Origin of the sequence: Streptomyces sp. NPDC096105 (assembly GCF_044763335.1) — a bacterium.
Taxonomy (GTDB): domain Bacteria; phylum Actinomycetota; class Actinomycetes; order Streptomycetales; family Streptomycetaceae; genus Streptomyces.
The window spans coordinates 172,060-213,100 of record NZ_JBIWGC010000012.1; the positions used below are offsets into that span (position 1 = coordinate 172,060).

Consider the following 41,041-nt stretch of genomic DNA (forward strand, 5'->3'; position numbering starts at 1 on the left):
GCCGGTGCCGCTCGGCCGCGGACATCGCCTGTCCGAGCATGGCCTCCGACTCCTGCGGATCCCGCTCGCGCGCGACCGTGGCGAGCAGTTCCCAGGCCTGGCAGGCGACGACCGGCAGCCCGTGGCGCTCGGCCGTGTCGGCGGCGGAACGCGCCAGCTTCTCCGCGTGCTGGGTCCGGTCGGGGCCGGGGGTGTCCAGGGCGAGGTAGGCGGCGGTGACGTCCACGGCCGCCGCGGTGGCCTCGTCGGGGGTGCCCGCCAGCACCTCGCGGGCGCGGAGGACCTGCCGGTTGCCGTCGCTCCACCGCCCCGCCGTGTGCGCCACCTTGGCCAGCCGGGCGTGCAGCGTCGCCAGCCGGACGGGGCTCAGCCCTTCTCCGCCGAGCGCGTGCAGGTCGTCGACCAGGTCGAAGGCGCGCGCGAAGTCACCGGCCTCGGCGAGCGCGGGGAGAAGGTTCTCCAGGGCGGCGGCCCGCGCCTGCGGATCGCCCCCCTCGGCGAGCAGCGACTCGGCCCGGCTGAGCAGGGTCACCGCCGAGTTCAGGGCGCCCGCGGCCAGGGCGCGACCACCGGCGTCGGCGTAGAGCAGTCCCGCCTCGACCCGGTCGCCGGCCTCGCAGCGCAGACCGGCCGCCAGCGCACACCAGTCGCCCTCCAGTGCCGGGTGCAGCTCTTCCACGGCCTGGGCGCCCCGCCGGGCCAGCTCCGCGCGCTGTCCCGGCGTCATCTGCGTGAACAGGGCCTCCAGCGTGAGGGAGTGGCGGAAGGAGTACCAGTCGGGCGCGGGTTCGTCGGGGACCACCAGGCGGGCGGCGACACCGGCGTGGAGATGGCCCAGCAGGGTCCGGTCGTCGACCCCGGTGACACGCTGGAGCACCGAGAGCGGGAAACGACGGCCCAGGACCGCGGCGGCCGACATCAGCGTCAGCCCCTGTGCGCCGAGCCGGTCGATCCGGCGCAGGATGCCGCGCGCCAGCGTTGAGGAAACGTCACGGCGCAGATCGCCGACGGCACGCCAGCCACCGGGACCCTGCACCAGGGTGCCCGAGCCGATCATGGACTGGAGCAGTTCCTCGACGAGGTAAGGACTGCCCGTACTGTCCTCCCACAGTCGGTCGAGGACCTCGGCGGGGACGTCGCCCGGGCTGTCCACGCCGAGCTGGGCGGCGATCACCTCGTGCACCTGCGGCCGGGACAGCGGCGGCAGTTCCACCACGGTGGCGGCCCCGCGACGGCGGGCCGACTGCGCGAGGTCCAGCGCGTCGCTGATGTCGGTGCGCACCGTCGCCACCAGGAGCACGGGCGTGTAGGCCAGGTTGTCGACCAGGTACTCCAGGACGCCGAGCGTCTCGGGGTCGGCGTCGTGCAGGTCCTCCAGGAGCAGCAGCAGCCCCTGGCCGCGACCGGCCGCGATGAGCAGCCGCAGCACGGCCTCGCCGAGGATGACCATGGAACTGCTGTCGCGTTCCCCGGTGTCCCAGTCCGGGATCAGCCGCCCCAGCACCGGACGGTAGGGGCCGAGCGCGAGGTCGTCCATGGGATCGCCACCGCGGAACAGCGACATCAGCGCCTCGGTGAGCGGCCGGAACGGCACGGCGGGACCGGTGGTGCTGCTCCGGCCACGCAGCACCCGCATCCCGGAGCCCACGGCCTGGCCCACCGCCTCCGCCGCGAGCCGGGACTTGCCGACCCCGGCCTCGCCGACCAGGAAGACGACGCTGCCCATGCCCTGCCTGGCGTCGGCCAGGGAGCGCTCGAGCTGGGTGAGTTGGAGGTCCCGCCCGACCAGGGAAGGCGTATGGGAACGCATGAACGCTGATGATAATCGGCCGAGTCGGCCGGGGGCAGGTCGCGCCGGGGCCGAGGTCAACCGCACATGTGCCGGAGCGAGTCGGGCGGGTGCGCGCGACGGCCGGCCGGCGACCGCTGGCCGGCCGTCCGGCAACGCGGCGGAGCGGGCCCGCCGTGGCGAGCCCGCTCCATCACGTGGAACGCAGGTGGACGCAGGGTCAGTTGGGGGCGGAGACCGAGGTGTCCAGGCTGCTCAGCGTAATGACGATGCCACTGGTGAGGACCATGCCGGCCAGCACACGGGCGCGGGCGCAGGCGCGGTTGCGACCGGAGAGGGTGATGCCGCCCACGACGTCCCGCTCGGTGTGCGCGGTCCCGGCGGACTCGACGGCGGTGAACTCGGCGGAGTCGGCGGCGGCGAGGTGCTGGTCCATGACGGTGGTCCCTTCTGGTGTCCCGTGTGGGCGCGCGGGTTCGGATCCGGGGAGGTGCCGTGGTGCTGACGAGCGCGGTTGCGAGTGGTGCGGGTGTGACGGGTGGAGCGAGTGGCACGGAAGGTGCGGGTGGGCCGGTGGTCGGGGCGGGTCAGTGGTCCGGGTGGTGCAGGAGCAGGACCGACGGGACGGTCCCGGGGTGGGCCAGGCGGAGCAGTCCGTAGCCGATGCCGGCCAGGCCGGTCATCAGACCGGGGGAGGGGACGTGGTCGGGCGTGGCGCAGCGGTGGCCCTGTGCCTCGACGAGGGCGAGGACGTGACCGGTGTGCCGTCGCAGCGCCGAACGGGCCGTGCTGTCGCCCTGCCCGGCCAGGACGGTCAGGGCCTCCAGCCGGCCGAGGACGCCCTGCGCGAGGCTGAGGTCGGGACCGATGGGAGCGTCCGCGAGCCGCACGGAGGCTTCGAACAGGCTCGCGTCGTCCGGCGGTTCAACCGGGTTCGGCAGCCCGGCGACGGCCCGTCCGGCCAGCCCGTGCGACCAGGACAGGTCCGCCGGATCGCCGTGGTGCGCACCGGAGTCCAGCAGGGCGACGGCCGAGCGCTCGGCGCGGGCGGCGCGCTCGGGACGGTGGCCCGCGTAGCGCCGCAGCGCCCAGGCGATGCCGGCGGCGCCGTCGGCGAAACCGGCGGACGACGGGAGATCGGAACCGACCACGGCGGGCGTGACCGGGCCCTCCCTGCGCGCCTGCGGCAGCAGGTCCGCGACCTGGTCCGCCAGCCGCAGCGCCGCCGGATCACCGGTGGCCTCGTACGCGGCGACCGAGGCGGCCAGGGCTCCCGCCCGCCCCTGGGCCAGACCGGGGTCGGCGCAGGCCGCCGCCGCGTGCCCCAGGGCGGTGAGCGCGTCCGGCAGACACGCCTCCAGTCCCTCGTCGAGGAGCCCCGCCAGCCGGACCAGGGCGTACACGATCCCGCCGAGTCCGTCGTAGGCGCCGGGGCCGGCGGCCTCGCTCAGCTCGGGGTCCTCGGCGAGCGCCTTGAGCAGGGCCGGTAGCGGACGCACCGCCTCGCGGGCCGCCGCGCCGTAGCGTCCCGAGCCGGTGAGCGCCTCGATGTGGGCGAGGAACAGGGCGACTCCGCAGTAGCCCTGGGCCAGGCCCGCCCCCATCGGCAGGACGGCCCAGTGGTCGCCCGACACCCGCTCCAGACCGATCCAGTTGGTGCGGGTGCCGCCGCGGACCGCGCGGGCCGCGATCTCGTCGGCGATCCCGCAGGCGGCGGCCAGCAGCCGGGACGGGTCCGGCGCCACCGGCGGCACGGGCGCCGGCGCGAGCTCCGACCGGGGACGGACCAGCGGGGAACTCGCCCCGCGCACCGCGAGGGTGGCCGAGATGACCCACTCCTGGTCGAGGCAGTCGACCTCGTCCATGCGGCCGATCTTCTCGCGCACCGCGGTCACGGCGGCCACCGGCAGGATGTCGGGCACGCAGGAACCGTCGTCGGCGATCACCGCCGTGCCGGTGGGCCGGTGGGTGAAGAAGGGGACGTCACCGCGCCACAGCGCCGCCGTCTCGTGCTCGGTGAGCCGCTCGCGCGCCGGGTCCTGCGCGGACTCCGACCACAGCACCGCGAACACCCCCTCCCGGGCCAGGGCGTTGCCCAGCAGCGCGGGGTGGGTGGACTCCTCGAGCAGGGTGGCGTACAGCCGGGTCGCGCGGACGATGAGCCGGGCCGGACGGTCACCCCAGCGGGTCAACGGGCCGTCCTCACCGACCAGTTCGCCGCGGTGGGCGACGATCGCCGCGTAGGCGGCGCGGAACCCCTCCAGCAGGGCCGCCGTGTGGTCCGTGACGGAGAGAGAAGCGCCGTGCGGCAACGGGTGGTTCTGGGCGGCGGGGCTGGCCAGCGGCCCGCGCACCGCCCGCATCGTGTCCAGTCCGCTGTCCTCCCAGCGCAGCCCTTCGCTGGGGAAGGTGCCGTCGGTGTCCCGGCCGAGCGCGGAGATGTCCAGCGCGCCGTGCTCCCCGATGAGCAGATGCGGGAGCAGGCAGGTGCGGTGGACGGAGGCGGCCAGCGCGTCCGCCGCCGGGTCGGCGCCCGCCGTGAGCGCCTGGCCGAGACCGGTGTGCAGCAGCGTCTCGGCGTCCACCAGGACCGGCTGGTCACCGTACGCGATGACGTTCTCATAGTGCATGTCGGCGCCGTCCACCGCGTACAGCAGAGCCAGCAGGGCGCCTTGGCGGCGGTAGAAGGCGTCGGTCTCCGTCACCGAGGAGCACCAGCGGTGCTCGACGAACTCCAGCCAGCCGTGGGACTTCCGGCGCAGCGTGCGCGGGGTGCGCAGTCCCAGACCGGGGACCTTCGCGTTGAGCCAGGAGACCAGGTCGTCGAGGAGGGCGTGCTGGTCGAGCGGACGGGGCTTGTGGACGAGGCGGCGGCCGTCCGCGAAGTGCAGGATCGCCACCGACCGGTTCCCCTGGTGGGCGTCGCCGCGGCCGAGGTCGACGCGGACCAGCCGGCCCGGCGTCCGGCCGTCGAGGAGAGCGGCGACCACGTCCGCGCGGTCGGACCGGAAGCGGGCGACGAGTTCGGCCACGGCCTCCGTCGCGTCCAGCGCGGTCCGGCTCAGCATCCGCGCCAGGACCGGGTAGGCGGTGAACAGGTCCGACAGCCCGCGCCGGGTGCCGGCCGCCGCGACGAAGGAGGCGAACCGCTCGCGCGGGCCGGCGCCCGCCAGGCACCCGGAGCGCCGGGCCCGGTGCAGCTCCTGGGCCAGCGTGCGGGCGGCGAGCCGGACCAGCTGGTGGGTCAGACGGCGGGTGAACGCGTCCCGCCACACGGTGGCCTCGGCGTCCGGGACGCCGGCCGTCCGGTCCGCGAGGCGGGCGGCGGCCACGGCGACCAGGGGGCGCACGACCGGCGCGAACACGTCGGGACCCTCGCCGCCGACCCCGGCCTCCGGCAGCCCTTCGGGCGCCGCGGCCAGCACCTCCTCCGCGTACGACGCCCAGTCGGGCTCGACCGCCCGCTCCGCCAGACGCTCCGCGGGCTCGGCAGCCAGGGCCGCCGCCGTGGCACCGTCCACACCCAGCCGGTCCAGCCGGAGGGCGAAGCCCTCCGCGTCGCCGACCGCCCAGGGCAGCGGCCCGGCGGCGCCGGCCGCGGCGGCCGGCCCGGGGAGCCCGGGGACGGCGAGCCGCTCTGTGAGGGTCAGCGCCGGGGCCCACCAGGCGGCGGGGAGTCCGGTGCTCCGGGAGGTCGGGAGGTTGGCGGTGTCGGTCACGAGAAAAAGGTCCCAGACCTCCCGCGCCCCCACATGGGTAACCGTCCCCCATATTCTCCCCGGCCCCCTCCCCACGGGCGGGGGTACGGGGGACGGCGCGAGGAAACCGCGGACGGGAGGGCATCCCCCTACGGGCGCGCGTGACGCGCGGCCCGCGGGCGCGACGGGCCGTGCGGGCAGGAGACGGGCACCCGGACGGGTGCGCGTCCCCCATGCCCGCCCCAGAGGGCCGGTCGGCGCCGCCGCTGGGCCCCACTGGGCCGTCGCCTCCGCCCGGCCGCCCGCCCCGCCCCCACGACCCGGGCGCACCCGGCGCGCAAATGTGGGGTCCGTCTACCGATGCCCCGGCGGTCACGGGGACGGCACGGTGTTCCCAAGTCCCCACGCCAGACCGCCCGCTCAGTCGAAGGGGCGCACGAACTTCCAAGGAGCAGCAGATGGGAGCACCCGTACCTGTCAGTGTGGTCGCACTCGACCCGGTGCTGGAGGCAGGCATCCGCGCGACCCTGCTCGTCCGGCCCGAACTGACCGTGTGCGAACCCGCCGACGCGCGGGTCACCGTCCTCACCGTCGACCGCCTCGGCCCCGCCGAGCTGGACATGGTGCGCACCACCCGCACCCAGCCCCACCGCCCCGCCGTCGTCCTGGTCGCGGGCGCCCTCGCCTCCGGAGACGTCCTGCATGCCCTTGCCGCCGGCGCCCGGGGCCTGTTGCTGCGCCGCGAGGCCGACGCCTCCCGCCTCACCCACGCGGTGCTGGCGGCCGCGCGCGACGACTGCACCCTGCCACCCGGCCTGCTGGAGGAACTGCTGGACCAACCGGAAGCTCCCGTGCGCGGCTCCGGCGGCGGCTGGAGCGAGGGCATGCTGTCCGAGCGGGAACGGTCGGTGCTGCGCCTGGTGGCGGACGGCCACGAGACGGCGGAGATCGCCCAGCGGCTCGCCTACTCGCCCCGCACCGTCACCACCGTCGTGCACGACATCACCCAGCGCTTCCGGCTGCGCAACCGCGCCCACGCGGTCGCCTACGCGCTCCGGGCGGGCCTGCTGTGACCGCCACCCTGACGGCGTCGCCCGTCACCGCGACGTCCTCCGGCGCCACGGTCACGACCACCCCCGCCGTCGTGGTGCGGGTGGTGCCGGCGCCGCGCGCGGAACGGGTCCGCGCGCTCGCCGAACGCGCCGGACTCCGGTCCGCCGCCGACGAGCCGGCCCCCTGCGCCACGGTCACCGTGATCGTCGCCGCCGACGCGGACCAGGCGTTGCGCGCGCCGCGCCCGCACGGGCCCGTCCTGTTCGTCTGCGACAGCGTCGCCCCCGAGGACCGGCGACGGATCCTGCGCGCCGGAGCGGTCGTCATCGACGCAGCCGAACTGTCCGAGGAGAACCTGCTCAGGGCCGTCCACCGGGCCGCGTACCCCCATCCGAGCATCCCCTACCCGGAGTTGTCCGGAGCGCTGAGCACCCGAGGCCGTGCGGACGGTCCGACGCGCCGGAGACTGCCGGCCCTGACCGCACGGCAGACGTCCGTCCTGCGGCTCATGGCCGAGGGCCACGGCAACGCGGACATCGCGCTGCTCCTCGGCTGTTCCGAGCACACCGTCAAGAACGTCATCTACGAGCTGATGACCCGGCTCCAGGCCCGCAACCGCGCCCACGCGGTCGCCCACGCGGTACGCCAGGGCCTGGTCTGATCCCGGCCTGATCCCGGTCTCCGATCCCCCATCGGGGGCGGGGGCGCTCACGACGCGGGGCACGGGAACGCGCGGACTCGGTGCGGGGGCGCCGGGGGCCGGCCACCCGTCGCCCCGCGCGGTCGTGCGAGCGGCGGCGGCCGGTACAGGGCCGGGGTCACGCCGACGGAAGCAAACGCGGCTCGATCCGCTCCTCCACGGCCCGGCCGTCCTCCCGCCGCACCACATACGCCGCCTTACGCGGCAACTCCGCCACGGCCTCGACGAGTCGGGTGCCGCGGTAGACCAGGCCCACCCCGTCGTCGGTGCAGTGGGCCTCGGTGAACGTGCCGTCGGCGACCAGCCGGTGGAGCAGCGGGCGGCGGCCCTCGTCGGAGTCGTAGTGCACGCCGTTGCCGTAGGGGAGCAGCGCGAGTCCGTCGGTGACGGCGCGCAGGTCGGGGCCGAAGGAGTCGGTGGTGCCGCCCTGGTACCAGCAGATGGAGCCGGCGCTCACCCCGGCGAGCACCACCCCGGACCGCCAGGCGCGCCGCATGATCGCGTCCAGGCCGTGGACCCGCCACACGGCGAGCAGGTTGGCCACCGAACCGCCCCCCACCCACACCACGTCGTGGTCGAGCACCGTGGCCTCGACGTCCTCGACGTTGGGCATGGGGAACAGCTGGAGCGGAGTGAGGTCGTAGCCCGCCACCCGGGCCGCCTCGGAGACCCGTGCCGCGACCATCTCGGCGTCGCCCGCCGCCGTCCCCACGTGGAGGACGCGCGGCCGTCGGCCGTGCACGCCGGAGAGGTCGACCGCGTGGTGCACCAGGGCGTCGAAGAGCACCCGCGTACGCCGGCCGGGGCGGAAGCCGCCTGAGGTGGCGACGATGGTGGGTTCGGGCGCTGTCACGGGCGTGATCGTATACCGGTCGCCACGGTGGAAAGCGTGCGTGATGCGTGAAGGCGGCGCGCGGGTCGGACCTCTCGGCGCCCAACTGCCAGGCGCTTGCGCACGGCCCCGACGAAACGCCAACAGCGCGGCGGGGGACGTAGTCGCCCGTTCCCCCGCCGCGCTGCCGTGCGCGGTCAGCACGTACGCAGTCCCACCGCGGCCGCATAGCCGGAGGGCACCAGCACATCGCGCACCGCCCAGCCCGGCGCCGGGTCCGCGGGCGCCGGACCCGTGCCCAGGTAGTCGAGCGCGGGGTTGCGCACCAGACCCGTGCCCAGACCCTTGAGGTAGGCCTCCTTGCGCACCCAGGCACGGGTGAACGCGGCCGGCCTGCCGTAGGCGGGCAGTCGCGCCAGCTCGTCCGCCTCCGCCCGGTGCAGCGCCGACTGCGCGCTGAGCATGACCTTGACGGTGGCCAGCTCCTCCACGTCGACCCCGACCGGCGCCGGCGCGAGCGCCACCAGCACCAGCCCCCCGCTGTGCGACAGGGAGAAGTGCACCCCCGACGCGGACAGCACCGGCCGCCCGTGCGGCCCGCCGCAGCCCGCGCAGGGCTCACGGGTCAGCGCCAGCGCGTCGGCCCGCACCCCCGTCACGACGCTCAGCACGTTCCGCAGCGCCGCGTGGGCGACCACGTAGGCGTCGCGGTCCCGGCCGTGCCGGAAGGCGCGGGCACGGGCCCGCTCCTCCGCGTCGAGGACCTCACGGGCGTGCCGCAGGGTCTGCGCGTCCTGCTCCGCGACCCGGGCCAGGTACAGCTCCACCGGGGCCCGCAGGGCCCGCGGGCCCCGCGCGGGGGGTCCGTCCCGCAGTCCCGACAGGTCCAGCACCGCCGGGCACAGCCGCTGCGGCAGCACCAGCGGCGCGCCGGACCCGGACAGCGAGGCCCCCGGCGGCACGGCGCCCGGCGTCGAGGCCCCTGGTGGCGGGTCGTGGGCCGAGGGCCCCGGGATCCTGCCCGGGAGCCCCTCAGGCATCTGCCCCGGCCAGCCGCCGGCGCAGGCTCAGCGGACGCATGTCCGTCCAGATCACGCCGATGTGGTCCAGGCACGCCTGCCGGCCGCCGCGCATCCCCTCCGGGTACCAGCCCGCGGGCAGCTCACGGTCCGCCCGCCAGATCGAGTACTGCTCCTCGTCGTTGCGCACCACGAGGTACTCCTCGTCGGTGTCCGGACGGACCTCCTCGGCGTCCGCGCCGTTCGCGAAGTCGGGTTGCGTCACGGTGAACCTCCCGCGGGTGATGGGGCCGGCCGCAGGTCACGGCCGCCGCCGACAGCGTGCACCGGGCCCGCACACCGAGGTCAGGGACGAACACGCCGACCCCACGGCACCTGTTGCTGCCGGATCTTCTCTGTCGGCCCGCCCCCGCCGCGCGGGACCGTGCTGTCAGGCCGGAGAACCCGGCGAACCCGGGGCGGACCACCGTCCGTCCCGAGGCCGGTCGCCTCCCAGCACCCCCTTTCCGGAAGGAGCACGCGATGTCGGACGAGCACGCACCTGTCCTGCTGCCGGGCGGAGGCTGGCGGCTGTGGGAACAGTTCGCGCTGCGCGGTCCGGGCTTCCCGGCCGACGGCGTGCTGCGCCTCGCCCCTCCCGGACTGGCCGAGGCGGCCGACAAGTTCGGACCCGGCGCCCCGCTCACCGGCCCCGAGTGGGACGGCTTCACCGAGGAGCTGGCCGCCGCCGCCGTGGACACCGCCCGCCACCTCCAGGAGGTCGCCGCCCGGCCCCGCTTCCAGGCCGCCCTCGCCTGGCAGAACCCGGCCGTGCTGCGCACCGGCATCGCGCCGTTCCTGCGCTGGAACCCCGACACCGACAAGCGCAGCAGCATGCCCCGCCAGCGCGAGGAACTCGTTGCGCACTACTGGCAGCGGTTCTGCGTGAAGAACGACACCATCGGCTTCTTCGGCCCCGTCGGCTGGGGCCGCTGGGACCTTGCCGCGACGGACGCCGTCGCCACCCGCGCCGGAGACACCTTCCTCGCCGCGAGCGCCGTGTACTTCTCCGGCTGGGCGATCGACGCACTGGCCAAGGTGCTCGCCGAGGACCCCGCGCTGATGCGCTGGATCCCGCCGCGCCGCGTCTCCCTCGTCCGCACCGACGGCACCACCGTGCGCGTGCCCGGACGGCCCGCGCAGCAGGTGACGGAACGCGAGGCGGCCGTCCTGGAGCTCTGCGACGGAACCCGCCCGGTGCCGGAGATCGCCGCCGCCCGCGACCTCACCGAGGACGAAACCGAGGCCCTCGTCCGGGACTTGGTCCGCCGGCGCTGGGTCCACTGGCGCCTGGAGGTGCCCGCGGCCACCCACCCCGACCGCGCCCTGCGCGCCATCGTGGAACGGGTCCCCGACGAGGAGGCCCGCGACCGCGCCCTCGCCAAGCTCGCCGTCCTGGAGCGCGGCCGCGACGCCGTCGCTGACGCGGGGGACGACGTCGAGGCGCTGACCACCGCCATCGGCGCTCTGGAAGCCGGCTTCGCCACCCTCACCGACGCCGAGGCCCAGCGTGCCAAGGGCGCCCGGACCGCCCCCTGCCGCGGACTGGTCTACTCCGACACCCGCCGCGCCGCCACCGCCACCGCCGGGCCCGGCCTGCTCGCCCACCTGGAACCCCTCCAGCTGTGCCTGACCGCCGCCCGCTGGATGACCAACCGCTTCGCCGACGGCATCCGTGCCCGGCTGCGCGCCGTGTACGACCGGCTCGCCGTCGACGGCCCCGTCGACCTCGCTGCTCTGTGGCTGCACACCCTGCCCTCCCCGCACCCCGAGGCCGGCGTCCTCATCGACGCCGTCCAGGGCGAACTGCGCGCCAAATGGGCCCGGTTGCTGGACATCCCGCCCGGCGCCCGCCGTGTCCGGCTGACCACCGCCGAACTCGCCGCCCGCGTCCGCGAGGAGTTCGAGGAGCCCGGCGACGGCTGGTCGCTCGCCCGCTACTTCAGCCCCGACGTCCTCGTCGTCGCCGAGGACGAGGCGGCGCTGGCCCGCGGGGACGTGGAACTGGTCCTGGGCGAGATGCACAGCGCCCTCAACACCATGGGCGCCTCCCTCTTCGTCCACCAGCACCCCGACCGCGACGAGCTGATCGCCGAGACCAGCCGCGACTTCCCCGGGCCCCGGTTGCTGCCGATGCTGGCGAAGGAACTGCCGCTGAAGTGGTCCACCCGTAGCCGCCCCTCCCTCGACCGCGACCAGGACCACTACGTGGCGCTGGTGGACCAGACCGGAGATCCGTACCGTCCTCGTACCGTGCTGGGCGCCGATGTCCGGGTGGAGGATGTCGGCGGGAGGCTGACGGTTCTGCTTCCCGACGGTTCCCGCTACGACCTCCTCGACGCCTACGCCAACACTCTCACCCAGCGTGTGATGGACCGTTTCACCCTGCGCCCGGAGGGCGAGCACACCCCCCGTATCAGCGTCGACCGCATGATCCTGGCCCGTGAAACCTGGCAACTGCCTGTCGCGGGGGTCGATTTCGCCGACGAGAAGTCCGAGGCCGTGCGTTTCGTCCGCGCCCGTCACTGGCAGCGCCGCCACGACCTTCCACGCTTCGTGTTCGTCGTGTCCCCGTCCGAACCCCGCCCGTTCTACGTCGATTTCGACAGCCCTGTCTACACCACCATCCTCGCCAAGGCCGCCCGCCGCCTCGCCCGTACCGACCCGGACGCCCGGCTGAAGGTCAGCGAGATGCTCCCCACCCCCGAACAGGCCTGGCTCACCGACACCGACGGCCGGCGCTACACCTCCGAACTCCGCTTCGTCGCTGTCGACCGGACCGTCACCACCGAGGGGGGCCGGTGATGCGGACCCTCGCCGACGACCTTGCCGAACACGCCGCGCGGCATCCGGAGCGGATCGCGCTGGACACCCCGGACGGGCCCGTCACCTACGGGCAGCTCGACCGGCGGACGCGGCAGGTGACGCGGCTGCTGCGCGCCCACGGGGCAGGCCCGGAGACCGTCTGTGCCGTCGCTGTGGAACACGGCGCGGACGCCGTCGCGGCCGTGGTGGCCGTGTTGCGCTGCGGGGCCGCCTTCCTCACGCTGGACGTCACCCAGCCCCGGGACCGGCTGGCCTCCTTCGTGCGCAGTGCCGGCGCCCGCCTTCTGCTGACCACGAGGGCCCACGCGGCCGCCCTCGAATTCGGCGGGCCCGTGGTCGAGTTGGATGCGCCGGGCCTCGATGCCTCGGACGTGCCGGTCGCGGGTGTGTGGCGCCCGGCGGTCGCCGGCACCTCCGCGTCCGTGGCCGTCGACCCTCGCGCCCTGGCCTATGTCAGTCACACCTCCGGCAGTACCGGCGAGCCGAGTCCTGTGTTCGTCGAGTACCAGGCCCTGGACACCTACCTCCGTGACACCGCCCGCGCCTTCGAGCTCGGCCGGGACACCGTCGTCCTGCAAACCGCCCCGCTCGGCTACGACGCCTCGATCCGTGACACCTTCGCACCCCTGCTGGCCGGCGCCCGCGTCGTCCTCGTGGAGCGCGCCCGGCTGCTCCGCCCCGCCGATTTCGCCCGCACGGTACGTGATCATGGTGTCACTGCTCTGCTCAGTGTCACCCCTTCCTTCCTCACCCACCTGGCCGGGCAGCGTGACGTGTTTGATCCGCTGGCCGGTGTCACCTTGGTCGTGTCCAGCGGTGAGTCCCTGCGGCCGTTCCTCACCGCGGGCGGCCGGTCCCTGGTCGGGGGCCGGCTGGTCAACCAGTACGGGCCGACCGAGTGCACCATGACGACCACCCGCCACGACGTCCCGGCGGCCCCCGACCCGGCCCACGACGTGGTCGGCCTGCCCCGGACCGGCGCCACCGTCCGCGTCCTCGGCCCCGACCTGACCCCTGTCCCCGAGGGAACCGTGGGCGAGGTCTACATCGGCGGTACGGGGCTGGCCCGCGGGTACGGCGGGCTCCCGGCCCGTACGGCGGCCGTGTTCCTCCCCGACCCCTACGGTCCGCCCGGCTCCCGCATGTACCGCACCGGTGACCTGGGCCGGTGGACGCCGCAGGGGCTGCGCTACGAAGGCCGGGGTGACCGCCAGATCAAGATCCGCGGCTATCGTGTGGATCCTGCCGAGGTGGAGGGTGCGCTGCTCACGCACCCCGCCGTGAGCGCGGCCGTCGTCGTCCCGCACACCGACGAGCGGGGCCGCGTGTACCTGGCTGCCCACGTGACCGGTGACCATGCGACGCCGGACGCCGCTCTGCGCGGCCATCTGGCCCGTACCTTGCCTCCGCACCTGATGCCGCGCCGTTTCCTGCGTCACACGGTTCTGCCCACCACCCGTGGGGGCAAGGCGGACCGCGGACGCCTGGTCGCAGGGGGCATGGTATGAGCGCACCGACCATGAGCGGCCGTCCGGCCACGGCGGGCCGTCCGGCCACGACGGTTCGTCCAGCTGCGGGTCGTCCGGCCACGGCGGGTCGTCCGGCCGCGCCGGCGGCCGTCCCGCCCTCCGCGTTCCGCGTGCACGGGCCCGCCGATCTCGCTGTCGCCGCGGCCCGCATCGCCCCGTACACCGTGCGCACGCCCCTGCTGCCCGGCCCGACGACCTCCGTCTGCGGTCCAGGCCTGCTTCTGAAGGCCGAACATCTCCAGAGGGGCGGCTCTTTCAAAGCACGTGGTGCCGCCAACGCCGTCCTGGCTCTCGGTGCCGACCGCGTCGTCACCGGTTCCTCCGGCAACCACGGCATCGCTCTTGCCCGTATCGCCCGCACCCTCGGTCTGGAACTGACCGTCGTCCTGGCCGCCGGCGCGGCCCCCGCCAAGGCCGCCGCCATCCGCGCCCTGGGTGCACGGGTCGTCCAGGCCGGCGGGGGGGTGGCCGACCGTGAGGAACGGGCCCGGGCGATCGCCGAGACGACCGGCGCCGCTTTCGTCCCTTCCTCCGACCACCCCCTGGTGATCGCGGGCCAGGGCACGGTCGGCACCGAAGTCCTCACCGACGCCCCCGACATCGATACGGTCTACGTCCCTGTGGGCGGCGGCGGTCTCCTGGCCGGTGTCTGCCTCGCCGCCGCCGGACATCCCGTCCGTGTCGTCGGTGTCGAGCCCGCGCTCACACCGCGCTACACCCGCTCCCTGGCCGCCGGGCACCCGGTCCTGCTGCCGCCGGCCCGGACCGTCGCCGACGGCCTGCGCGGGCAGCGGCCCGGCCGCTTCACCTACCCGGTCATCCGTGACCGGGTCGACGACCTCGTCGCCGTCGGCGAGGCCGAGATCCTCGCCGCGGCGGCTCTGCTGCACAGCCATGGTGTCGACGCCGAACCCAGTGGCGCCGTCGCCGTCGCCGGAGCGCTGCGGGCCGCCCGGCGCCGCGAAGCCGCGGTGGCCGTCGTCTCCGGCGGCAACACCACCGCCCGGCTCCACACCCTCACCACAACCACGACCACAACCGAAACCGCAACCATTCGAAAGGACATGCCATGACCGGGAACTCCGCCACCGCCGTCAGCACCCTCGACCTGCTCGTCGACATCTTCCGCGACGTCCTCGGCCACCCCGGCCTCACCGCGGACACCGACTTCTACGAGGCCGGCGGTGACTCCCTGGCGGCCTTTCAGGTCACCGGCCGCCTCCAGCAGACGCTGGGCTGCGACGACATCCCGGTCTCCCTGGTCTTCGCCTACCCGACCCCGCGTGACCTCGCCGAGGTCGTCGACGCGGACTTCGGCCGCGGCTGAGGGAAGGGCCAGGCGCGGGCGCCTGTGCCGCCCAGGGGCCGCCCGACAGGCGCAGGCACCGCATGCCGCCCAGGGGTCGCCCGACAGGCGCAGGCACCTGTGCCTGTCGGGCGGCCCCGGGCGGCCACAGGCACCGACCGACAGCTCCCACCCCCACCACACACGCCTCCCTTTTGAAGCCGTAGCGTCACGATGCGGCGCAGCCACCCACGACCACACCCCTGCCTCGTCCCGTACACGCGTCAAAGGAGTGCCGTCATGTCCGAAGACCTCGTGCCGTACCTCGGCAGGTGGCGCCTGTGGAACCAGTTCGCGCTGCGCGGGCCGGGTTTCCCGGCCGACGGCGTGCTGCGTCTCGCCCCGCCCGGTCTGGCCGAGGCCGCTGACATGTTCCTCCCGGACACGCCGTTGTCCGGCCCCGAATGGGAAGCCTTCGCCGCCGAACTGGGCACCGCCGCTGTGAAGACCGCGCACGTGCTGCAGGACATCGCCCGCACCCCGGCGTTCCGTCAGGCCCTGGCCTGGCAGAACCGCCCGCTGCTCGACTCCGGCATCGCGCCGTTCCTGCGCTTCAACCCCGACACCGACAAGCGCAGCAGCATGCCCCGCCAGCGCGAGGAACTGGTCGCGCACTACTGGCAGCGGTTGTGCGTGAAGAACGACACCATCGGCTTCTTCGGCCCCGTCGGCTGGGGCCGCTGGGACCCCGCGGCATCCGGCGCACACGTCGACCCCGGTACCGGCCTGATCGCCGACTCCACTGTCTACTGGGCGAGTTGGGGCATCGACGCGGTGGCCAGGATGCTGGACGCGGACCCGGCGCTGCGCGAGTGGATCGCCCCGAGACCGGTCCCGTTCGTCGTGCTGAACGACAACCAGGCACGCGTGCCCGGCCGCCGCCCGACCACGCTGTCCGACTCCGAGGCAGCGGTTCTCGCCCGCTGCGACGGCGTGCGTCCAGCCCGCGACATCACCGCCGACCTCCCCGGCACCGACGTGACCCGGACGCTGCACGACCTGGTGGCCCGCCGCTGGGTGACCTGGCGACTGGAGGTCCCGGCCGGCACCCACCCCGAACGCGCCCTGCGCGACTGGCTGTCGACCGTCGGCGACCCGAACCTCAGACGACGCGGCCTGGGCGCCCTCGACCTCCTGGAACGGGGCAGGGCGAAAGTGGCGGCGGCCACCGACGAGAGCACCCTCCTCACCGCACTCCAGGACCTCGAGCGCGACTTCACCACACTCACCGACACGGCCGCGACACGCGAGAAGTCGGCCTCCACCGCCCCCTGCCGCGCCCTCGTCTACAGCGACGCCCGGCGCTCGGCCACGGCGCGCCTCGGCCCGGCCGTCGTGGAGGCACTGTCCCCGCTGCGCCTGCTGATGGACAGCGCGAGCTGGCTCACCGCCCGGCTGGCCGCGGTCGTGGAGAGCGAGATACGCACGGTGCACCGCCGCCTTGCCGCCGGCGGCGACCCGGTCGACCTGGCCTCCTTCTGGTTCGCGTGCCTGCCCGTGCTGCACGGCACCGCCCCTGCGGCGGCGAGCGAGGTGCAGCAAGAGTTCGCCGAGCGCTGGCAGCGGATCCTCGAGATCCCGCAAGACGCACGCAGGGTCACCCGGCGGGCCGCCGACATCGAGGAGTCCGTGCGGCGGGAGTTCGAGGGCGGCCAGGGCTGGACGGCGGCCCGCTATCTCAGCCCGGACATCATGATGGCCGCCGACGGCCCCGAGGCCGCCGCGCGGGGTGACGTGACCCTGGTCCTCGGTGAGCTGCACCTGGCCGCCAACACCGTGGGCGCCTCGCTCTTCACCCATCAACACCCGAACCCCGGCGAGCTGTTCGCCCTGACCGACCAGGACCACCCCGGTCCCCGGCTGATGCCGCTGATTGCCAAGGAGCACCGGGCCCGGCTCTCCGCCCGCGTCCGGCACACGCTGGTCCGCCCGGAGGACTACCAGGTCGCCCTCACCGACTTCACGGCCGACCCGGCCCGCCCCCGCGCCGTCCGCAGCGCCGACGCGCTGGTCGAGCAACAAGACGGTGCCCTGGTGGTCCGGCTGCCCGACGGCGCGCTCTTCCCCGCGATCGACGTCTTCTCCCACGTCCTGACCACGCTGTCGATGGACCTGTTCCAGCCGCTGCGGCCGGCCGCCCACACACCCCGGGTCACGCTCGACCGCCTGGTCATCGCCCGCGAGGCCTGGCAACTGCCCGCCGCACAGGCCACGTTCGCCGACGACAAGGACGAGGCCCGGCGCTTCGTGCGGGCCCGCCACTGGCAGCGCCGCCTCGGCCTGCCCCGCTTCGTGTTCGTCGTCTCCCCGACCGAGTCCCGCCCGTTCTACGTCGACTTCGACAGCCCGATCTACGTCACCATCCTGGCCAAGGCCCTGCGCCGGCTCGCCCGCAAGGACCCCTCCGCCACGGCGACGTTCACGGAAATGCTCCCGACCCCGGAACAGACCTGGCTCACGGACGACGAGGGCCACCGCTACACATCGGAGTTGAGGTTCGTCGCGTTCGACACGCAGGGCAGCGAGGCGGAAGGGGGAGTGAGGCGGAAGGGGGAGTGAGGCGGAAGGGGGTCTTGATGACCGACCGCATCTCCAGCAGCGGCGGCCACGGCGCCGGACAGGCCACCGACGGCTTGCGCCTCACTCCCGACCGGGCGCGCGACGGCGGACGACGCGCGCTTCACACCGCCGGCCCCGAGAAGCCCGGCGAGACCCCTCCCTGTCCCCGGCGAAACACAAGGACCTCACACTCTGCACCACGCGGCCAGCACCGCCACGTCGATGCACACCCTCGCCGACAGACAGAACCAGATGCGTGCACACACGGCCCCCGCTGCGGCACCGCAACCTCGGCTTGGCGCCCCCGGTCAGGCGAGCGTCACGCCCACCGGACGCCCAGCTCCCGAAGCGCGTCCAGCTGCTCCGCGGTGAGCTTGTCCCGCCGGGTCTTGGTGTTGGAGACCCACACCCCCAGCTTCACGGTCACCGGCTCCGCCTCACTGCCGACCAAGATCTCCTCCGCGTGCCCGCGGGGCACCGGCCGGTGCGCGCCTTCCCGTTCCACCCACTGGGCGAGGGCCGCAAGCCCCCGCTGGAACGCCTGCTGCGCCTTGCCCGTGCCCTTCGCCGCCGTACCGCCGGCCCCCGCCCGGGCCGCCCCCGCCGGGAAGGAAGACCGGCCCTCGAGCGGCTGCACGCCCAGCACGGTCAGCCGTTCCTGCTGCTCGGCCGACAACTGCTTCCAGGCGCCGGGCTGTTTCTGCCGCTTCAGCCAGCGTCCGATGTCGTCACCGTCCATGAGGACGCCGGGTGCGATGTCGGGCAGTACCCCGTCGGTGTCGACCAGGTCGGCGAGCACGCGGCAGTGGCGCTGCCAGTCCAGGGGCCAGGGACAGTCCCACTCCGGGTCGACCGCGGCGAGCTGCGCCGCGCGTACGGCGGCCCGCCGCGGGTCCTTCCCGAGACCATCCTTGCGCCGGAGGTTGGCCATGTACTGCCCGACAGGCACAAAGCCGCCGCCGGCCGGGTCGTCCCAGACGGCATCCTGCCTCGGAGCGAGGTGTCCGGTGGCCCGCCGGAAGGAGCGCAGCGCGGCGAGTTTGTTCTCCTAGGCTTCCTCGCCCGGCTCCCAGACCATCCCGGCCTCGGGCGCGTCCAGCAGCTCCTTGCGGTGCGGCTCCAGCTCACCCGCCCGCAGCGCCTTGCGCTGCTGGTGCACCCACCTGCCCAGCGGGAACGCCTTCGTCGCGCCAACCTCGGCCTCGGTGTCGTAGGGAATGGCGTACAGCCCGGTGATCCCGTTCTCCATCCGCCAGCGCAGCAGGGCCTGGCAGCCCTCCAGCCAGCCCAGGGACTCGGGCCGGTAGACCCGGGTCCGCAGGAAGGCCGCGATGGTCACGGCACACCCTGCGGCTCAGCAGGCTCGTGCCAGGACTGCCGCTGACCGTCAGTGCCTGCGCGGGGGCGGACCGGACCGTCGTTTCCGCCGTCTCCCACCAGCTCGTAGGCCTCCCCGGACTGACTCCGGGATGGGGCACGCACTGCGGCAACCAGCTCCTGGACGACTCCGCCCTGCCCGCACCGCTCCTCTCCCACGTCCGGGACACAACTCGTGCCGTCGGAGACGTGCTGAGACGGCACGGCTTCCGGGGCGTCTTCGGTCTCGACCTGGTCATCAATGACGGGACGCCCGTGGTCATCGAGATCAACCCGCGTTTTCAGACGGTGGCGTCCTTGGCCCAGGCGGCCGAAACCGCCGCAGGTCTGCTGCCCCTGCTGGGACTGCACGTGCTGGCCTGCCTGCTGCCCGAACTGCCGCCCGTCCGTGCCATGACGCGGCCGGTGCCGCGGCTTGGCCAGCTCGTCGTGCACGCCCGACGGCCCGGACACGTCACGACCCTGCCTCGCCCTGGTTATTACCGGCTGGCGGAAGAGGGGCCCCTCGAACTGATCGAACCGCTCGACCGGCCCGGCACGTTCGACGAGACGGCTCTGCCCGACCCCCTCCCGCGGCAGGAGGCCGGGACCGCCCTGGTCTGGCCGCACGCCTCCCCGGGCCCTGTCCTACCCGGCGACGAACTCGCGCTGGTGCAGACCGGCCATCACCTCTGCGACGTGTCCCCGCGGCCCGCCCTCGGCCCCTGGACTCGGTCCTGGACCGAACGACTCCTCACCCACGAGATCCGCACCACGACAGGTGATCCCGTATGACCCGCGACGCGCCGCCCACCGCCACGGGCTCCATGGCCAGTGCCTCCCCGAGCACCAGCCGGGTGCCGTCGGCCCGTCCCGCGAGCGCTGATGACCCCTCGCATCCCTACCGCCCCGGTGAACTCGCCCTATCGGTCATGGAGATGCGAGACGCCGGCCACCATGCCATCGACCTCGTCGTCCAGCGGCTGTGCACGGCGGCGGACGGCCCGCCGCATGCCGTGGCCGATCCCGTCGAGCTCGAAGCACTTCTCGACGAGCCGCTGCCCGAGAACGGCAGCGATCTGACCGGACTGCTCGACCACCTCGCCCAGGACGTACTGCCGCTCGGCATCCGGTTCGACCATCCTCGCTGCTTTGCCTTCGTGCCCACCACCGGCAACTATCCCGCGGTCCTCGCCGACCTGCTCTCCACCGCCCACCTGAGCGTCCCCGGCGCATGGCTGGTCGGTTCAGGCCCCACCCGCGTCGAGCTGACCGCCCTGAAATGGTTGAAGGAGCTGCTGGGCCTGCCCGGACACTGGGGCGGCCTGTTCGTCAGCGGCGGTTCCGTCGCCAACCTCACGGCACTCGCCGCCGCCCGCGACCATCACCTCGGCGGTGACTTCACCAGCGCCCGCCTCTACTGCTCCACCCAGGCCCACCCTTCCATCGCCCGCGCGGTCCACCTGCTGGGCCTCGGCCGAGATCAGCTCATCGCCCTCGAACCCGACACCGGCCAGCGCCTCGACCTCCAAGGCCTGGCTGCCCGGATCGACGCAGACCTCGCCGCCGGCCTGCGTCCCTTCGCCGTCGTCGCCACCGTCGGAACCACCAGCACCGGCGCAGCCGACCCCGTCACGGACCTGGCGCGGCTCTGCCGCCGCTACGGTCTGTGGCTGCACGTCGACGGCGCCCACGGGGCAGCGTCTGCTCTCTCCGACCGCGGCCACGACCTGCGCGATGCGCTGGGGCGCGCCGACTCCCTCACCTTCGACCCGCACAAATGGCTGTTCCAGCCGTACGAGACCGGCTGTGTCCTCGTCCGCGACCCGGAACTTCTCAGAGCCACCTTCCGGATGTCCCGCCACCATCTCGACACCGGATACCTCCACCCTGCCGAGGCCCGCTACGACGAGGTCAACCTCGACGACCTCGGCCCCCAGCGATCCCGCGGCCTGCGTGCCCTGAAGGTGTGGCTCTCCCTCAAGACCTTCGGTGCTGCGGCCTTCCGCCGTGCCGTCGACCACGGCCTCCACCTTTCCGACCACGCAGCCGCCCGTATTACCGCCCACCCCGACCTCGACCTCGCCAGTGCCCCCGGCCTCGGCATTCTCACCTTCCGCTGCCAGCCCCCGGGCAGTCCCACCGACCCGCCCGCCGTCGACCGTCTTCAGCAGTCCGTCAGCGACGCCGTCCGTGCTACGGGCCAAGCGCTGCTTCTGACCACCCGCGTCCACGGCCGGACAGTCCTGAGGATGTGCACCATCAACCCGGCCACCACCACGGCCGACATCGACGCCGTGCTCGAACTGGTGGTCCGGGCGGGGCGAGAGGCCGGGGCCGGGCAGAAGCCTCAGTGACACCGGAAGACAGCAGTCCGTCAGCCGTCGAAGCGGGGCCTCCCATCCGACCGGTCAGTTCTCCGACCGAAACCGCTGACGGGCTGCCTCGACCCGCTGGTCGTAATCGGAGGCGCTCCGAGATCGAGCCAGCGGGCAGGCTGCCTTCACCCGGGCGCAGGACGTCGTATGACCTCGACGTGGCGGAGGCGGCTTCGCGAGCGGCGCCGCATACTCCGTGGGCCCTCCATGCCGGCAAAGCGCCGTTCGTGCAGCAGAAAGCTGTTGCGGAAGCCCAGGGAGAGGGCCCTGGTCGACACGAACCGGCGGGTTTTCTCGTTGTCGTTTTCCGTGCCCAGCGACTGTACGTAGGAGCGCCCGTTCCGGCTGCTCCCGTCATCACTGCTGTCGTTGATGCCGCTGTCGGAGGAGGGCTCGGCATTCACGGTCTCGGTGACCTCGACCTCAACGGTCCTTGTCACCACCGGCGTCGGCTCGGGTTCTGCGATGGCGGCCATGGTTGCGGCGACGGCCGTGGCGGGCCGCGCCCTGGCCGTGGCCGGTTTGGCGTCGTCTTCGGACTGTGAGCCGTCGACGCCGATGCCGAGGAAGAAGGCAAGGCCGAGCACGGGCAAGACGCACCGCTTGCGGGCCTATTCGGGCGCGGGCTGCTCTGGCGCGATGTACGGGCTGGTCAAGTAACCTCCTGCTGTGGCTGTTTAATTTTTGCCGATAGTCAGGTGATGTGGAGTTTATAGCGTTTTGGTGAGGAAATGATCAATTCGTGACACCCTGGCAGCTTGCTGAAGATGAGCCCGTTAGCCGCTTCTGTCTTTTCTTGGCCGCCGACCGCTCCGCGAGGCATGGCGCCGATGGGCGCAGATAAGCCGAAGCCCGACAGGTTTCACGTGGGCAGGACTTCTGTTACTGCCGCAGCATTCTTGGCTAATTCCGATAGTTCACCAGGTTTCGGTGTGGGAGTAGCGTCAGTGCGTGCCTGTGGCGGGCCGCCGGAGTTCCTTGTGGCCCGGTACAGCCGAATTGAGCACTGGCCGACAAGGAGGATCACGATGTCGTGGGTGACCAGCAGCCTTCGGGCGCTCAGTGGTGAGATGCGTGCACGGTGGCACGGGTACTTCGTCGGCTACGGGCAGCAGGACTGACGCTCGGCAGCCGGACCAGGCGCAGCCCCGACCGATAAGGAGGGCAGCAACGATGTCATGGATCATCCAAAGCCTTCGCGGGCTCGGCGCTGAGGCGCGTACACGGCGCCACGCGTACGGCGACAGGTACGGGCACAACGCCTGACGTCCTCTCCCGTAAAAGGGTGGGACGCGAGGTGGACCGCCGCGCGTCCCGTCCCCCGTCAGATGGGCGGATGACCCCTTGCTCCTGGACAGGAAGAGTCTGTGGCCGCAACTGCGGCGATGGGAGAAGCAAGCCGCGGGCCGCAACGGTCCGTTCAGGCTCCGCTTCGGCACCCTGTTCGTGGCCGATGCCGACGCGGCCCGAAACATCCTGGTCGACTCGGCCGGTGACTACCTGTCCCAGTCCGGGTTTCTTCGCCTGGGACCCGAATCCCTGCCCCGTCAGGTCCGGAGTGAAGCCTCCCACGAGCTGCTCAGGGTCCTGTCCCGGCACGACCTCGCGTCATCGTTCGACCTCGCCTCCGCCCTCGGTGAGGTGAGTGACGGTCGCGGCCGCCTGTGGCACCAGCGCTGGGGCGTCGAACTGGTGCGGCGGTACTTCGCCCCCGTCATCGCGCACCCGCGCCATACCGATATCAACATGCTCGTCGACGCCTACGTGACGTCGAGCGTCGTCGCCGACGACATCGTCGGCCATGTGCTGAGACGCTCGCACCGTACGGTGCCGGCCGTCCGGGCCGGGCTTGCCGAGCAGCTCAGTCGACTGCCAGCACCCGAAACGGGCGCGCAGGACCTTGTCGACCTGGTGCTGGGCCTGCCCGAAGGGCTGTCCCCAGCCGATCGCGCGCAATTGCTGCAACGCCTTGTCCTGTCCACAGTCGGCTTCACCGGCGTGACCCTCGAATGGGTTGTGATGCTCGGTATCAGGCACGGCTACGACACCCCGGCGGTGCGACAAGAGCAGGTCCATCGGCTGGTCAAGGAGGCGTTACGCCTCTACCCGACCGCCTGGCGCCTGATCAGAGTGGCCGCGACCGACCACGCTATAGCCGGCTCCCGGGTCCGCGAGGGTGAGCACGTCCTGATCGGCACGCACGCGATCCACCGGTCGGCGACCGTATGGGACAGGCCCCTGGACTTTCGCCCCTCACGCTGGGAGCAGCCGACCGACGGCCAACGGCGTTCCTACCTTCCCTTCGGAAAAGGCGAGGGTATGTGCCCGGCGAACGGTTTCGCCATCAGGGCCCTCGAGCATCTCAGCCACCTCATCCTCCGTGATTACCGGGGACACGTGCGGCTGCGCGCCCGCAAACCTCACGTCCGCACGCTCCTGGCCCCGCCTGCAGGCTGGACCCGGCTCACCCCCGCTCCGCCACCCGATGGGCCTGTACGGCGAGTGGTGTAACTCCCGAGCATGAAGCGGTAGTTGATGATTACTGACGTGAGTGTCTCCGAGAGTGAAGGTCAGGCCGTCGGGCCGGCTGGGGTGGATGACGAGCTGGTCGCTCAGTTGGTGGCGCGGGCCCAGGCCGACGGGCCGCGACTGACCGGTGAAGGAGGTTTGCCGCAACAGCTGACCAAGCGGGTGCTGGAGTCCGCTCTGGAAGGTGAGCTGACCGATCACCTGGGCCATGAGCACGGCGAGAAGGGTGAAGGCGGGCGGGAGAACTACCGCAACGGGCGCCGGGGCAAGACGGTGTCACCGAGGTCGGCCCGGTGGAGATCGAGGCGCCCCGGGACCGGGCGGGCGCGTTCGATCCGATGCTGGTCACGAAGCGGTAGCGGCGGCTCGGCGAGATCGACGAGATGGTCCTGTCACTGTCCGCCCAGCACGTGATGCCGGTGTCCGTGAGCACGCGGACGATGCCGTATTCGCGGGCGGCCCGGAGGTCGTGGACGGCACCGGGAAGAGCCGGTGATGCCCACAGCAGCCGGCCGGAGGGGTCGGCCAGAATCTGTACGTTCATCCCGTGCTTCTTGCTGCCGGCGGCTGCTTCCCGCACCCGCGGGGACGGTCCCCCTGCGGAGGCGCGCACCGTCGCCCGGATCCTCTGCTCCCCGCACCCGCGGGGATGGTCCCACCGGTCTGTACGAGATCCCCCTCGCCGGCGTCTGCTCCCCGCACCCGCGGGGCACTGCCTTGCAGGCGGCGGGTACGGCAGACCGAGCATGCTGACCTCCCGCGGCCCGGCCACCTGGCCCTACGGGGCCTGACCATCGCTGCCGCGGTGGACGAAGTCGCGCATGCGGCCTCCCTCGTGCGCCATGAACGGCGCCCTCCCCCGGGGGACGGGAGGGGTAACAGAAAAACGGGGGGCGGGCCTGTCGGTCCGCCCCCCGTCCGTGCGGCGGGGTCGAGGTGTCAGCCGGCGGCCTTGAAGCCGCGCAGGCGCAGGCTGTTGCCGACGACGAAGACCGAGGAGAACGCCATGGCGGCGCCGGCGATCATGGGGTTGAGCAGTCCGGCCGCGGCGAGGGGGAGGGCGGCGACGTTGTAGGCGAAGGCCCAGAACAGGTTGGACTTGATGGTGCCGAGCGTCTTGCGGGCCAGGCGGATGGCGTCGGCGGCGGCGCGCAGGTCGCCGCGGACGAGGGTGAGGTCGCCGGCCTCGATGGCGGCGTCGGTGCCGGTGCCCATGGCCAGCCCGAGGTCGGCCTGGGCGAGGGCTGCGGCGTCGTTGACGCCGTCACCGACCATCGCCACCGAACGGCCCTCGTCCTGCAGGCGCTTGACGACGTCGACCTTGTCCTGGGGCATGACCTCGGCGATCACCTCGTCGATGCCGACTTCCGAGGCCACCGCCTCGGCGACGGCCTTGTTGTCCCCGGTCAGCAGGATCGGCGTCAGGCCCAGGGCGCGCAGCCGGGTGATTGCTTCGGCACTGGTGTCCTTGACCGCGTCGGCGACCTCCAGGACCGCCCTTGCCTCGCCGTCCCAGGCGACCGCGATCGCGGTGCGGCCCGCGGCCTCGGCGCCGGCCTTGGCGCGCGCCAGTTCGGTCGGCAGTTCCAGGGCCCACTCGGCGAGCAGCTTGGTCCGGCCCACCAGGACCGCATGGCCCTCGACCACACCCTGGACGCCCAGTCCGGGCACGTTGGCGAAGTCCTCCGGGACCGGCAGGGCACCGACCCGCTCGGCGGCGCCCGCGGCCACCGCCGCTGCGATCGGGTGCTCCGAGGCGTGCTCCAAGGCCCCCGCCAGGCGCAGCACCTCGTCCTCGTCGGTGCCCTCGGCGGTGTGGACGGCGAGCAAGGTCATGCGGCCGGTGGTGACGGTGCCGGTCTTGTCCAGAACTATGGTGTCGACGCGGCGGGTGGACTCCAGGACCTCGGGTCCCTTGATGAGAATGCCGAGCTGGGCGCCGCGCCCGGTGCCGACCATCAGCGCGGTCGGGGTGGCCAGCCCCAGGGCGCAGGGGCAGGCGATGATCAGGACCGCCACGGCGGCGGTGAACGCGGCCGTCAGCCCGGCGCCGTTGCCGAGCCAGAAGCCCAGGGTGCCCAGGGCCAGGGCGATGACGACCGGGACGAAGACGCCGGAGATCTTGTCGGCGAGGCGCTGGGCGGCGGCTTTGCCGTTCTGCGCGTCCTCGACCAGCTTGGCCATCCGGGCGAGCTGGGTGTCGGCGCCCACCCGGGCGGCCTCGACGACCAGGCGGCCGCCGGCGTTCACGGTCGCTCCAGTGACGGTGTCCCCGGCGCCGACCTCGACGGGGACGGACTCGCCGGTGAGCATCGAGGCGTCGACGGCGGAGGTGCCCTCGACGACCGTGCCGTCGGTGGCGATCTTCTCGCCCGGCCGGACCAGGAACCGGTCACCGACCTTCAGCTCGCCCACCGGGATCTGTTCCTCCCGGCCGCCGCGCAGGACGGTGACGTCCTTCGCACCCAGCTGAAGCAGTGCCTTCAACGCGGCCCCGGCCTTGCGCTTGGAACGGGCCTCGAAGTAGCGGCCGGCAAGGATGAAGGCGGTGACACCGGCGGCGGCCTCGAGGTAGATGTTCCCGGCGCCGTCCGTGCGGGCGATGGTCAGCTCGAAGGGGTGGATCATGCCGGGGGTGCCGGCGGTACCGAAGAACAGAGCCCACAGCGACCACAAGAAGGCGGCCGAGGTACCGACGGAGATGAGGGTGTCCATGGTGGCCGCGCCGTGCCGCGCGTTGGTGAACGCAGCGCGGTGGAAGGGCCAGGCGGCGTAGGTGACGACCGGGGCGGCCAGGGTGAGGGAGAGCCACTGCCAGTACTCGAACTGTAGGGCCGGCACCATCGCCATCGCGATGACCGGGATGGCGAGCACCACGGCCGTGACCAGCCGCTGCCGCAGCGGCCGTAGCTCATCGCCTTGCGTCTCCTGGCCCGGTCCGTCGTCTCGACCGTCACCGGTCGCGCCGGGCGTGGGGTCCGGTTCCGGCTTGCGGGCGGTGTAACCGGTGGCCTCCACCGTGGCGATCAGGTCCGCGACGTCGAGGTCTTGGCGGAAGGTGACCTTGGCCTTCTCGGTGGCGTAGTTGACGGTGGCCTCGACTCCGTCCATCCGGTTCAGTTTCTTCTCGATCCGGGCGGCGCACGAGGCGCAGGTCATGCCGCCGATCGCGAGTTCGACCTCGGCTGTGTCGGGGACCGTGGTAGCCATCACTGCTCCTCGGACTGGGTGGGTGGAAGAGGGAAGAAAGGACCGGGCCCGCGGGCGGGACCGGCAGACGAGCGGAGCTTTCAGGCCGCGCGGCCGGTGAGCTCGTAGCCGGCGTCGTCGACGACCTTCGCCAGCAGCGCGTCGTCCGGTTCGCCGGAGCTGGTGACGGCGACCTGGCCGCTCTCCAGGTCGACGACGACGGCCAGAACGCCGTTCAGGGCGCCTATCTCCTTGGTGAGCGTGGCCTTGCAGTGTCCGCACGTCATTCCGGAGACGTTGTAGACGGTGGTGGTGCCCTCGGTGGCCTCGGTCGCGGCGGTGTTGGTGGAGCAGCTGCCGTCGGGGGTGCAGCAGGACATGGTTCCTCCCGGAGGATGCGATCACTGGTGTACCCCAGGGGGGTATCGCTGACGCCACTATGTATACCCCCTAGGGGTATCCTTGGCAAACGTCTCCGCATCGCTTACATATACCCCTGGGGGGTATACGGTCGGGGACGCCCGTCAAGGAAGGCGACGACACCGCCGAGAAAGGGTCCGTCATGAACACCGGCGTCAGGATCACTGCTTTCACCGCCGCCGTCGCGGCGACCTTCGCCGCCGCCTACGGTGTCGGCGCGGCCGCCGGCCCCCCTCACCTCCGACCCGGAGCCCGCAGCCCACGCCGAGCACAACCGGCCGGCAGCCCCCGACCACAACGTCGGCGGGCACAGCGGCCACGCTGACACAACGCCCGCAGGCCTGCAGATCTCCCAGGCCGGATACACCCTCGACCTGAAGACCCCCAGCCTGACCGCGGGAGAGAAGAACCCGCTTCGACCGCTGGCTGGAGACCTTCACCGACCCGCTCGACGTCCTGGGCGACCCCACCCACGCCGCCCAGCCGGCCGCCGCTTTCCGCCGCTGGGCGTCCGACCCCGCCAACCGGCTCCTTTGCCGGAACGAGCAACGGTTCGCCGGCCAGCCCGTCCATCCCCGGCTGGCCAACGACGACCTGCGGGCTGTCGCCGAACTCTTCGCGTTCGTCGCCGCCAACCTGTGCTGCTTGGAAAGTTACAAGCTGTCTCAATTGGCTGGACTGCGAAGAAGCTGAGACCGAGCTTGATCGGGGACCTGCTCGCGGACAGACTGCTCTCCATGGGATCAGTGGGCATGGCAACCAGGCAGCAGGGCGGGAACCGACGATGAGTGCTGGCCTGCCCTTCTTTCGCTATCACCCCGATCCCCTCGCCAGCGGGTCCATCCGTGCGGCCGCCGATACGTGTGCCTGCTGCAAACGCAGCGTGGGCTGGATCTACACGGCCACCTTCTACACCGCACACGAGGTGAACGGACGTTTCTGCCCGTGGTGCATCGCAGACGGGAGCGCAGCCGAACGCTTCGCAGGTGAATTCACCGACTCCTACGGGCTTGACGGCGTCAGCGAGGACGTCCTGCACGAGGTCACCCGCCGCACCCCCGGCTTCCACGCATGGCAGGACCCGCACTGGCTGGTCCACTGCCAGGACGCGGCCGCCTTCGTCGGCGAAGTCGGGTACACCGAGTTGGTGGCGCATCCCGAAGCCCTCGCCCAACTGCGGGCCGACATGCGCCTCGACGGCTGGCACGACGAAAACCAGCTTGAGCACTTCCTGACCCACCTGGGCGACGGGGCGACCGCCATGCTCTTTCGCTGTACCGTCTGCGGCGCCCATCTCGCCTACGCCGACGCGTCCTAGAAGTCGCCTGCTCGGGTGAGTCGGCGGTAGCAGATGAGGGTGCAGGCGAGGCTGGTGAAGGCGAGGAAGTGCTCGGCCTTGCGTTCGTAGCGGCGGTGGAGTCGGCGGCAGCCGACGAGCCAGGCCATGGTTCGTTCGATGGTCCAGCGGTGTCGGCCGAGTCGTTGTGATGTCTCGACGCGGCGCTGTCACGTTGTCGAGGGGGTTGTGCTTGGCGGGGTGCCGGGGCGTGCCGGGGCCGGGTTCCGGCTCTGTGCTCAGGCCGTGGCGGGCAGGCCGGCGGTGCCGGTGATCTGTTCCCGGACAGTGAAGCGGATGGTCATCTCGGCGTGATGGTCGGGGGCGGTCATCAGGTGGCGGTGGGGGCGGAAGTGGGGGGAGATGCCGCTGAACGCGGACAGGAAACGCTGGGCTCCGCCGGTGGAGCGGAAACCTTTCATGGCGCGTTCCCGCTGCCGGGCGGGCTGGTGGGAGTTCTCGGCCCGGTTGTTCAGGCCCTTGTGCGAGCGGTGTTCCACCCAGGGCATGACCTCACGGTGCGCCGCGCGGCAGGAACGGAGCTGATCGGTGACGATCACCCTGGGCACGGCCCCGGTCCCTTTGAGGAGCCGACGGAAGAAGCGCCTGGCCGCGGCCTTGTCGCGCCGGTTCTGGACGAGGATGTCCAGCACGTCGCCGTTGTGGTCGACGGCCCGCCAGGGGTACTTCCGCTCGCCGTTGACCGTGAGGAAGACCTCGTCCAGGTGCCACCTGCCGCCCGGCCTCGCACGCCGGCGGCGCAGGGCGTTGGCGTAGGACTGCCCGGACTTCAGACACCACCGGCGGATCGTGGGACACGATGACGCCGCGCTGCAGCATCAGCTCCTCCACCTCACGGAATGACAACGGGAAGCGGAAGTACAGCCACACGCAGTGCGAGATCGCCTCCACCGGATACCGGTGGCCCTTGTACGACGGCGGCGTACTGCCCACGGACAACCCCCTCCACCATGATCAACTCGAAGATCATCCCACCCCGCCAGCCAACGTGACAGTGCCTGATGGAGTCCTCCAACGGCGCGAACTCCGTGATCGCCTACGGCAAGGGCGGGGAGATCGCATCGAACCGGCGCGACGAGCAGGAGACGTTCGTCCTGTGCCTGCGGATTCTGCAATCGGCCCTGGTCTTCGTGAACACTCTGATGGTCCAAGACATCCTCGGCGAACCGGAGTGGGTGGACCTCCTCACACCTGCGGACCGGCGCGGCCTGACCCCGCTGTTCTGGTCCCACGTCCGGCCCTACAGCGAGGTCAACCTCGACACGGGCACCCGCCTCAACCTCGCCGCGGCCTCTCTACCATGCTCTCGGGCCCCGGCCGACCAGGCGGCGCGATCCACCGTGGAGAACAAATGAACCTGCGCAGCACTGCGAGCGGGGGCCGTACAGGCGTCTCGCGTGGCGAGACCCCGACGAGTGGCTGCCCCGGGCTCATGGCGCGGTGATCTGGATCGCGATCTCCATGAACGCCTTCAACCGGGTCACCGGTCATGAGCAAGTACCCCGCCCACGCGAGCCCGGTGGATTTCGGGAAGTGATCCGGGCACGGCCGGGGATGTCCGTTCAGAACATGCGGTCGCGCCGGATGTGGTGTGGGATCAGGTCGAGGAAGGCATGCAGCGCCCGCGTCGGCGGACGCGTCGCGGAGACGACCACGCTGAGCGTCCAGGCCAATCGGGCGTCCGCGAGGGGGACGGTACAAACGGCGTCCCCGGCCGCCGCGGCGAAGTCCGAGGGCAACAGCGCCACGCCCAAGCCGTGCGCCACGTAGTCCACGATCGTGGTGATGTCCGAGACCTCGATGAGGACCCGCCGGGACAGCTCCTCCTTCGTAAACGCGTCGTCCGCGATCTGGCGTTGCCCGAAACCGGTGGGCATGTCGACGAAGGATTCCCCGGCGATGTCTCTGAGCCGCACACGCTTCCGGCAGGCCAGTGGGTGATCGGCGGGGACCAGCAGCTGGACCTCGTACCTCTTGATGGCCCTCGATCTGAGGCGATCGTCCTTGATATCGGCTCCTACGAAGGCCACGTCGACGTGGCTCTCCTTGATCCGCTCGATCAGCCCGGAGGTTCCCCGCTGGGAGGTCTCGGTACGCAACCGGACCTCGGGATGACGGCGGTGGAATTCACCGGCCAGCGCGGGTACGTCGATGACCGTCAGCCCGCTGAGGACGCCAACGGTGAGGCTGCCGCGCAGCCCCGTGGAGAGTGGCTCCACTGCCGCCCGGGCCCGGTCGAGTACCTCGATCGCGGTCCGCGCCTCGGGGAGGAACGCCGAGCCGGCCTCCGTCAGTCTGACCGACCGCGTGGAGCGGAGGAGCAGTTCGGTCCGGAGCTCGTGCTCCAAGGCCTTGATGCCGGCCGAGAGCGTGGACTGAGTGACGTGCAGCCGCTCGGCCGCCCGCGTGAAGTTCAGCTCCTCGGCGACGGTGATGAAGTACTCCAGCCGCTTCTGGTCCACACCCATTCCTATTAATCGGTATGTCCGATCAAGAATTCGAAAACATTCGTTGGACACGATAGCTGGGCAGGGCGACCGTTGTCGTGCGGGCCAACGCCCGGACCAGGAAACGTCAGCGAAAGAGGATGGCCATGCGCGTACTGCTCACCGGCGGCACCGGCTACATCGGAGCCGCGGTGCTCGATCGGCTCATCTCCGGCGGCCACCAGGTCGCTGCCCTGGTCCGCTTAGCCGAGAAGGCCGAGCTAGTGCGGGCCAAGGGCGCCGAGCCTGCGGTTGCCGACCTGGCAGACGGCCACGCCCTGGAGGAACTCGCGACTGCGAGCGACGGCGTGATCCACCTGGCGTCGCCAGGGGACGAGACCAGCGCGACCGTCGACGAGGTCGCCGTCACCAGCTTCCTGCACGCGCTGCGGAACACGGACCGGCCGTTCGTGCACACCACCGGCGTCTGGCTGCACGGCAGCGGTTCGGCGATCACCGAGTCGTCCGGAATGAACGCCCCGCGGCTGACCGCCTGGCGGGCGCCGCTCGACAAGCTCGTGCGCGACGCGCAGAGCGTCCGGACCTCGGTCATCGCACCGGCAGTGGTGTACGGCCACGGCGGCGGTCTGCTGAACCTCGTCGCCGCCGGTCCTCGAACCACCGGAAACACCCCGGCGCTCACCATGATCGGTTCCGGTGACCAACACTGGAGCATCGTGCACGTGGACGACCTGGCCGAGCTTTACGTGCTCGCGCTGGAGAAGGCCCCGGCCGGTTCGTACTTCATCGGCGCCAGCGGTACGAACCCGACCGTACGGGAGATCACCGAAGCGGTGAGCCGCTCCATCGGCCTGGCCGGACGCGTCGAGCCCGAACCCGTCGTGCAGACGCTCGACCGGCTCGGCCTGCTCGGCGAGGCCCTTCTCCTCGACCAGCAGGCTTCGGGCGACACGGCCCGGCGTGTCCTGGGTTGGCCCCCCACGGGACCGTCGGTCCTCGACGACATCGCGCGTACTGGCTTCTGAGAAAGGCCCGCGTCCCGGGCCCCGCCACAGGCGGGACCCGACCGGCCATCGGCGGCCGGGCCGACCGGGCCCTGCCCGGCCGCAACCCTTCTTGAGGAACTTCGACATGAGTACTCCCACCGCTCCAACCGGGTCAGGTCATCGCCGCCCTGCTGGGCCCGGTCCCCAGTCGGCGGAACAGTCCCGCCCATCCGTGCCTCGCGGCGGCTCGCTGGCCGTCACGGCAGCCATCGCAGCCGGCATGGTGGTGCCGGTACAGGCCCGTCTGAACGGCGAGCTGAGTCATCGCCTCGACGACGGCATCGCCGCGGCGGCGATCAGTTTCTCGGGCGGACTCGTCCTGTTGTCCCTCCTCGCGCTCTTCTCCCCCGGGCTGCGCGGCGCGCTGCGCCGCCTGGCCGGCGCTTCACGGGATGGCCGGCTCCCCCGCCGGTACCTGCTGGCCGGTGTGCTCGGCGGCACGTTCGCCCTGGCCCAGTCCACCGTCGCGCTGGTCACTGGAGTCGCCGTGTTCACCGTGTCGGCCATCGCCGGTCAGACCTTCGGCGGTCTGATCGTGGACAGCCGGGGTATCGGCGGCGGCCTGCGGCAGCGCCCGGGCGCCGCCCGGTTCACGGGAGCGGCCGTCATCCTGGTGGCCGCAGTCGTGTCCGCCCTGCCCCGTTTCGCCGACACCCTCGCGCCGGGCACGATCATCCTGCCGGCCCTCGCCGCCCTCGCCGCCGGCTTCCTCCTCGGTGTGCAGCAGGCACTCAACGGAGCGACGATGGCCGCGTCGGGCTCGCCGATCGCAGCGACCTGGCTCAACTTCCTTGCCGGTGCGGTGTTCCTCGCCGCGGCCTGGGGGGTGAAAACACTCGTGCAGGGGACCGCGGGGGACCCGCTGCCCACCAGCTTGTGGGTCTACCTCGGTGGTCTGTGCGGCGTGGTGTTCATCGGCGCCTCGGCATTCCTGGTGCGCCGGATCGGTGTCCTGCTGCTGAGCATGGCCTCTATCGCGGGGCAGCTCGCCAGTTCGATCGCCCTGGACTTCCTGGTCCCTTCGGGCGGTCGGTCCCCCTCCGCCCTCACCGTCCTCGGTGCGTTCCTCACGTTTGGCGCCGTCTGGATTGCCTCCCGACGCCCTCGTGACACCACCGCGAAGTGATCCACGTCCGCGCCCGGACCGGACGCGGACCCGACCCACCACCCCTCTCTCGACGGAGAAGCAACACAGTGCCGCCCACGGCACGAAAGGAACCACAGGTGTCCCAGAACCAGCCGCAGAACAACGAACGCATCCTGATCAAGGGCGCATACCTGATGACGCAGGACGACAAGCTCGGCAACTTCGTGGGCGATATCCTCATCGCCCACGGCAGGATCCTCAAGGTCGGCCGGGACCTGTCCGACGACCGGGCCAGGGTCATCGACGGCACAGGGAACGCCGTGCTGCCCGGTTTCATTGATACCCACCGCCACAACTGGCAGGGAGCGCTGCGCAATCTCGGCCCTGCCTGGACCTACCAGGAGTACCGCAGCCAGGTGCAAATCGGCCTCGGACAGTACTTCGACCCCCGGGACGTACACATCGGCAACCTGGCGGCGGACCTGATGTCCCTCGACTCCGGGGTGACGACCGTTCGGGACGAATCGCACATCAGCAACAGCCCCGAGCACTCGGACGCGGCGATCGCCGCGCACTGGGAGTCGGGCATCCGTGCCGTCTTCGACCACGGCTGGCCGTCGACGGAGGCCGAACAATGGCAGTTCGGCAGCGACCGCACCCACCCCGACGACATTCGGCGCATCCGCAACGAGGTGCTCTCCGACGACTCGGCGCGGGTAACCCTCAACGCAATGCTCCGCGGACCGGAGCTGTCCACCCCCGATGTGTCCGAGCATGACATCCGGCTCGCCCGTGAACTGGGCCTGCGCATCAGCATGCACGTGGGCCTCGGCGAGTGGGGGGCGGAGCAGCAGGCCGTACGGCAACTGGAGGAGGCCGGGCTGCTCGCCTCCGACATGACGTTCATCCACCTGTGCACGTCGACCGACGAGGAGCTGAGAATGCTGGCCGCACGCGGCGCCACCGCGTCCGTGGCCGGCGCCCTCGAGGTCTTCATGCCGGGCCTGGGCCAGCCGGCCACCAACCGGCTGCTGGCCGCCGGTGTCCGCCCGAGCCTCAGCGTGGACACCGAGACGATCGTAAGCGGTGACATGTTCGGCGTCATGCGGGCGACCCTCGCCTACCAGCAGCTGATCCTCGCCGGTGCGGCCGGGCCCATGGACCGTGTTCCCGGCCTACCCACGTTCAACGCCGCCGACCTGCTGTCCTTCGCGACCATCGAGGGCGCACGGGCCGCGGGGATCGACGACCGCACCGGCAGCCTGACCCCGGGCAAGGAGGCAGACCTGATCATGATCCGCCTCGATCACGCCAACATGCTCCCCGCCACGGACGTTGCGGCCACGATCGTCGCGGGCGGCCACGCCGGCAATGTCGACCTGGTCGTAGTGGCCGGTGCCATCCTCAAGGAGAACGGTGTACTGAAGGGAGGCGACGCCGTCTTCGACGAGGCCGCGGCCTCCCGTGACCGGCTCTTCCACGCCGCCGGTCTGCCGCTCCCGGTCTGAGCCGACCACCAGGCAGGCACGGGGCCGACGCGAACGACGACCCGGCCGACAGACGCACGTCACCGTGGCGCACCGGAAGCCGCTTCGACACGCAACCGGCGTCCCCCGTAGCAGCAGAGCTGCGCACTCGTGCCACCGCCCTGATTCGCGCTCTGGGCCGCCGTCGCGGTAAATGCCGGATTTACTGCGGCAGACCCCCTATGGCGATCTTCGCGACCTGCGGCGGACTCTCCGACCGCCGCAGGCGAGGTGTCCGCATTTACTGCGACAGGACCGGAGGGGCGGGACGGACGTGGCGATCGAACCGGTGACCGAACTCGGGAGCGGGGGCGTGCTGCGTGTGCCGCGCGCCCGGGTGGTGCCCTGTCCGCCCCGCCCGCGTCGTACACCGCGGCGGTCGAGCGATACCTCACCGGCGCCGGGATCGCGAAGTCCTCCGCGCGGATCTACCGGATCTCGCTGACGACGTGGGGATGGATGCTCGCCGGGGAACCGGCACCGACCGGACCCGCCCGCCGGGGCGCGAAGCCGCCCGTCTTCCCCGTCGCCGCGGTCGACGACCCGGCGCTGCCGGAGGCTCTGGCCGAGCTGGCGGCGGCACGGGTGGACGAGATGGACGCCGACACCGTCAACCGGGAACTGTCTATCGCCCGCAAGGCGATCGGGTGGTGGCAGCGCCAGGGCTGGATCATCGGCGACCCGACGATCGGCATCGAACGGCGGCCGGCGCCGCCCGACCGCATCAAGGCCTTGACCGAGAACCAGACCGCCGCCCTGTGGCGCCTGGACGTCTCACTGCGGGAGAAGACTAATCTCTCCGGACACTGGGGACTCAAGAACACCGGCGAGCCGCTGCACCGGTGAGGTTGATCCCCGGGAGTGGACACCGGTTTTCATGCGATGAGCGAGAGCGTACGTGTCGTGATCAGTTGTTGTTCGAACTCGGCTGGTGTGAGGTAGCCGAGGGCGGAGTGGCGACGGCGCCGGCTGTAGTACGACAGCCAGCGGAACAGCTCGAGCCGGGTCTGGGCCTTCGAGGTCCAGCGGCGCCCGCGGAGCAACTCGCGTTTGAGGCCTTGGAAGGACGACTCGGCGAGGGCGTTGTCGTAGCTCGAGCCGATCCGGCCCATGCTGCGCCGGATACCGTGCCGACGGCAGACGTCGGCGAAGGCGGCCGCGCTGTATCGGGTGCCCCTGTCGGTGTGGGAAACGACGCCGTTCACCCGGCTGCCGCGGGCGGCCACGGACATCTCGATCGCGTCGGTGACCAGCGAGGTGCGCATGTGGCCGGCGATCGACCAGCCCACCACCCGCCGCGAGCAGATGTCGATCACCGTGGCGAGGTAGAGCCACGTCGTGCCGACGGGTATGTAGGTGATGTCGCCGCATCACCTGGTGTTCAGCCTGCCGGCGGTGAAGTCGCGCATCACCAGGTCCGGCACGGGCGGCGCGGTCCTGTCGGTGATCGTCGTCCGCTTCTTCTTCCGTAGATGCCGGCCGACGATGTGGTTGACCCGCATCAGCCGTGTCACGCGCTTGCGGTTGATCCGGTGTCCACGGGCACGAAGCCCCGCATGGACGCGCGGGGCACCATAGGCGCCATGGTGCTCGGCGTGGACGGCGCGGATCTCGGCCACGGTCCGCTTCTCCTCGGCCTGGCGCCCGGCACGGGCCTGCTCGGTGGCCAGATGGCGGTAGTAGCCGGCCCGGGATGCCCCGAGCACCCGGCAGATCCGCTTGACGCCGAAGTCGGCACGGTTGTCGGAGATGAAGTCCCAGCGGCAGGGTGTCACCTCACCTCCCGAGCGAAATGGGCGGCTGCCCGGCGCAGGATCTCGCGCTCCAGCTGCCACTCTTTCTCGGCCTTGAGCAGCCGGGCGTTCTCCGCACGCAACCGGGCCAGCTCCTCAGCCTCGCTCACGTCGGCGCCGCGGCACTCGCGCACTGCCTGGGACTCGTTCTCCTTGCGTACCCACGTCCGCAGCCACTCGGTGGTGATGCCGAGATCCGCTGCCACCGCGGCGTAGGTGCGCTTGCCGCCCGCAGCCTGATAGAGCGCGACGGCGCCCTTCCTGAACTCCTGCGGATACGGAGACTTGCGTCCCACCTGGACATCCCTCCCTGGACCATCAAGATCCATTGTCAGGGTGTCCACTCCAAAGGATCAGCCTCAGACGACATGTCCGGCCGGTTGGTGCGTATGACCAGCGCCAGAAATTCTTTCCGGTTCGGCTCGCCCGCTCGGCCCGGCCGTGAATGACCGTCGCCGAAGGCCGGGAAGTCGACTGCCCGTCCTGATCCACGTGCTGTCAAGTCGCGGCCCAGCGTCGGCGTTCGCCCACCTCACAGCCACAGCCATCGCGCTGATTGTCGTGGCCAAGGCCCGATGGGCTGTTTATTTCGCTGTGCGCGGGCACTTGGTAGACACGACGTCGATCTTGGCGCGTTCCTTACCCCCGGAGTGCCACAGGCACTCCCCACGATGAGAAAGGTGCCTTTTCATGAGCGCTGTGAACCCGGTCGGCAACGCAGGCCACCACACGGGCACCGATACGGCCGCTCACCGACCGCGCAGGCTGTCGACCGAGACGAAGGCCGCCTTCAAGACCACCGAGTTCTTCGCCTATATCGCCGCGGTCGTCGCGGTGCTGATCGCCTCCATGGTCGTGGGGGACGACGATGGCCACGCCGACTACTTCCGTGCCGACCAGGCATGGCTGTACATCGTGGTCCTGACCGTCGGTTACATGATCAGCCGGGGTCTGGCCAAGTCCGGCAGCCGCGACCCCTACGACGAGTCCCGCTAAACATCCCTTCGTCTCCCGGGCCGCAGGAGCTGAAGATGGCTCCTGCGAGAACAACGGACACAGGCTCCATCGACCGCCCCGGCACCGTCGTAAAGGCAACGAATCAACCAAGCCCAATACCTGATGTCGAAGGTCCCCGCGCTCCTGGAGCGGCGGGGACCTTCCCTGTCGAGGACTCCGGGAAAGCACGCATCGGTCCAAGCGCTCGCTCCCTCCGGCGAATCTGCAGGCGTGCAGGGCGTCTCTCGCCATTACCCCGGTCCTCGCCTCGATGGAAATTGTGGCCAGTTGGACGACGGAAGGGGTCGCCCCAACCACACTTCTATGCCCTCCGCCCGCGCCGCACAGTAGGCGCCGCCGTGCTGCCGGCGGCGCCGAGGGCCCCTCGACATCAGCGTCAGGTAAGGCGGTGAGCCCTGCCCGTCCAGGCGCTCCGCGGCGCGTGCGAGTGCCAGCAGAGCACGGCCAAGTGGCTTCAGATGCTGGGCAGGCTGCGGATGAGTTGGCGACCCTCGGCATCGTCATCAACGCCCGTTCTTCGCCTCCGGCTGCACATCCCGACCACAGGCCTGACCACGCGCTGCCGGTACCCCGACCATGGGCCCGACTGCGGCAGGTCAGCGTCCTGTCCGCAGGGTCGGCGCCACTGGGTGGCCGGGCCCGGCTCCATCGGACAGTGCGCCGGCCTGAGTGACCCAGGCCAGGAGAGCGACCAGGACAGTGGCGACGGTCAGGGAGACCATGACCGAGCCCTTCAGTCGCGGGTGGCGGAAGACGAGAAAGCCGAGGCCGATGACGGCTGCCAGGCCGAAGCCGATGCAGAGCAGTACGACGAGCAGAGCGAGCGTGGACACGAGGTCCCCCTCAGGGTGTGAGCACGCGTCGGGTCCGCGTGCGATGGAGTGCGGAGCGTGAAGACTCCTCAGCCCTTGCGTCTCGGCGACGGCTCCTGACAGGGCGGCGCCAGGATGCGTGATACCAGGGCAAGCTCCGCAACCCCGGCCTGACCTGCACCCATACGTCAAATGTCGGCTCCGCCACAGAAGTTGGTGCGCTGGGCGCCCGGCCGGTGGTGTGCCTGATCGGCCCGCTACTGCCCTCGCGTCGCGGTTACCGATCATTTCAGAATGAGGTTCGGAGTCGTCGTAAGCAGAGGATGCTGCAGGCGAGTTGGAGCAGTCCGAGGTGGAGGCCGGCGCGTATCTCGTAGCGGGTCCGCAGGCATTTGAACTGGTGGAGCCAGGCGAAGGTCCGCTCGACGACCCACCTGGTCCTGCCCAGGCCGGATCCGTGGGCGGTGCCCTTGCGTGCGATCTTCGGCATGATGCCACGAGCGCGCAGGAGGCGACGGTACTTGTCGTAGTCGTAGCCGCGGTCGGCGAACAACCGCCGTGGTCGGTGACGTGGCCGGCCCACCAGGCCGCGGATGCGGGGTATCGCGTCCAGCAGGGGCATGAGCTGGGTGACGTCGTGACGGTTTCCGCCGGCCAGGGACACCGCAAGAGGTGTTCCGTGCCGGTCGGTGATCACATGGTGCTTGCTTCCTGGGAGGCCGCGGTCGACCGGCGAAGGTCCGGTGTGAGCCCCCTTTCCAGGGCCCGGACGTGCGAGCCGTCGACCGCGGCGTCCTCCATGTCCAGCAGACCCGTTCTGCGGAGTTCCGCGAGGAGGAGGGCGTGCAGGCGGGGCCAGACGCCGGCCTCGGTCCAGTCCCGCAGGCGCCGCCAGCACGTCACCCCGCTGCAGCCGATCGTCTCGGTCGGCACGTCCGCCCAGGTCACACCCGTGCGCAGGACGTAGATGATCCCGCGCAGGGCGGCCCGGTCATCCGCCGGCAGTCGGCCTGGATACCGCCGACGCCGCGACGGACGAGGAGGAAGCAACGGGGCGACACGTTCCACAGATCATCAGGCACAAGATCATCCGACACTCGCAGAAGTCTGCCGTCGGCCCCGCCCACAGCCAAGCCCTACACCAAGCTCATTCTGAAATGATCAGTATGTGCGGCCGGGGCCCTGGGGGCGGTGCGGCTGGTGCACGGTGGCCTGCTGCTGGCCGTGGTCGCGGAAGGCCGGGGCCGGGTGCGGGGTGGCCGGCGGCCCGCTGCCGCTGGTGGTCGCGAATCTGCTCGCGGGCAGCGGGGACGCGGCCTTCGCCGTGGAGGAGGAGTCCAGCTCGTCCAGGTGGGGGGTACTCGTCGTCGTCCCCGCCCTCGGCAGCGGCTGTACCCGCCCGGCTCCGTGCGCAGGAATGCGAGAGGGGTCCGGCTGATGCCGGACCCCTCTCTTTCGTAGCGGGGACAGGATTTGAACCTGCGACCTCTGGGTTATGAGCCCAGCGAGCTACCGAGCTGCTCCACCCCGCGTCGGTGAGACCACTCTACACGGGGGTGTGCAGGCCAGCGGTGGTCAGCCGCGGACGATGTTCTCCGCCTGGGGGCCCTTCTGGCCCTGGGTGACGTCGAACGTGACCGGCTCGCCCTCGACCAGCTCGCGGTAGCCGTTGCCGGAGATGTTGGAGTAATGGGCGAAGACGTCCGGTCCGCCGCCGTCCTGGGCGATGAAGCCGAAGCCCTTCTCGGAGTTGAACCACTTCACGGTGCCGCTGGCCATACCGCTTCCTTCGGTCTTGCCGGCGGGGCCGGCAGGGATGCATAGCGGGCTCTTCCCTGCGGGAAGGCGCCCGACATCCTCTCTACCCCGGCCGGGGCCGCGTCATACGATCATCTGTCCACGAGCCGGACAGGCCTGGTGGGTGAACCCGCGCCCACGCGCGGAGGATGACTTCGCCGCCGCGGCAGGGTAGGGCTCAGACAGCTGTGGCAGACCCCCAACCGTGCGACCGCACGAAGAGGCCTGGTCCGCCACCACCGCGGGGGTGACGGACCGGGCCGGGACCACGGTGCCATAGCTGTGCTCGGCGCGTGTGGCCTGTGGGTGAGATTGCCGCAGGAAAAGGGCCGGGTGGCACGGGCCGTGTCCGCTTCCAGCGGGCCCCGCACCGAGGCCGTCCCTCATCCGACGCGTGGGAGCGCCGCCCAAGCCCACCGGTATGTTCCGATCCAGCGAGCACCGTCTGGAGTGGCTTCGTCCACTTCCACGGCCTCTGGCTCACCTTCTGTGACGCGACCCCGTGAGCCGGATTGTCGTGAACATTCGGGGATAAACGAGAAGGGAACCAGCCGAAGGGGGGAGGAGGACCTCATGCAAGGTGGCATGACGCCTCTGAGGAATCGCTACCTCGCTGCGTGCTTTATCGCCGTCATGTACCTGCTGATTGGCGCCCTGTTGGCCGGCTTGCTCGCTGCGGCGCTCTCGCCCAGCGGCGTGTGGGCAGGAGCGGCGGCTCTCATGGGCGGGGCTCTTGGGGCCGGCTTCGGTGCGTGGCGTCTCCGACGGACGCCCGAGGGTGAACGCGCCGACGACCACATCTACTAACGAGCTCGTGCACAGTAGGCGGTGGGGCGTCGAGGACTTTGGCGGGGCTCGGTGTTCACCTCGGCCGTGCCGAGGTGAGGTCGACGGTCTG

The 41,041-nt window shown here is 71.7% G+C and carries 30 protein-coding genes, 1 tRNA gene and 5 pseudogenes (1 of these 36 cut by a window edge); 18 read left to right on the forward strand and 18 right to left on the reverse strand.

Annotated features, from left to right (window positions below; all coding sequences use genetic code 11):
- The 3 genes from ACIQ8B_RS20330 to ACIQ8B_RS20340 all read right to left on the reverse strand — a co-directional run.
- Positions 1-1,810: the 5' portion of a LuxR family transcriptional regulator gene (locus tag ACIQ8B_RS20330; protein ID WP_290010336.1), read on the reverse strand. The gene continues 1,106 nt to the left of window position 1, outside the view; only the first 1,810 of its 2,916 coding nucleotides appear in the window; its start codon is at positions 1,808-1,810; the stop codon falls past the left edge of the window.
- A gap of 199 nt (positions 1,811-2,009) precedes the next feature.
- Positions 2,010-2,225: a hypothetical protein gene (locus ACIQ8B_RS20335; RefSeq protein ID WP_106415991.1), complete on the reverse strand. Its 216-nt coding sequence runs from the start codon at positions 2,223-2,225 to the stop codon at positions 2,010-2,012.
- Between the two features lie 151 nt (positions 2,226-2,376).
- On the reverse strand, positions 2,377-5,508 hold the full coding sequence (locus ACIQ8B_RS20340) for a type 2 lanthipeptide synthetase LanM family protein (protein ID WP_403548502.1): 3,132 nt from the start codon (positions 5,506-5,508) through the stop codon (positions 2,377-2,379).
- 437 nt (positions 5,509-5,945) lie between these two features.
- Here ACIQ8B_RS20340 and ACIQ8B_RS20345 point away from each other — a divergent pair, with 437 nt between their 5' ends.
- Together ACIQ8B_RS20345 and ACIQ8B_RS20350 are read left to right on the forward strand one after the other, a co-directional pair.
- Entirely contained in the window at positions 5,946-6,560 is a 615-nt protein-coding gene (locus ACIQ8B_RS20345; protein ID WP_290010342.1) for a LuxR C-terminal-related transcriptional regulator, read from the forward strand.
- On the forward strand, positions 6,557-7,201 hold the full coding sequence (locus ACIQ8B_RS20350) for a LuxR C-terminal-related transcriptional regulator (RefSeq protein WP_403548504.1): 645 nt from the start codon (positions 6,557-6,559) through the stop codon (positions 7,199-7,201). Before ACIQ8B_RS20345 ends, ACIQ8B_RS20350 begins: the two co-directional genes overlap by 4 nt.
- A 157-nt stretch (positions 7,202-7,358) precedes the next feature.
- Here the strand turns inward: ACIQ8B_RS20350 and ACIQ8B_RS20355 are convergent, their stop codons facing one another.
- From ACIQ8B_RS20355 to ACIQ8B_RS20365, 3 genes are all read right to left on the reverse strand, one after another.
- Entirely contained in the window at positions 7,359-8,093 is a 735-nt protein-coding gene (locus ACIQ8B_RS20355) for a peptidase E (protein WP_024888418.1), read from the reverse strand.
- 176 nt (positions 8,094-8,269) lie between these two features.
- Positions 8,270-9,034 (reverse strand): 4'-phosphopantetheinyl transferase superfamily protein, encoded by a 765-nt coding sequence (locus tag ACIQ8B_RS20360; RefSeq protein WP_290010349.1) that lies wholly within the window; start codon positions 9,032-9,034, stop codon positions 8,270-8,272.
- A 70-nt stretch (positions 9,035-9,104) separates the two neighbouring features.
- A complete protein-coding gene (locus ACIQ8B_RS20365) occupies positions 9,105-9,356 on the reverse strand; it encodes an MbtH family protein (RefSeq protein ID WP_403548507.1) in 252 nt (83 codons plus the stop codon).
- 257 nt (positions 9,357-9,613) lie between these two features.
- On the opposite strand from ACIQ8B_RS20365, the gene ACIQ8B_RS20370 reads away from it, so the two are divergent.
- The 5 genes from ACIQ8B_RS20370 to ACIQ8B_RS20390 all read left to right on the forward strand — a co-directional run bounded on the left by ACIQ8B_RS20370 (position 9,614) and on the right by ACIQ8B_RS20390 (position 17,389).
- Positions 9,614-11,935 (forward strand): lantibiotic dehydratase, encoded by a 2,322-nt coding sequence (locus ACIQ8B_RS20370; protein ID WP_403548509.1) that lies wholly within the window; start codon positions 9,614-9,616, stop codon positions 11,933-11,935.
- Entirely contained in the window at positions 11,935-13,464 is a 1,530-nt protein-coding gene (locus tag ACIQ8B_RS20375) for an amino acid adenylation domain-containing protein (protein WP_403548511.1), read from the forward strand. Before ACIQ8B_RS20370 ends, ACIQ8B_RS20375 begins: the two co-directional genes overlap by 1 nt.
- The gene (locus ACIQ8B_RS20380) at positions 13,461-14,558 is read left to right on the forward strand and encodes a threonine/serine dehydratase (RefSeq protein ID WP_403548513.1); all 1,098 of its coding nucleotides are present in this window, start codon (positions 13,461-13,463) and stop codon (positions 14,556-14,558) included. The genes ACIQ8B_RS20375 and ACIQ8B_RS20380 overlap by 4 nt, the downstream gene beginning before the upstream one ends.
- Positions 14,555-14,812 (forward strand): acyl carrier protein, encoded by a 258-nt coding sequence (locus tag ACIQ8B_RS20385; protein WP_106416000.1) that lies wholly within the window; start codon positions 14,555-14,557, stop codon positions 14,810-14,812. Before ACIQ8B_RS20380 ends, ACIQ8B_RS20385 begins: the two co-directional genes overlap by 4 nt.
- Before the next feature lie 258 nt (positions 14,813-15,070).
- Positions 15,071-17,389, forward strand: coding sequence for a lantibiotic dehydratase (locus tag ACIQ8B_RS20390; protein ID WP_403548515.1), 2,319 nt, complete (start codon positions 15,071-15,073; stop codon positions 17,387-17,389).
- Between the two features lie 319 nt (positions 17,390-17,708).
- Here the strand turns inward: ACIQ8B_RS20390 and ACIQ8B_RS20395 are convergent.
- Positions 17,709-18,731: pseudogene (locus ACIQ8B_RS20395) on the reverse strand (helicase associated domain-containing protein); the annotation flags it as partial.
- Positions 18,732-18,754: 23 nt separating this feature from the next.
- Between ACIQ8B_RS20395 and ACIQ8B_RS20400 the strand changes: the two are divergent.
- The gene (locus ACIQ8B_RS20400; protein ID WP_403548517.1) at positions 18,755-19,540 is read left to right on the forward strand and encodes an ATP-grasp domain-containing protein; all 786 of its coding nucleotides are present in this window, start codon (positions 18,755-18,757) and stop codon (positions 19,538-19,540) included.
- Positions 19,537-21,102, forward strand: a complete 1,566-nt coding sequence (locus ACIQ8B_RS20405; protein ID WP_403548519.1) for a pyridoxal phosphate-dependent decarboxylase family protein — start codon at positions 19,537-19,539, stop codon at positions 21,100-21,102. Before ACIQ8B_RS20400 ends, ACIQ8B_RS20405 begins: the two co-directional genes overlap by 4 nt.
- Before the next feature lie 146 nt (positions 21,103-21,248).
- On the opposite strand, the gene ACIQ8B_RS20410 is transcribed toward ACIQ8B_RS20405, so the two are convergent.
- The gene (locus ACIQ8B_RS20410) at positions 21,249-21,710 is read right to left on the reverse strand and encodes a hypothetical protein (RefSeq protein WP_403548521.1); all 462 of its coding nucleotides are present in this window, start codon (positions 21,708-21,710) and stop codon (positions 21,249-21,251) included.
- A gap of 757 nt (positions 21,711-22,467) precedes the next feature.
- Between ACIQ8B_RS20410 and ACIQ8B_RS20415 the strand changes: the two genes are divergently transcribed.
- Together ACIQ8B_RS20415 and ACIQ8B_RS20420 are read left to right on the forward strand one after the other, a co-directional pair.
- Positions 22,468-23,634 carry a cytochrome P450 gene (locus tag ACIQ8B_RS20415; RefSeq protein ID WP_403548523.1) on the forward strand — a complete coding sequence of 389 codons (1,167 nt, stop codon included), beginning with the start codon at positions 22,468-22,470 and terminating at the stop codon, positions 23,632-23,634.
- 24 nt (positions 23,635-23,658) lie between these two features.
- A complete protein-coding gene (locus ACIQ8B_RS20420) occupies positions 23,659-24,066 on the forward strand; it encodes a transposase (protein ID WP_403548525.1) in 408 nt (135 codons plus the stop codon).
- 525 nt (positions 24,067-24,591) lie between these two features.
- Here the strand turns inward: ACIQ8B_RS20420 and ACIQ8B_RS20425 are convergent.
- Positions 24,592-26,862, reverse strand: coding sequence for a heavy metal translocating P-type ATPase (locus tag ACIQ8B_RS20425; protein ID WP_403548527.1), 2,271 nt, complete (start codon positions 26,860-26,862; stop codon positions 24,592-24,594).
- Positions 26,863-26,942: 80 nt separating this feature from the next.
- Positions 26,943-27,221, reverse strand: coding sequence for a heavy-metal-associated domain-containing protein (locus ACIQ8B_RS20430; protein WP_290010383.1), 279 nt, complete (start codon positions 27,219-27,221; stop codon positions 26,943-26,945).
- A gap of 824 nt (positions 27,222-28,045) precedes the next feature.
- On the opposite strand from ACIQ8B_RS20430, the gene ACIQ8B_RS20435 reads away from it, so the two are divergent.
- The gene (locus ACIQ8B_RS20435) at positions 28,046-28,579 is read left to right on the forward strand and encodes a CbrC family protein (RefSeq protein WP_365420854.1); all 534 of its coding nucleotides are present in this window, start codon (positions 28,046-28,048) and stop codon (positions 28,577-28,579) included.
- On the opposite strand, the pseudogene ACIQ8B_RS20440 reads toward ACIQ8B_RS20435, so the two are convergent.
- A pseudogene (locus tag ACIQ8B_RS20440) lies at positions 28,576-28,749 on the reverse strand (transposase); the annotation flags it as partial. The gene ACIQ8B_RS20435 and the pseudogene ACIQ8B_RS20440 overlap by 4 nt on opposite strands.
- A gap of 87 nt (positions 28,750-28,836) precedes the next feature.
- Positions 28,837-29,551 (reverse strand): annotated as a pseudogene (locus ACIQ8B_RS20445) (IS6 family transposase).
- Positions 29,552-29,619: 68 nt separating this feature from the next.
- Here ACIQ8B_RS20445 and ACIQ8B_RS20450 point away from each other — a divergent pair.
- Positions 29,620-29,973 (forward strand): Tn3 family transposase, encoded by a 354-nt coding sequence (locus ACIQ8B_RS20450; protein ID WP_403548529.1) that lies wholly within the window; start codon positions 29,620-29,622, stop codon positions 29,971-29,973.
- Positions 29,974-30,180: 207 nt separating this feature from the next.
- On the opposite strand, the gene ACIQ8B_RS20455 is transcribed toward ACIQ8B_RS20450, so the two are convergent.
- Positions 30,181-31,080: a LysR family transcriptional regulator gene (locus ACIQ8B_RS20455; protein WP_403548531.1), complete on the reverse strand. Its 900-nt coding sequence runs from the start codon at positions 31,078-31,080 to the stop codon at positions 30,181-30,183.
- A 131-nt stretch (positions 31,081-31,211) separates the two neighbouring features.
- Between ACIQ8B_RS20455 and ACIQ8B_RS20460 the strand changes: the two genes are divergently transcribed.
- The 4 genes from ACIQ8B_RS20460 to ACIQ8B_RS20475 all read left to right on the forward strand — a co-directional run bounded on the left by ACIQ8B_RS20460 (position 31,212) and on the right by ACIQ8B_RS20475 (position 35,570).
- Complete coding sequence (locus tag ACIQ8B_RS20460; protein WP_403548533.1) at positions 31,212-32,090, forward strand: NAD-dependent epimerase/dehydratase family protein; 879 nt, start codon at positions 31,212-31,214, stop codon at positions 32,088-32,090.
- Between the two features lie 193 nt (positions 32,091-32,283).
- Positions 32,284-33,237: a DMT family transporter gene (locus ACIQ8B_RS20465; protein WP_403548535.1), complete on the forward strand. Its 954-nt coding sequence runs from the start codon at positions 32,284-32,286 to the stop codon at positions 33,235-33,237.
- A 98-nt stretch (positions 33,238-33,335) separates the two neighbouring features.
- Positions 33,336-34,706, forward strand: coding sequence for an amidohydrolase family protein (locus ACIQ8B_RS20470; protein WP_403548537.1), 1,371 nt, complete (start codon positions 33,336-33,338; stop codon positions 34,704-34,706).
- A 477-nt stretch (positions 34,707-35,183) separates the two neighbouring features.
- Positions 35,184-35,570 carry a hypothetical protein gene (locus ACIQ8B_RS20475; RefSeq protein WP_403548539.1) on the forward strand — a complete coding sequence of 129 codons (387 nt, stop codon included), beginning with the start codon at positions 35,184-35,186 and terminating at the stop codon, positions 35,568-35,570.
- 29 nt (positions 35,571-35,599) lie between these two features.
- Here ACIQ8B_RS20475 and ACIQ8B_RS20480 read toward each other — a convergent pair.
- A pseudogene (locus ACIQ8B_RS20480) lies at positions 35,600-36,813 on the reverse strand (IS3 family transposase).
- A gap of 394 nt (positions 36,814-37,207) precedes the next feature.
- On the opposite strand from ACIQ8B_RS20480, the gene ACIQ8B_RS20485 reads away from it, so the two are divergent.
- Positions 37,208-37,513 carry a hypothetical protein gene (locus ACIQ8B_RS20485; RefSeq protein ID WP_290010398.1) on the forward strand — a complete coding sequence of 102 codons (306 nt, stop codon included), beginning with the start codon at positions 37,208-37,210 and terminating at the stop codon, positions 37,511-37,513.
- A gap of 617 nt (positions 37,514-38,130) precedes the next feature.
- Here ACIQ8B_RS20485 and ACIQ8B_RS20490 read toward each other — a convergent pair.
- The 4 genes and pseudogenes from ACIQ8B_RS20490 to ACIQ8B_RS20505 form a co-directional block, all read right to left on the reverse strand.
- Positions 38,131-38,367, reverse strand: a complete 237-nt coding sequence (locus tag ACIQ8B_RS20490; RefSeq protein ID WP_403548541.1) for a hypothetical protein — start codon at positions 38,365-38,367, stop codon at positions 38,131-38,133.
- A gap of 268 nt (positions 38,368-38,635) precedes the next feature.
- Positions 38,636-39,443 (reverse strand): annotated as a pseudogene (locus ACIQ8B_RS20495) (IS5 family transposase).
- 361 nt (positions 39,444-39,804) lie between these two features.
- Positions 39,805-39,878: transfer RNA gene (locus ACIQ8B_RS20500), tRNA-Met, on the reverse strand.
- 43 nt (positions 39,879-39,921) lie between these two features.
- Positions 39,922-40,125 carry a cold-shock protein gene (locus ACIQ8B_RS20505; RefSeq protein WP_009192932.1) on the reverse strand — a complete coding sequence of 68 codons (204 nt, stop codon included), beginning with the start codon at positions 40,123-40,125 and terminating at the stop codon, positions 39,922-39,924.
- Between the last annotated feature and the right edge of the window lie 916 nt (positions 40,126-41,041).

What these genes read in the sequence shown, in the direction of transcription:
- ACIQ8B_RS20335 (WP_106415991.1), bottom strand. Translation starts at nt 2,225, where the DNA reads ATGGACCAGCACCTCGCCGCCGCCGACTCCGCCGAGTTCACCGCCGTC.
- ACIQ8B_RS20345 (WP_290010342.1), top strand. Translation starts at nt 5,946, where the DNA reads ATGGGAGCACCCGTACCTGTCAGTGTGGTCGCACTCGACCCGGTGCTG.
- ACIQ8B_RS20370 (WP_403548509.1), top strand. Translation starts at nt 9,614, where the DNA reads ATGTCGGACGAGCACGCACCTGTCCTGCTGCCGGGCGGAGGCTGGCGG.
- ACIQ8B_RS20375 (WP_403548511.1), top strand. Translation starts at nt 11,935, where the DNA reads ATGCGGACCCTCGCCGACGACCTTGCCGAACACGCCGCGCGGCATCCG.
- ACIQ8B_RS20380 (WP_403548513.1), top strand. Translation starts at nt 13,461, where the DNA reads ATGAGCGCACCGACCATGAGCGGCCGTCCGGCCACGGCGGGCCGTCCG.
- ACIQ8B_RS20385 (WP_106416000.1), top strand. Translation starts at nt 14,555, where the DNA reads ATGACCGGGAACTCCGCCACCGCCGTCAGCACCCTCGACCTGCTCGTC.
- ACIQ8B_RS20390 (WP_403548515.1), top strand. Translation starts at nt 15,071, where the DNA reads ATGTCCGAAGACCTCGTGCCGTACCTCGGCAGGTGGCGCCTGTGGAAC.
- ACIQ8B_RS20405 (WP_403548519.1), top strand. Translation starts at nt 19,537, where the DNA reads ATGACCCGCGACGCGCCGCCCACCGCCACGGGCTCCATGGCCAGTGCC.
- ACIQ8B_RS20420 (WP_403548525.1), top strand. Translation starts at nt 23,659, where the DNA reads ATGATTACTGACGTGAGTGTCTCCGAGAGTGAAGGTCAGGCCGTCGGG.
- ACIQ8B_RS20425 (WP_403548527.1), bottom strand. Translation starts at nt 26,862, where the DNA reads ATGGCTACCACGGTCCCCGACACAGCCGAGGTCGAACTCGCGATCGGC.
- ACIQ8B_RS20430 (WP_290010383.1), bottom strand. Translation starts at nt 27,221, where the DNA reads ATGTCCTGCTGCACCCCCGACGGCAGCTGCTCCACCAACACCGCCGCG.
- ACIQ8B_RS20435 (WP_365420854.1), top strand. Translation starts at nt 28,046, where the DNA reads ATGAGTGCTGGCCTGCCCTTCTTTCGCTATCACCCCGATCCCCTCGCC.
- ACIQ8B_RS20450 (WP_403548529.1), top strand. Translation starts at nt 29,620, where the DNA reads ATGGAGTCCTCCAACGGCGCGAACTCCGTGATCGCCTACGGCAAGGGC.
- ACIQ8B_RS20460 (WP_403548533.1), top strand. Translation starts at nt 31,212, where the DNA reads ATGCGCGTACTGCTCACCGGCGGCACCGGCTACATCGGAGCCGCGGTG.
- ACIQ8B_RS20475 (WP_403548539.1), top strand. Translation starts at nt 35,184, where the DNA reads ATGCTCGCCGGGGAACCGGCACCGACCGGACCCGCCCGCCGGGGCGCG.
- ACIQ8B_RS20485 (WP_290010398.1), top strand. Translation starts at nt 37,208, where the DNA reads ATGAGCGCTGTGAACCCGGTCGGCAACGCAGGCCACCACACGGGCACC.
- ACIQ8B_RS20505 (WP_009192932.1), bottom strand. Translation starts at nt 40,125, where the DNA reads ATGGCCAGCGGCACCGTGAAGTGGTTCAACTCCGAGAAGGGCTTCGGC.